Consider the following 56,756-nt stretch of genomic DNA (forward strand, 5'->3'; position numbering starts at 1 on the left):
ACCATTCCGCACCCTTGGTGCCCACGCTCATGCGCAGTACCAGCAGGCTGGCGGCGATCAGTACGCCGAGAAACAGCATCGACGGCGAGAGGAAAAGCCAGGCGCGCGCGGTCGGCGAAACACCGAAGCGTGGGCGCGACTCAGCAGCGTTGACCGAATGGGTCAAAGGTTGGTGTTCCATAGCAAAGGTCTCGTCAATGGAAGTTCTAAAGCTGTAAACCCGCCCTGTAGGAGCTGCCGAAGGCTGCGATCTTTTGATCTTCAAAGGTCAAGATCAAAAGATCGCAGCCTTCGGCAGCTCCTACATAGACATGCGGCCAGGCTTGATACCCGGACCGCATCGAGGTTCAGATCAGGAAGAAAAGATTTCCGTGTAACGACGAATCCATTGGTCATGCACGGAGGCCAGGAAGGCGTTGTCGTGCATGATCGCCTTCTCTGCAATTTGCTCCGGCGTGAGGATGTACGGGCTCTTGCGCGCTTCGGCGGAGATGATCGCCTTGGCGTTGACCGGGCCGTTGTAGATATCTTCAGCCATCTTGCCCTGCACCAACGGGTCCAGAGAGTGGTTGATGAAGGCGTACGCCATGTCGGTGTCGCCCGGACGGTTCTTCGGCATCACCGAGAGCATCAGGTCTGTGTAGAAACCTTCCTTCATGCCGAAGGTGGCGCCCAGGCCGTAGTTCGGATCGCGGATCTGTTTCGGGAAGAAGGCCGGGGCGTACAGGCCACCCATATCCAGCGAGCCGGTGCGGAACAGTTCGGCGATCTGGTTCGGGTTTTCGCCCAGGGTGACCACGCGGTCTTTGAGCTCGGCGAGTTTCTTGAAGCCAGGCTCGATGTTGTGCTCGTCACCACCGGCCAGTTTGGCGGCGATGATGATCAGGTCCATGGCCTCGGTCCAGTTCGGCGGCGGCAGGAAAATGTTCGGCGCCGCGTCGGCATCCCACAGGGAGGCGTAACTGGTCGGGGCTTCTTTCTGGGTGCGGGTGCTGTAGACCAGGCTGTTGCACCACAGCAGGTAACCGATGCCGTGGCCATTGGCGCCGGTGCGGTATTTCTCCGGCACATCGACAATGTTGGGAATGCGGTTGAGGTCGGGTTTTTCCAGCAGGTTGGCAGCGGCCAGACCTTCGGCTCCGACGCCGGCCAACGTGATGATGTCGTACTGCGGACGATCACCGCCGGCCTTGAGTTTGGCGACCATTTCGGAGGTACTGCCAGTGCGGTCGGCGATGACCTTGCAGCCGTACTTGTCTTCGAATGTCGCGGCGATGTTGCGCAGTGCAGCCAGGCCGGTGTCGTCGGACCAGGTCAGCAAGCGCAGGGTCTTGCCAGTGAAGCGCGTGTCGCTGGCATTGGCCTTGATGAACGGCATGCTCATGGCGGCCGCTGCCACCGAGGCTACGCCCACGGTCTTGATGAATTGACGTCTGTTCAGATCATGCTCGCCCATTACGGACTCCCTTTGTTTTTGTAGGTATAAGGCAGGTCGAAACTGTTGCATCCGCGCGGCTGGAGCAGCGGGTTACCCCTCGTATTTGCGGGGCTTGGCTGAACCAGTGAGTTCATCCTGAGGTGGTGCAAAACACCTGACTATCGATAAAAAATCATCGAAGCCATGACGCCAACGCATGCCTCGCCATGAGGCATGCGTTCACCGTTTTCGTGCCGTCAGACGGCGCGAATCACGTGTTTGATTTCCTGGAAAGCCTGCAAGCCCCACGGCCCCAGTTCACGGCCGATGCTGCTCTGCTTGTAGCCACCCCAAGCGGTCTGCGGGAAGATCACTTGCGGCGCGTTGATCCACACAAGCCCCGCCTGCAAAGCGTTGGCGACGCGGTCGGCGGCTTCGGCATTGCGCGTGACCACACTGGCCACCAGACCGAACTGGCTGTCGTTGGCCAGGGCAATCGCCTCGGCTTCGGAGGCGAAACTGCGCACACAGATCACCGGGCCGAAAATCTCTTCACACCACAGCGCACTGTCGAGGGGCACGTTGGTGAAAACGGTCGGCTGCAAAAAATATCCGCGCGGCAAATCGGCCGGACGATTTCCGCCGCAAATCAGCTTGGCGCCGGCACTCAAACCCCGGTCGATGTGACCGAGCACGCGCTGGTATTGCGCCTGATTGACCAGTGCGCCCATCTCCACATTCGGGTCGAACGGGTCGGCCACGCGGATCGCTTCTGCACGGGCCTTCACTCGCGTCAGGAATTCATCGGCCAGTTCATCGGCGACCAGCACACGGCTGGTGGCGGAGCACATCTGCCCGGCGTTGAAGAAACCACCGCCACAAGCCACTTCCACCGCCAGGTCGAGATCGGCATCGGCCAGCACCAGCAGCGAAGATTTGCCACCCAGTTCCAGGCTCACGCCTTTGACAGTTTCTGCTGCGCGTTGCATGACCTGCACGCCCACCGCATTGCTGCCAGTGAAGGAAATCTTGGCGATACGCGGGTCCGCCGACAGTGGCGCGCCAACGGCCAGGCCGGTGCCGCACACCAGGTTGAAGACACCCGCAGGCAACCCGGCTTCAGCGATGATTGCCGCCAGTTCCAGCTCCGGCAGCGGTGTCACTTCAGAAGGCTTGAGCACCACGCAGCAACCGGCGGCCAGCGCCGGGGCGAGTTTCCACGCGGTGGTGACCATCGGGAAGTTCCACGGCACGATCAGGCCCACCACACCGCAGGGTTCGCGACGCAAACGCGCGCTGAAATCGTCGGTCGGCAGCTCGATGGCACTGTCTTGTTTCGCGTCCAGGCCTTCGGCGAGGCCGGCGTAATACTCGAAGGTGGCGATCACGTCATCGACGTCGATGGCCGCTTCGAACAGTGGCTTGCCGTTGTTACTCGACTGTAAATGCATCAACTGTTCACGACCGGCCTGCACGCCCGCAGCAATCTTGCGCAGGATCGCTCCGCGCTCGGCACCTGTGGTTTTCGACCACTCGGCGAAGGCTTTGGTGGCCGCGCTGACAGCTTGATCGACGGCATATCCGTCGCCGCCATTGACGGTGGTCAACAGCGCTTCCGTCGCCGGGTTGATCACGCGCAGGTGTTCGTTGCCGGCCAACCATTGGCCATCGATGTACAGGCCATCGAGAGTGGTGGGGAAGCTCATTTCGACACCGCCTTCATCCACTCGGCCTGATCGATTTCGATCAGCGTCGGGCCTTGTCGATCGGTAGCTGCACGCAGCGCACCACGCAGTTGCTCAACGCCGCTGACCGCTTCGGCAGCGCATCCCAAGGCCTTGGCCACAGCGATAAAATCCGGGGTGTAGATGTCGACACCCACCGGTTCGATGGCGCGGTTGACCATGTATTTCTTGATCTCTTCGTAGCCCTGGTTATTCCACAGCAACACGATCACCGGGGTGCGCGCTTCAACGGCGCTGGCCAATTCCGGCAGGGTGAATTGCAGGCCGCCGTCGCCGATCAGGCACACCACCGGAGGGCGTGCGCCGCTCTCGATGCTGCCGCCGAGCCAGGCGCCAATCGCCGCCGGCAAGGCGTAACCGAGGGTGCCGTAACCGGTGGACGAGTTGAACCAGCGACGCGGGCGTTCCGGGTTGAACGTCAGGTTGCCGGTGTACACCGGTTGGGTCGAATCGCCGACGAATACAGCGTTCGGCAGTTCGTGCAAAACGGTTTCGAGGAAACGGGTCTGGGCCAGAGTCGGCGCATCCCAGCTCGCGGCGAGTTCTTCACGCAATCGCGCGGCGCGCACCTGGCCCCAATCGTTGCGACGCTCGACCAGCGATTTGTGCGACAACGCACTGAGCAAGGCCTGGGCGGCATTGCGCGAGTCGGAGACGAGTGCCACATGCGGTGGGTAATTGCGCACGGTCTGGTCCGGGTCGATGTCGATACGCAGCAGCTTGCCGGGAATCTCGAAACCACCGGCGAAGGTCACGTCATAGTCGGTTTCGGCCAGCTCGGTGCCGATCGCCAGCACCACATCGGCTTCAGCGACCAGCGCACGGGTGGCGACCAGGCTCTGGGTCGAACCGATCAGCAGCGGGTGAGCGGATTCGAGCATGCCCTTGGCATTGATGGTCAGCGCCACCGGAGCGTCGAGCAATTCGGCCAGTTCAGTCAGCTCGGCGGCGGCATCGATAGCACCGCCGCCGGCAAGAATCAGCGGACGCTTGGCGCCAGCCAGCAATTCGGTCATGCGCGAAACGGCCGACGGCGAAGCACCGGCACGGTCAATGTTCACCGGCAGGCTGCTGAGCAGCTCGTCGGCGTCTTCAACCAACACGTCCAGTGGAATTTCGATGTGCACCGGGCGCGGACGACCGGCCTGGAACAACGAGAATGCGCGAGCCAACACGCCCGGCAACTCGGACGCCGACATCAGCGTATGGGAGAACGCCGCAACACCGGCACACAGTGCGCCCTGATTCGGCAGCTCGTGCAACTTGCCGCGACCGCCGCCCAACTGGCTGCGCGATTGCACGCTGGAGATCACCAGCATCGGGATCGAATCGGCATACGCCTGGCCCATCGCCGTGGTGATGTTGGTCATGCCAGGGCCGGTGATGATGAAGCACACACCCGGTTTGCCGCTGGTGCGAGCGTAACCGTCGGCCATGAAACCAGCGCCCTGTTCATGACGCGGCGTGACGTGGTTAATGCTCGACCGGGCCAGCCCGCGATACAGCTCCACGGTATGAACGCCGGGAATGCCGAACACCTGCTCGACACCATAATTCTCGAGTAGCTTGACCAATACTTCGCCGCACGTCGCCATGTGAATTGCCCTTCTTGTTCGATTTGAGACGCCGGGCCTGCGCAGTGTTTATGATGGATTCGCAGGTCCAGGGATGGCCTCATTGGAACGGGCGACACGTAGCCGCAACAATGGATAAAAAGTCATACTAGCCATGTCCTCACGTCATACCTTGGATCCCAATGAAACGACTGCCTCCCCTGCCGGCGCTGCACACTTTTCTGATTACCGCGCAGTGCTGCAACTTCACCCGGGCCGCCGAGCAACTGCACATCACCCAAGGCGCGGTGAGCCGGCAGATCGCCGGGCTGGAAGATCATCTGGGTTATGAGCTGTTCATCCGTCAGGCGCGAGGGCTCGATCTGACGGCCGAGGGACGCGAATGGCTGCCACGGGTGCAGCAGATTTTCGGCTTGATCGACGAGGCCGTTGAGCAGATCGGCGAGAAGCGCGAAACCCTGCAACTCAAGGCGCCGACCTGCGTCATGCGCTGGTTGCTGCCGCGCCTGTTGCAATGGCAAAAGGAACGCCCGGACGTGCCGGTGGAACTGACCACCACGGTCAAGCACGGCGTGGATTTTCACCGTGAACAATTTGATGCGGCCGTGATGTACGGCGCGCCGCCGGACGCTGCACTGGAGTCGCAAAAACTCTTCGATGAGAAACTGACGCCGGTGTGTTCCAGGCCGATGCTCGACGGACCACTGGCATTGCAGACGCCAGCCGATCTGCAACAGCATCTGCTGTTACACCCCACACGCGATGAGCGTGACTGGAAGGCCTGGTTGAAAGCGGCGGATGTGCGTCTGAGCAATGTCAGCAAGGGTCAGCATTTCGAAACACTGGATTTGGCGATGTCGATGGCATCTCAGGGGACGGGTGTGGCGATTGGTGATTGGTCGTTGATCGGTGATGACCTGGACGCCGGACGACTGGTCATGCCCTTCGAATTGAAGGTGACGACTGGGCTCGCGTATTACCTGGTGTTCCCGGAAAAACCCGAGCCGTCACCGAAGCTGCGCGAGTTAATGGGGTGGTTGGTGGAGCAGGCGCAGTCGCGTTGAAACAACGTAGGAGCTGCCGAAGGCTGCGATCTTTTGATCATGACATTCAAAGTCAAAAGATCGCAGCCTTCGGCAGCTCCTACATCGATTGCGGCGTTAGTAGCCGACGGTAAATCGCTGCCGCACATGCTTCGGCGTTTCCACTTCGTCGAGCATCGCAATTGCGTAGTCGGCAAAGGTAATCCAGCTGCGCCCTTCGCTGCTCACCAGCAAATCATCCTGACCGAGGCGCAATGTCCCGGTGCGCTCGCCTTCGACAAATTCGGCCGATGGCGACAGGAACGTCCAGTCCAGATCCTTTTCTTCCCGCAGTTTTCCCAGGAACGCGGCGCCGGCGCTGGCCTCTGCCTTGTAAGCCTCGGGGAAACCTTCGCTATCGATCACGCGTGTGCCATCGGGCAGCAAAAGCGAACCCGCCCCGCCCACCACCAGCAGGCGTTTGACCCCGGCCTTCTTCACCGGCCCAACCACAGCGTTGGCAGGTAGCGTGGCGAAATGCGCCGCACTGATGACCACGTCATGACCGGCGATAGCTGCCTGCAATGCGCTGGCATCGAGGGCATCGACATCACGGGTGACCACGCCAGCACGCTGGCCGATTTTCGACGTGTCACGGGCGATGGCGGTAACGCTGTGACCGCGACGCAGGGCTTCTTCCAGCAGTTGGATACCGGCACGACCGGTGGCACCGATGATTGCGATTTTGCTCATGAACTTCTCCTGTTTATTGAACAGCGAATTACCACTTCATCTCGCCCTTGGCGACCTTGGCGCTCAGCTCCAGAGAGCTTTCCTCACCCAAGGTCGGGAAGCGTTCTTTCATCGCGCTGATGAGCGCAGCAGAGTCCTTGGCCTTGGCGGTTTCTTCATCGAAGGCCTTGATGTAATCGGCGGTGAACTGCACCGCGGCCAACGACCGCGCGCTCTTGCCGAGGTAATGGCCCGGCACGATGGTTGTCGGTTTCAGTGTTTCGATCGAATGCAGCGTAGCCAACCAATCGGCATGGGACTGCGGCGTTTGAGTGTCGGCCATCCACACGTGGATGTTTTCCGCCACGACCACCCCGCCGACCACGGCTTTGATCGACGGAATCCACACGAAGCTGCGATCCGGCTGTTTACCTTCCAGGCCGACCACCTGCAATTTCTGCCCTTCGAGGATCAGGCTGTCGCCTTTGAGTACATCCGGCACGATGGTTTTGGCCGGTACATCGGCGCCCATCTTCGGCCCCCAGAACGCCAGTTTGCCGTCGACGGTTTGCTTGATGTGATCAACGGTCGGCTGCGAAGCAAGCACCTTGGCCTTGGGGAACGCGGCGGTCAGCGTGTCGAGGCCGAAGTAATAATCCGGGTCGCCGTGGCTGATGTAAATGGTGGTCAGTTGCTTGCCACTGGCGCGGATATTTTCCACCACCTGTTCGGCCTGGGACTTGCCGAACTGCGCGTCCACCAGAATCGCCTCTTTCTCACCGCTGACCAGCACCGAGCTCACCGGAAAAATCGCTTTTTCTCCCGGGTTGTAAACGTCCAGCGTCAACGTCGCGGCGCTCGCGTGGGCGGCAAAACCGAGGGCGGTGGTCGCCAGTAAAATGCGCTTGAGGGAGGTGAAACCAATCATCTGCTGCTCCTTGGTTGAAATACGCCTTTGTAGGAGCGAGCTTAGTTGCCTGACTCAGTACAAAAAATGCGATGCTTGGACATAGTTTGTTTCTGAAATCGGGCAAATCATGGATCGTCTACAAGCAATGCGCGTGTTCGTTACGGTGGTCGACCTCGGCAGTCAGTCGGCGGCGGCTGATCATCTGGAGCTGTCACGGCCGGTGGTTTCGCGGTATCTGGCGGAACTGGAAGATTGGGTCGGCGCGCGGCTGATGCATCGCACCACGCGCAAGTTGAGCCTGACCGCCGCCGGCAACGAAGTGCTGCCGCGCTGTCGGCAAATGCTTGAACTGTCCAGCGACATGCAAGCCGCCGTCAGTGTCCCGGAGGATGCGCCGCGCGGCTTACTGCGGATCAGCGTCAGCACCTCGTTCGGCCAGGCACAACTGGCCGATGCCATGACTGCCTACGTCAAACGCTATCCGGGCGTCAGCATCGACATGCAGATGCTCGACCGCACGGTAAACCTGGTGGATGAGCGCATCGACCTGGCGATCCGCACCAGCAACGACCTGGACCCGAACCTGATCGCCCGTCGGCTGACGGTCTGCCGTTCGGTGATCTGCGCCTCCCCTGCCTACCTGCGCGAGCACCCGACACCGCTACGGGTCGAGGACTTGAGCCAGCACAATTGCCTGACCCACTCCTACTTCGGCAAAAGCCTGTGGCATTTCGAGCAGGACGGGGAGCAGGTGTCGGTGCCAGTGCAAGGCAACATCAGCGCCAACGAGGCCAGCACTTTGCTGCGTGCAGCGATGGCCGGCGCCGGGGTGGCGATGCTGCCCACTTATCAGGCCGGGGTGCATATCCACAGCGGCGAACTGGTCCGGCTGCTGCCCTCGGCCGAGCCTCGGCAGATGAGCGTGTACGCGGTGTATGCGTCACGCAAACACATGCCGGCGGCATTGCGCAGTTTGCTGGATTTTCTGGTGGTGCGATTTCCGGAAGAACCGGCGTGGGATATCGGCCTGTAACCTGATCCCTTGTAGGAGCTGGCGGAGCCTGCGATCTTTTGATCTTGCTTTTCAGAAGCAACAAAAAACAACATCAAAAGATCGCAGCCTTCGGCAGCTCCTACACAACTCCCCCACCCTGACCTATGCTCAAAGTAATACCCAAGGGTATTCGTTCAGAGGTCAACGCCATGAACATCAAAACAAGAAGGTACCTCGCCATCTTCATCACCTGCGCGGTGACGCTCGGGTTGTATGGCGCCGCAGCCTGGCGCGTGGAGCAGTTACGCAACCTGCCCCGTGAGTACGCCAGCTGCAACTACGAGCATTGCATTCCCCACAACGCGACCCTCAACGCCCTCCGTTAGCGAAGAGGTCAGGCGTCGTTGTCCTGATCGGCCTTCAAACGGTCGCGGAACGCCTTTGGCGAGATTCCTACCCGACGCCGGAACAGGCGCGTGAAGTTGGTCGGATCGGAAAACCCCAACACATCGGACATTTCATAAATGGTCATGCTGGTGTAGGTCAGCAAGCGCTTGGCCTCCAGCAATTGCCGCTCGTGCATGATCTGCAAGGCCGGCTGCCCCGCCAGCTCACGGCACGTGCCGTTGAGATGGGAGACGGAAATCCCCAGGCGATGGGCCAGGTCCTCGACCTTGACGTGTTGGCGATAGGTCTCTTCCACCAACTGAATGTAACCGTTGAGGTATTCCCGGGCACGCTGCGGTCGTTGACTTGCAGAGTGACGCTGGATCACCTGACGGCTGACCCACACCATGATCACACTGACCAGCGAATGCATGAGCATTTCCCGAGCCGGTTGGTGACTGGTGTACTCGTTCTGCAACGCGCTGAACAGGCTGTTGAGGTACTCGCCGTCGGCGCCCGCCGGGTAACTCTCAGCTTGGGCGAGGGCGTTCACCGAATGCCCCAACTGTTGCTGTAAATGGGCGATCAACGGCGCGGCAAGGGTCACCACAAACCCTTCGACGTCCTCGGAAAACCGGAACCCGTGCACCGATAACGGTGGCAGGATCTGGATGGCCGGTTCGCTCAGCTGCGTACGCTTACCTTCGATTTCAAGCTCTGCCTGACCTTTGAATACGAAGAGCAGTTGGCATAAATCGGCATGGCGGTGCGGTTTGATTTCCCATTGATGTTCGCGGCTGCGTTTGGAAATGGTTTCACAGTGCAGCAAGTCCGGGGTCGGCCAATCCAGGCTTTCACCGTAGAGCTTGAACACCGGAATCGAAGGCAGGTCAGGCTTGTTCATCACTTCAATCCAGGTTTCGGAATAGATGACGGGCGATAATCGCACCGATTGGCAAAATGTACAGGTATCGGCTCAGTTTTCACCTTCAATTGACAGACCCGCGAGGGAAAAATGCAAGCACTCGATCCATAAAAATCATTCACCGGCCCTGGTCGCGTGAAGCTTGCGAGTCATAAAAACAATGAAAACGCTGAAAACCCAAGTTGCCATTATTGGTGCTGGCCCTTCCGGTCTGCTGCTCGGCCAGTTGCTGCACAACGCCGGAATCGACACCCTCATCCTTGAACGCCAGACCCCAGATTATGTGCTCGGTCGCATCCGTGCCGGTGTCCTCGAACAAGGCATGGTAGAGCTGTTGCGCCAGGCTGGCGTGAGTCAACGCATGGACGCCGAAGGGTTGGTCCACGGCGGTTTCGAACTGGCCCTCGACGGGCGTCAAGTGCACATTGACCTGCAAGCCCTCACCGGCGGTAAAACCGTGATGATCTACGGTCAGACCGAGGTCACCCGCGACCTGATGGCCGCTCGTCAGGTGGCCGGTGCGCAGACTATTTACGAGGCGAGTAACGTCGTTCCCCACGGTATGAAAACCGACGAGCCGTTCGTGACCTTCGAAAAGGATGGCGAACAGTATCGTCTCGATTGCGATTACATCGCCGGGTGCGACGGTTTTCATGGCGTCGCCCGACAATCGATTCCCGCCGAGTGCCTGAAAATCTTCGAACGGGTTTATCCGTTTGGCTGGTTGGGGATTCTGGCCGACACCCCACCCGTCCACGAAGAACTGGTCTACGCCCGTCATGAGCGGGGTTTCGCCCTGTGCAGCATGCGTTCAGAAACCCGCACCCGCTATTACGTACAAGTGCCGGCTGACGAAAAGGTCGAAAACTGGTCCGATCAACGCTTTTGGGATGAACTGAAATCCCGACTGCCACAGGCGCTGGCGCAGAAGCTGGTGACCGGACCGTCGATCGAAAAAAGCATCGCGCCGCTGCGCAGCTTCGTGGTCGAACCCATGCAGTATGGCCGCCTGTTTTTGGTCGGCGACGCCGCGCACATCGTCCCGCCCACCGGGGCCAAGGGCCTGAACCTGGCCGCCAGCGACGTCAGTACGTTGTTCAACATCCTGCTCAAGGTTTATCGCGAAGATCGCGTCGATCTGCTGGAAAAGTACTCGGAAATCTGCCTGCGCCGAGTCTGGAAAGCCGAACGGTTTTCCTGGTGGATGACCTCGATGCTGCACCGTTTCGATGACCACGATGCGTTCAGCCAGCGCATCACTGAGTCAGAGCTGGACTACTTTGTCGATTCAGAAGCCGGTCGAAAAACTATTGCAGAAAATTACGTCGGGCTTCCCTACGAGGCTATCGAATAGCTAGCTATCGACTTACACTGGCGAGCACTTACCCGCTCGCCTTGCCTCTGCGGGTCAATTTCTGCCCGCAGGTTTTTCCGTGACCAATCTCAGCCAGCCTGAAACGCCCAAACCGGCCATCCGCAGCGTGCTGATCGCGCTGATGCTGGCGATTTTTCTCGGTGCGCTGGACCAGACCATCGTGGCCGTGTCGATGCCGGCCATTTCCGCGCAGTTCAAGGACGTCAGCCTGCTGGCCTGGGTGATTTCCGGCTACATGGTGGCAATGACGGTGGCGGTGCCGATCTACGGCAAACTCGGCGACCTGTATGGCCGGCGCAAGTTGATGCTGTTCGGCATGGGCCTGTTCACCCTGGCGTCGGTGTTCTGTGGCATGGCCCAGAGCATGGAGCAACTGGTGCTGGCGCGGATTTTCCAGGGCATCGGTGCCGGCGGGATGATCTCGGTCAGCCAGGCAATCATCGGCGACATTGTGCCGCCGCGCGAACGCGGTCGTTATCAGGGTTACTTCAGCAGCATGTACGCGGTAGCCAGTGTTGCCGGGCCGGTGCTCGGCGGTTACATGACCGAGTACCTGTCCTGGCGCTGGGTGTTCCTGATCAACCTGCCACTGGGCCTCGGCGCCTGGCTGGTGGCCAATCGCACCTTGGTCGGCCTGCCGATTCCGCAACGCAAACCTGTCATCGACTACCTCGGCACTGTACTGATGATCATCGGCCTGACGGCATTGCTGTTGGGCATCACCCAGGTCGGTCAGGGTCATTCGTGGCGCAGCGCCGAAGTCATGGCATTGCTCGCCTGCTCCTTGCTGGTATTGGGGTTGTTTGTGGTGCATGAACGGCGTGCGCATGAGCCTTTGCTGCCGATGCATTTATTTGCCAACCGCAATGCAATCCTCTGCTGGTGCACGATTTTCTTCACCAGTTTCCAGGCAATTTCGTTGATCGTGTTGATGCCGCTGCGCTTTCAGAGCGTCACCGGCGCTGGTGCCGACAGCGCTGCGTTGCACCTGCTGCCACTGGCGATGGGCCTGCCGATTGGCGCGTATTTCGCCGGGCGCCGGACTTCGGTCACCGGCCGCTATAAACCCATGATTCTCACCGGTGCCGCGCTGATGCCGATCTCGATTCTGGGCATGGCGTTCAGTCCACCCCAGGCATTTGTGCTGAGCAGCCTGTTCATGTTGCTCAGCGGGATCGCCTCGGGCTTGCAGTTCCCGACCTCGCTGGTGGGCACGCAAAATTCGGTGGAACAACGCGACATCGGTGTCGCCACCAGCACCACCAACCTGTTCCGTTCGTTGGGCGGTGCGGTGGGGGTGGCGTTGATGTCGGCGCTGTTGCTGGCGTTGTTGCAGGATTCGAGCTTTGCCCACCTGGCCGGCTCGACGTTGATTGCCGAAGGTCACTCGGGGAACGTCTTGCTCGACGGTTTGAACGCCGCGCCGGGGGATGCGCAGAATGCTTTGCGTGCCGAATTGCTGGTGACGTTCCGGCATTTGCTGATGGTCAGCGCGGCGGTGTCACTGCTGGGGCTGGCGGCGGCGATTGCGATGCCGAACATGTTGTTGCGCGGGCGCGAAGACAAGGTTCGTTAACATTAAAAGATCGCAGCCTGCGGCAGCTCCTACATTGGAATGCGTCCACTTGTAGGAGCTGTCGCAGGCTGCGATCTTTTGATCTTCAAGGGCTGTAATACCCGACAGCCACCAGAAAATGCCCGACCTTTTTCAGGTACGCATGCTTGTCCTCGACCTTGGAAGTCACCGGGTTCTTCCAGCGGTATTGGTACTCGCCGTAATCCTGCTTGGCGATCAACGCCAGGATCGGTTCGCCCACCGGTTTGCCTTCCGGGTCCTTGATCTTGCTGAAGTCGGTGTTGATCAAGCGCAGGTTGGTGCCGTGGGCGACATAACGCTGGGTGTCCAGGTCGACGACAAACACGTAGAGGTCATCCTGCAGATAACCGCCCTTGAGGGAGTTGATCGCCGTCAGCGTCCCCTTCTCGTCCTTGGCCAGGTCGGTAGCCGCTTTGTTCAGCAACGCCATGGCCTGTTCGGCTGAGGCCCGTGGCAAGTAGTAACCCACCGCGAGAATCCGCTGACCGACCCGTTGATAGAACACATGTTTGCGCTCGACCTTTCCATCAGCCCAGTTCTGCCAGCGATACTCGGCCTGCTGAATGCCATTGCCCTCCGGTACCTTGAGGGCGTCCTTGAACGCTTTCTGCAAATCCGGCCCGAGGGTTTCCGAGACATCCCGGCCAATCAATGCCGAAGACGGCCCGCCGCTGGCGAGCATCACGCCTTGGGTGTCGAGCACGAAGACATAGCGGTCCTTGTCGACGAATTCGCCCTGACGGCTGAATGCAGCGAACGCCTTGTCGCCATTCTGGTGGTAATAGGCCAGGGCTTTTTCCAGCAAGGCGATGGCCGCTTTGCTGTCGTCCTTTTCCGTCCCGGCGGCCTGAGCCTGCCCCAGGCACAACAAAATCATGCCGCCCAGCAAGGCCAGCTTCTGCAGAAACCCCATTGCGCATCCCTCGTTCTTGTTGGTGTTTCAAGAGCGTAGACGGCTTGGGGATATGTACGAATATTCAGGAACCTGTATCACACAGGTTCATGTGTAGCAGCTGCCGAAGGCTGCGTTCGGCTGCGCAGCAGTCGCGAGTTTGGTACTCGCGATCTGTCTGGCCTACCGAAGTGCCCGGTTTCACGACTGCTTCGCAGCCGAACGCAGCCTGCAGCATCTGCTACAGGATGCTTACTGGCGGGTGCGCAATTGCTGCTGCAGGTTCTGGATCTGCGCTTGCAGGGTGTTGATGTTGCGGGTGACCTGGCTGCGGAAAGCATCGAATTCGGCAGTATTGGTTGCCCCCTGAGCCGCAGCAGGGCGGTTGTCCTGCTCGCTTTTGAGCACGACGATGTCCTGCTCCAGGCGCTCGATGGCGGCGCTCGGATTGCCTTGCTTCTTCAGAGCAGTAATGTCGGCGCCCAGGCTTTTCAGTTGAGCATCGAATTTCTCGGTATCTGCCGGAGCACTTTTCAGCGCGGCCACGTCGCCGATCAAGACTTTGACCTGAGCCTGCAACTGCGTGTTGACGGTTTGGTGCTCAGAGCTTTGGGTGGTGACCTGCGCCAGGCGCTTGTCCAGGTCGGAGGTTTGCGCAGTCATCTGCGCCAGACGCTTGTCCAGATCAGACGTCTGGCCAACCACGCCTTGTTGCTGCTTGCTCTGATCCAGCAACTTGCTTTCCAGCTGTTTGATTTGCAGCTTCAAGGCTTCGCTATCGCTGGTGACGTTAGTCTGGCTGGCGACAACCTTGCCGGAAATATCTTGCAGGCGCCCCGCCGCTTCCTCACTGATGCGCGCGAAACTTTCCTGGGTCGCCACCAGTTGCTGTTCCATCAGCGAAATCTGCTGAAAGCTCCACCAGGCAAGGCCCGCGAAGGCAAAGAACAAGGCGCCCACCAATGCCCACAGAGGGCCGGTGCTCGCGGCCTTGACCTTGACCACCTGCGGCGTGCGCGAATGCACGGCGGTGCGGGTGGTCGGTGGAAAATCATCGTCGTCGAGGATGTCTGCACGCAGGCTCGGTACATCATCGAAGTCGTCGTTGGCATCGTTACGCATGGACATTGAGTCAACCTTTGTGAAACGCGGTGATGGCTTGATGCGGCGAGTATAACCCCCGTTGCCGCACCGATTGACCCTCAACCCCCGGCCAGGTTCAGTGCGCCGCCTTTCAGCGAATGTCCTGGGCCTTCCACCAGCCGCAGAACTCATCGAGGGCCGTCCAGAGGCTGACCTTCGGATCGTAATCCAGATAATGCCGGGCGCGACTGATGTCCAGGGTGAAATTTTTCTTCATCACTTGCATGCCCAAGCGCGACAGGGTCGGTTCGGGGCGGCCCGGCCACATTTTGCACACGCCTTCGTTCAGCGCCGCAACGCTGTAGGCCAAACCGTAGGAACGGTAGCGTGTAACTTGTGGGACTTCCATTTTGCGCATGACGTAATTGACCACGTCCCACAAGGGCACCGGCGCACCGTTGCTGATGTTGTAGACCTTGCCCAGTGCCGAGCCACCGGCCAGCAAACTGCTGAGCAGCGCTTCATTGAGGTTTTGCACGCTGGTGAAATCGGCCATGTTGAGACCATTGCCAATGATCGCCAGGCGGCCCTTGCGCTGCATTTTCAACAGGCGCGGGAAGATGCTCATGTCGCCGGCACCGGTCACGAAACGCGGGCGCAGGGCGATGGTTTCGAGGCCGAATTCCTGGGCGCCGAAGACCTTTTGCTCAGCCAGGTATTTGGTCGCGGCGTAAGGGTGCTTGAAACGCTTGGGCACCTGTTCTTCGGTCAGCCCCAAGTGATCACGGCCATCAAAGTAAATCGACGGTGACGACAAATGCACCAGGCGCCGCACCCGCTGCTTCAGGCAGGCCTCAACCACGTTTTCGGTGACCTGAACATTGCCTTGATGAAAGTCCTGATAACGGCCCCACACACCGACAGCGCCGGCGCAATGCACCACGGAATCAACGTCTGCGCACAGCTCACGGGTCAGTTCCGGGTCGCTCAAGTCGCCTTGAATGAACTCGGCGCCACGGCGTACCAGATGCTCCACACCTTCGGCCCGGCGACCGTTGACCCGCACGTCCAGGCCCTGCTCCAAGGCGAAACGCGCAAAGCGCCCGCCAATGAAGCCACTTGCGCCGGTGACCAGAATCTTCATGTATTGCTCCGAATATTTCGTTTTGCGTATTTCGTGAGTGCTTGACGCTGAACGTCAGTCCAACGGCACCAACCATTGCTTCGATGCCTGCACCAATTGATCGGTCAGCAACCCCAGCAACTGACCGCCATTGCGCCAATGATGCCAGTACAGCGGCACATCGATCGGCTTATCTGGCAATAACTCCAGCAAAACGCCGCGTTCCAGTTGCTCGCGAACCTGCAGTTCCGGCACCAGTCCCCAACCGAGACCCGCTTCGGTCAGACGGATAAAGCCTTCGGACGAGGGGCATAAATGGTGCTCGAATCCGCCATCGACGCCGAGGGACGCGAGATACCGATGCTGTAGGAAGTCGTCCGGGCCAAACACCAGCGCCGGGGTGCGGGCCAACTGATCGGCGCGCACACCTTGCGGAAAATGCCGGGCAATGAAGGCCGGACTGGCCAAGGCCCTGTAACGCATAGCCCCGAGCAACACGCTGCGTGCCCCGGCCACCGGACGCTCACTGGCGCACAAACAACCCGCCACTTCACCGGCGCGCATGCGTTTGAGGCCGACGGTCTGGTCTTCAACGATCAGGTCCAGCAACACGTGTTGTTGCGCGCAAAAATCTCCCACTGCCTGCGCCCACCAGGTGGCCAGACTGTCGGCATTGAGGGCAATGCGCAAACGCTCCGGCAAACCTTCTTCGTCCAGCGCTGGCACCAGGCTTTGCAGATCGCGCTCAAGCAAGCGCACCTGCTGCACATGGTTGAGCAGGCGTCGACCGATCTCGGTCGGTGACGGCGGCGTAGCCCGAACCAAGACCGGTTGGCCGACGCGTGCTTCGAGCAGTTTGATCCGCTGGGAAATCGCCGATTGCGACAAGCCCAATACCTGGGCGGCACGTTCGAAACCGGCCTGTTCGACCACCGCCGCCAGCGCAGAAAGCAATTTGTAGTCGAACATCAGTTCTCCTAATGAGCGATCAGCAATATTGGTTTTTCTTATACAGCGTCCTGCCCGAGAATGACCAGCAAGAACTCTTGAACAGGAAACACCTCCATGGCTGGCGAAACTTCATTGGCAACGCTGCTGCGCAGCATGAGCCCGCAACTCAACGCCGGCGAATACGTGTTTTGCACCTTGCACGACGGGCAATTACCCACAGGGCTGGACATCATCGGCAGCTTCCGCGAGCGGGAAGGCCTGACGGTCATTCTCGAACGCTCCCTCGCCGAACAGGCCGGTTTGAGCTTCGACTACGTCGCGGCCTGGATCACCTTGAACGTGCATTCGGCCCTCGAAGCCGTCGGCCTGACGGCAGCGTTTGCCACGGCCCTGGGCAAGGCCGGTATCAGTTGCAACGTGATCGCCGGTTATTACCACGACCATTTGTTCGTCGGCCAGGCCGATGCCGAACGCGCCATGCAAGTGCTGCGCGATCTGGCCGCCAACGGGGAGTAATCAATATGTGGCAAAGCTATTTGAACGGCCTGTTGGTCGCATTCGGCCTGATCATGGCCATCGGCACACAGAATGCATTCGTGCTGGCGCAAAGTCTGCGACGGGAACATCACTTGCCGGTGGCGGCCCTGTGCGTCGCCTGCGATGCATTGTTGGTGGCGGCCGGAGTTTTCGGGCTGGCAACGGTGCTTGCGCAAAACCCGACGCTGCTGGCCATCGCCCGCTGGGGCGGCGCTGCGTTTCTGCTGTGGTACGGCAGCATGGCACTGCGCCGGGCCTTCTCCAAGCAGAGCTTGCAACAGGGCGAAAACCAGACCGTGCGCTCGTTGCGGGCGGTAATGCTCAGTGCGCTGGCGGTGACCCTGCTCAACCCGCACGTTTATCTGGACACGGTTTTGCTGATCGGCTCCCTCGGTGCCCAACAAACCGAGCCCGGCGCCTATGTCGTGGGCGCGGCGAGTGCTTCGATGCTGTGGTTTTTCACCCTGGCGCTGGGCGCTGCGTGGCTGGCGCCGTGGTTGGCGCGTCCGAGTACCTGGCGCATTCTTGATCTGTTGGTGGCGGTGATGATGTTCGCGGTAGCGTTCCAGTTAATCAGCGCCGGGTGATTTATTCCAAAAGGCTCTGGAACCTCTATTCCACACAGTTGTTGCGTGGTTATGCCGCACCCCCGGTGCTATGATCCGACACCTGCGCCGCAAAGAGTACAAACTCCCCGGCGCTTGTCTGGCCGCCCGTGATCGGCCTTGCGCTCACCGCACCTGACCTGATTAGGAGATTCACCATGGCTTTCGAATTGCCGCCACTGCCTTACGCACACGATGCCCTGCAGCCGCACATTTCCAAAGAAACTCTGGAATATCACCACGACAAGCACCACAACACCTACGTCGTGAACCTGAACAACCTGGTGCCAGGCACCGAGTTCGAAGGCAAGACTCTGGAAGAAATCGTCAAGACTTCCTCGGGCGGCATCTTCAACAACGCCGCTCAAGTGTGGAACCACACTTTCTACTGGAACTGCCTGGCGCCAAACGCCGGCGGCCAACCTACCGGCGCACTGGCTGAAGCCATCAACGCTGCGTTCGGTTCGTTCGACAAGTTCAAGGAAGAGTTCAGCAAGACTTCCATCGGTACCTTCGGTTCCGGCTGGGGCTGGCTGGTGAAAAAGGCTGACGGTTCCCTGGCCCTGGCCAGCACCATCGGCGCCGGCAACCCGCTGACCAACGGCGACACCCCGCTGCTGACCTGCGACGTCTGGGAACACGCTTACTACATCGACTACCGCAACGTTCGTCCAAAGTATGTCGAAGCGTTCTGGAACCTGGTCAACTGGAAATTCGTGGCTGAGCAGTTCGAAGGCAAAACCTTCACCGCTTAAGCTCGATGCCAGTCAAAAAACCCGGCTTATGCCGGGTTTTTTTATGGAGGGATGCTTTGTGGGACAGGCGGTGTCAGGCAAGCCGCCATCGTCAGCAGGCTGGCTTCTACAAGTATCAGTGTTGTGTGCAGATTGTTTACGGCAGCCGAGATTATTGTGGGAGCCAGCCTGCTGGCGATGGTCGGCGCATCCAACATAGAGGTTGGCTGTCTCGTCGGCGTACTCCCGCGCAACGGTAATCCGGTCGATCTGAAACAACGCCAATGTCCCACGATGAAACCAGCCCTCAACCCCTTGCCCCAGAGCTACATCCGTCTAACATCAACCAATAGGAAAATATCTTCATATCCCCTCAAGTTGAAGGACCCGACTACCGACACAGTACTAATCGGACAATGCCCCCAGGCAACAGCGTATCGGCCAAGCTGCAGGCAAAATCCCTTATGGATGATTGTCCCTTTGACTGCCATCACGGGATTGCCAATACTCATGGCAACTTGATGCTACCCGCACGGAACAAGGAATAACCCTTTGAAGCTGGAACTCAAGAACAGCTTGTCGGTGAAGTTGCTCCGGGTCGTGCTCCTGTCGGCATTGATCGTCGGTGTGGTCTTGAGCTGCGCGCAGATCGTTTTCGATGCTTATAAGACCCGCCAGGCCGTCGCCGGCGATGCCGAACGTATCCTCGACATGTTCCGCGACCCTTCGACCCAGGCCGTCTACAGCCTGGACCGGGAAATGGGCATGCAGGTGATCGAAGGCCTGTTTCAGGACGATGCCGTACGCCAGGCGTCCATCGGTCATCCCAATGAAGCGATGCTCGCGCAAAAATCCCGCGAACTGCAGCAGTCAGACAGCCGCTGGCTGACGGACCTGATCTTGGGCAAGGAACGCACCTTCACCACTCAATTGGTCGGTCGCGGTCCTTACAGCGAGTATTACGGTGACCTGAGCATCACCCTCGACACGGCCACGTACGGCCAAGGCTTTATTGTCAGTTCGGTGATCATTTTCATTTCCGGCGTATTGCGCGCCCTGGCGATGGGGCTGGTGCTGTATCTGGTTTATCACTGGCTGCTGACAAAACCATTGTCGCGAATCATCGAGCACCTGACCGAAATCAATCCCGATCGCCCCAGCGAACACAAGATTCCGCAGCTCAAGGGACACGAGAAAAACGAACTGGGGATCTGGATCAACACCGCCAACCAGTTGCTGGAATCCATCGAGCGCAACACCCATCTGCGTCACGAAGCGGAAAACAGCCTGCTGCGCATGGCCCAGTACGACTTTCTCACCGGCCTGCCGAACCGCCAGCAGTTGCAAACGCAGTTGGACAAGATCCTCGTCGACGCCGGAAAACTGCAACGGCGGGTCGCGGTGCTGTGTGTCGGCCTCGATGACTTCAAAGGCATCAACGAACAATTCAGCTACCAGACCGGCGACCAGTTGCTGCTGGCCCTGGCTGATCGCCTGCGCGCGCACAGCGGACGCCTCGGCGCCCTCGCCCGTCTCGGTGGTGACCAGTTCGCCCTGGTCCAGGCCGATATCGAACAACCCTACGAAGCCGCCGAGTTGGCGCAGAGCATTCTCGATGATCTGGAAGCGGCGTTCGCCCTCGATCATCAGGAGATCCGCCTGCGTGCCACCATCGGCATCACGTTGTTCCCCGAGGACGGCGACAGCACCGAAAAACTGCTGCAAAAAGCCGAGCAGACCATGACCCTGGCCAAGACTCGCTCGCGCAATCGTTATCAGTTCTATATCGCCAGCGTCGACACTGAGATGCGCCGCCGTCGCGAACTGGAAAAAGACTTGCGCGACGCCCTGGCCCGCGAACAGTTCTACCTGGTCTACCAACCGCAGATCAGCTATCGCGATCACCGCGTGGTAGGCGTGGAGGCCTTGATTCGTTGGCAGCACCCGGAACACGGTTTGGTTCCGCCTGACCTGTTCATCCCGCTGGCCGAGCAGAACGGCACCATCATCGCCATCGGCGAGTGGGTGCTGGATCAGGCCTGCAAGCAGCTTCGCGACTGGCATGATCAGGGTTTCAGTGACCTGCGCATGGCGGTGAACCTGTCCACGGTACAGTTGCACCACGCCGAGTTGCCAAGGGTGGTCAACAACCTGCTGCAAATGTATCGCCTGCCACCGCGCAGCCTGGAACTGGAAGTCACCGAGACCGGCCTGATGGAAGACATCAGCACCGCCGCCCAGCATTTGCTCAGCCTGCGTCGCTCCGGCGCACTGATCGCGATCGACGACTTCGGTACGGGTTACTCGTCACTGAGCTATCTGAAAAGCTTGCCGCTGGACAAGATCAAGATCGACAAGAGCTTCGTGCAGGACCTGCTCGATGACGACGACGATGCGACCATCGTTCGCGCCATCATCCAGCTGGGCAAAAGCCTGGGCATGCAGGTGATCGCCGAAGGCGTGGAAACGGCCGAACAAGAGGCCTACATTATTTCCGAAGGCTGCCACGAAGGTCAGGGTTATCACTACAGCAAACCCCTGCCGTCCCGGGAGTTGAGCGCTTACCTCAAGCAGGCCCAGCGCAGCAACGCCGCCATTTTGTAGAAAGATCGCAGCCTCGTTTCACTCGACAGCTCCTACATGGGGGCGCGTCTCTGTAGGAGCTGTGTAGGAGCTGTCGAGTGAAACGAGGCTGCGATCTTCTAATCCAACAACCTTCTCCCGTGAATAAGAAATATTTCCAAGCACAACCCTTTACACATAATGCGAAAGATTTGCATTATGTGGCAGTTTTGCGCGCTGGACGCGTTATACCACCCCCTCTCGAAGCAGGATGTTCGCCATGATTCGTATGCCTCTGGCTACCGCCAGTCTGTTGGCCATCGCAATTTCCCTCGCCGGTTGCGGTGAAGGCAAAGACAAAGAAAAAGCTGCCGCTCCTGCGCCGGCTGCCAGCACTGCTGCTGCTCCGGCTGCTCCTGCCGCTGCACCGGCCGCTGCCGGTAAAGTCGACGAAGCCGCCGCCAAAGCCGTTGTCGCGCACTACGCTGACATGGTTTTCGCCGTTTACAGCGATGCCGAATCCACCGCGAAAACCCTGCAAACCGCCATCGATGCTTTCCTCGCCAAGCCGAACGCCGACACCCTGAAAGCCGCCAAGGCTGCCTGGATTGCTGCCCGTGTTCCTTACTTGCAGAGCGAAGTGTTCCGTTTCGGCAACACCATCATCGACGACTGGGAAGGACAGGTGAACGCCTGGCCACTGGACGAAGGCCTGATCGACTACGTCGACAAATCCTACGAGCACGCGCTGGGTAATCCGGGCGCCACTGCTAACATCATCGCCAACACCCAGCTTCAGGTCGGCGAAGACAAGATCGACGTGAAAGACATCACTCCGGAAAAACTGGCCAGCCTGAACGAGCTGGGCGGTTCCGAAGCCAACGTCGCCACCGGCTACCACGCCATCGAATTCCTGCTCTGGGGCCAGGACCTGAACGGCACCGGCCCTGGCGCCGGCAACCGTCCTGCTTCCGACTACCTGGAAGGCAAAGGCGCCACCGGCGGTCACAACGATCGCCGTCGCGCTTACCTGAAATCCGTGACCCAACTGCTGGTCAGCGACCTGGAAGAAATGGTCGGTAACTGGAAGCCGAACGTGGCCGACAACTACCGCGCCACCCTGGAAGCCGAACCTGCTGAAACCGGCCTGCGCAAAATGCTGTTCGGCATGGGTAGCCTGTCCCTGGGCGAACTGGCGGGCGAGCGCATGAAGGTTTCCCTGGAAGCCAACTCCCCGGAAGACGAACACGACTGCTTCAGCGACAACACCCACAACTCGCAGTTCTACGATGCCAAAGGCATTCGTAACGTTTACCTGGGCGAATACACCCGCGTCGATGGCACCAAAATGACCGGCGCCAGCCTGTCGTCGCTGGTGGCCAAAGCCGATCCGGCTGCCGACACCGCGCTGAAAGCCGACCTGGCTGCCACCGAAGCGAAGATGCAGGTCATTGTCGATCACGCCAACAAGGGTGAGCACTACGACCAGTTGATCGCTGCCGGCAACGCCGCTGGCAACCAGATCGTCCGTGACGCCATCGCTTCCCTGGTCAAGCAGACCGGTTCGATCGAAGCCGCCGCTGGCAAACTGGGTATCAGCGACCTGAACCCGGACAACGCCGATCACGAATTCTGATCGACGCTGGCTGAATAAAAAGGCGACCTTCGGGTCGCCTTTTTAGTGGCCGCGGAACCGCTCCCCCTGTAGGAGCTGTCGAGTGAAACGAGGGTGCGATCTTTTTTGAGGCAAGTTCAAAAAATCGCAGCCTGCGGCAGCGCCTGCAAATCAAAGCAAACGATAATTCCTCTTATTCAAACCTCCCTGCCCTGTTAGACTTTGCGCCCTTGTTTTGCTCGTCTTGCAGGATGTCTGATGCCCTCGCTGCTTCTTCGCTTGTCCGCACTGTTGCTGGCCTTGGGCCTGAGTGCCTGCGATGACGCCCCGCGGTTTACCGAGGCCGAACCCGGTGAAGCCCGCTCCGGCGGAAGCGCCACCGTGCGCAAGACTGATCAAAATGCATTTTCCCTGCCCTCCGCCAACCTGCCGCCTTCACGGCGCGTGGACTTCAGCGTCGGCAACAGCTTTTTCCGCAACCCTTGGGTGATCGCGCCATCGACGACGACGGCCCGCGATGGTCTTGGCCCGTTGTTCAACACCAACGCCTGCCAGGGCTGCCACATCAAGGACGGTCGCGGTCACCCGCCGGAGCCCGATGACTCGAACGCGGTGTCGATGCTCGTGCGCCTGTCGATCCCCGATACTCCGGCGTATGCCAAGGTCATCGAACAACTGGGTGTGGTGCCGGAGCCGGTCTATGGCGGGCAGTTTCAGGACATGGCCGTCCCCGGCGTCCTCCCCGAGGGCAAAGTACGCGTCGACTACACCTCGGTCCCCGTTCGTTTCAAGGACGGCACAGAAATCGAGCTGCGCAAGCCAAGCCTGAATATCACCCAGTTGAACTATGGCCCGATGCATCCCGACACGCGCTTCTCGGCCCGGGTCGCACCGCCGATGATTGGCCTGGGGCTGCTCGAAGCGATCCCAGAGGAAGCGATCCTCGCCAATGCCGAGGCCCAGGCCAAAGCGAAAGACGGCATCGCCGGGCGCCCGAACCGGGTCTGGGACGACCAACAGCAGAAAACCGTTTTGGGGCGATTTGGCTGGAAAGCCGGGCAACCGAACCTCAATCAACAAAATGTTCACGCGTTTTCGGGTGATATGGGCCTCACGACCAGCCTGAGACCGTTTGATGACTGCACCGATACGCAAACCGCCTGCAAACAGGCGCCGAATGGCAACGGCCCCGAGGGCGAGCCGGAAGTCAGCGATAACATCCTGCGGTTGGTGCTGTTCTACACTCGCAACCTTGCAGTCCCGGCGCGACGCGACGTCAGCGCGCCTGATGTGCTGGCCGGCAAGAATTTGTTTTACCAGGCCGGTTGTCAGTCCTGCCACACACCGAAGTACACCACCGCAGCCAACGCCGCAGAACCTGAACTGGCCAATCAAGTGATTCGCCCTTACAGCGATCTGCTGCTGCATGACATGGGCGACGGCCTGGCCGACAACCGCACTGAATTCCAGGCCGGTGGCCGCGACTGGCGCACGCCGCCGTTGTGGGGCATCGGTTTGACCCAAGCGGTCAGTGGCCACACCCGGTTTTTGCATGACGGTCGCGCGCGCAATCTGCTTGAAGCTGTGCTCTGGCATGGCGGCGAAGCGACAGCGGCGCGCCAACAGGTTTTGTCTTTCAATGCCGAGCAGCGCGCTGCGTTGCTGGCGTTTTTGAATTCCCTTTAATACCCATTCCACCTTCGGGAGCCCGACATGTTTCGTCCCAAATTGTTGTTCACCAGCCTTGCCGCGCTAGCGTTGGGCGCCTGTTCGCCTCAAGACCCGCAAGCGGTCACGTCGGCAGCCATCGCCAAATCGGTGATCCTGCCAACGTACACCCGTTGGGTAGAAGCCGACCGCCAATTGGCCGTCAGCGCCCTGGCCTACTGCGAAGGCAAGGAAACCCTGGACACCGCCCGTGCCGATTTCCTGCACGCACAAAAAGCCTGGGCCGAGTTGCAACCGCTGCTGATCGGGCCGCTGGCCGAAGGCAACCGCGCCTGGCAGGTGCAGTTCTGGCCGGACAAGAAAAACCTGGTCGGCCGTCAGGTCGAGCAATTGATCACCGCGCAACCGCAAATCGATGCAGCCGCACTGGCCAAGTCCAGCGTCGTGGTGCAAGGCCTGTCGGCCTACGAATACATTCTGTTCGACAGCAAACCTGACGTGGCCAACGCGGAGCAGAAAGCCAAGTACTGCCCGCTGCTGGTCGCCATTGGCGAACGCCAGAAACAACTGGCCGAAGAGATTCTGAAAAGCTGGAACAACACCGACGGCATGCTCGCGCAAATGAGCAAGTTCCCGAACCAGCGTTATGCCGATTCCCACGAAGCCATTGCCGATCTGTTGCGCGTGCAAGTCACCGCGCTCGACAGCCTGAAGAAAAAACTCGGCACGCCGATGGGCCGTCAGACCAAAGGCGTTCCGCAACCGTTCCAGGCCGATGCCTGGCGTAGCCAGTCTTCCCTGGCCGGCCTGGAAGCGAGCCTCGCCGCGGCCAAGTCCGTCTGGGAAGGCGTCGACAACAAGGGCATTCGCGGTCTGCTGCCAAGCGACCAGAAGCCACTGGCCGACAAGATCGACGCAGCTTATGCCGCATCGTTGAAACTGTTCGCCGACAACAAGCGCTCGTTGACCGACATGCTCAATGACGACGCCGGTCGCCAGCAACTCAACGAAATCTACGACAGCCTCAACGTCGTCCATCGTCTGCACGAAGGCGAACTGGCCAAGGCGCTGGGCATCCAACTGGGCTTCAATGCCAACGACGGTGACTGATGAGGGCGAGTGCCATGCTGCGACGTCAGGCTCTGACCTTAGGGAGTTTGCTGCTGGGAGCAGTGACACTGGGCGGCTGGAAGCTGTTCAAGCACAAGGACCAAAGCCCGCTGCTGCTCTCGGCGCGGGACGATACCGACGGCAAGCATTACGCCGTCGGCTATCGGCTGGATGGCACCCGGGTGTTCGCCACCCAGGTCGGCCAGCGCTGCCACGACATCATCAACCATCCGACCTTGTCGATTGCACTGTTTGTCGCCCGTCGCCCGGGCACCGAGAGCTACCTGATCGACCTGCGCGATGGGACGTTGCTGCAAACGGTGAGCTCCCGCCCGGACCGGCATTTCTACGGTCACGCGGTGATTCACCAAAGCGGCGACTGGCTGTACGCCACTGAAAACGACACCACCGATCCGGGCCGTGGCCTGCTGGGTGTGTATAAGTTCGAAGGCGAGCGGCTGGTGCACAGCGGCGAGATCTCCACCCATGGCATCGGCCCGCATCAAGTGTCATGGATGCCCGACGGCGAAACCCTGGTGGTGGCCAACGGCGGGATTCGTACCGAAGCCGAAAGTCGGGTCGAGATGAACCTCAATGCCATGGAGCCGAGCCTGGTCCTGATGCAGCGCGACGGCACGTTGCTGAGCAAGGAAACCCTCGCCCAGCAGATGAACAGCGTGCGCCACCTGGGCATCGCCAGCGACGGCACCATCGTTGCCGGCCAGCAGTTCATGGGCGCGTCCCACGAGTCCTCGGAGTTGCTGGCGATCAAGCGTCCCGGTCAACCGTTCGTGGCGTTCCCGGTGCCGGAGCATCAGTTACAGGCGATGGGGCATTACACCGCCAGTGTCGCGGTACACAGCGAGCTAAGGCTGGTGGCATTGACGGCCCCACGGGGTAACCGCTTTTTCATCTGGGACCTGGACAGCGGCGAAGTGCGTCTGGATGCCCCCCTTCCCGATTGCGCCGGCGTGGGTGCGGTGGCCGATGGCTTTGTCGTGACATCGGGTCAGGGCCGCTGCCGGTACTACGATTGCCGTCAGACAGATCTGGTTGCAAAACCGTTGGAGCTGCCTGCGGGGCTCTGGGACAACCATCTTCACCTCATGGCTTAACCCCCCAAAAGATCGCAGTCTTCGACAGCTCCTACATTGGAATAATGTGCATCCTGTAGGAGCTGCCAAAGGCTGCGATCTTTTCGAGCTTCCCCCCTCTAATGCTTCACAACCTGTAAAAACTGGCAGTTGGATTACCTCTCCCAGTCGCGGTAATGTGCCTCACTGTCTCACCTGATTTTCTCCAAGGAACTGGAATATGCTGCGTCGCCGCATGCTGATCATGTTGGGTGTTGTTTTGCTGATCGTGCTGGTCCTGGCCGGGTACAAAGCCTTCTCCATCTACACGATGATTCAAGGCTTCTCCGCGCCGAAACCACCGATCAGCGTCGCCGTGGCCACGGCAACCGAACGGCCATGGCAAGCACGCCTGCCCACGGTCGGCACGCTCAAGGCACTGCAAGGTGTGGACCTGAGTCTCGAAACCGATGGGACGGTCATCGACGTCCAGTTCGAGTCCGGGCAGAAGGTCAAGGCCGGCCAACCGATCATTCGGCTCGACAGCGCCGTGGAAAGTGCCCTGCTGGAAACCGCACAGGCAGACCTCGGGCTGGCTCAGGTGGATTACTCTCGCGGCAGTCAACTGGTGGGCAGCCAGGCCATTTCCAAAGGTGAGTTCGACCGACTGTCGGCAGTCCTGAAAAAGAGCAAGGCCACGGTCAATCAGCTCAGGGCGGCACTCGGTAAAAAAAGCATTCTCGCGCCCTTCAGCGGCACCATCGGCATTCGTCAGGTGGACGTCGGCGATTACGTGGCCACCGGCACCATGATCGCCACCCTGCAAGACCTCAGCAGCCTTTATGTCGACTTCTTCGTTCCCGAACAATCGGTGCCGAAGATTGCCGTCGGCCAACCGGTGCAGCTCATCGTCGCGGCGTTCCCGACTGAAGAGTTCCCCGGCACCATCAGTGCAATCAACCCCAAGGTCGAGAACAGCACGCGTAACGTGCAAGTCCGCGCCACCCTGGCCAACCCCGATGGCAAGCTGTTGCCCGGGATGTTCGCCAGCCTGCAAGTGATCCTGCCCGACCCTCAGCCGCAGATCGTCGTGCCGGAAAGCGCGATCACCTACACGCTCTACGGCAACTCGGTCTATGTCGCCGCGCAGAAGAAAGCCGAAGACGGCAGCGTCGAAAAAGACGACAAGAGCCAGCCCGTCCTGATCGCCGAGCGGCGTTTTGTCGAAACCGGCGAACGCCGCGAAGGCATGGTGATCATCACCAAAGGCGTGAAGAACGGTGAAACGGTTGTCACGGCTGGCCAGATCAAACTGGACAACGGCGCGCACATCGCCATCAGCGACGACAAGACCCTGGCCGAAAAGAACAGTCAGCCTCGCGCTGACTGATCAAGGAACCCCCAATGGCTTTTACTGATCCGTTCATCCGCCGCCCGGTGCTCGCCACCGTGGTCAGCCTGCTGATCGTACTGCTGGGCTTCCAGGCCTGGAGCAAGCTGCCGCTGCGCCAATACCCGCAAATGGAAAACGCCCTGATCACGGTGACCACGGCGTACCCCGGGGCCAACGCCGAAACCATCCAGGGCTACATCACCCAGCCGATGCAGCAAAGCCTGGCCAGCGCCGAAGGTATCGACTACATGACCTCGGTCAGTCGCCAGAATTTTTCGGTGATCTCGATCTATGCCCGCATCGGCGCCAACAGTGACCGCTTGTTCACCGAACTGCTGGCCAAGGCCAACGAGGTGAAGAACCAATTGCCCCAGGACGCCGAAGACCCGGTCCTGAGCAAGGAAGCCGCCGATGCCTCGGCACTGATGTACATCAGCTTTTTCAGCAAGGAGTTGAGCAACCCGCAGATCACCGACTACCTGTCACGGGTGATCCAGCCGAAACTCGCGACCCTGCCCGGCATGGCCGAGGCGGAGATTCTCGGCAATCAGGTGTTCGCCATGCGCCTCTGGCTGGACCCGGTGAAGCTCGCCGGTTTCGGGCTAACGGCCAGCGACGTGACCAACGCGGTGCGCCAGTACAACTTCCTGTCCGCCGCCGGCGAGGTGAAGGGCGAGTATGTCGTCACCAGTATCAACGCCAGCACCGAACTGAAATCCGCCGAAGCGTTTGCTGCCATTCCGCTCAAAGTCGATGGCGACAGCCGCGTACTGCTGCGCGATGTCGCACGGGTCGAGATGGGGGCGGAAAACTACGACACCATCAGTTCTTTCGGTGGCACTCCGTCGGTGTACATCGGCATCAAGGCCACGCCTGCCGCCAACCCGCTGGACGTGATCAAGGAAGTGCGCAAGATCATGCCGGACCTTGAGGCCCAGTTGCCGCCCAACCTCAAGGGCGAGATCGCCTACGACGCCACGCTGTTCATCCAGGCGTCCATCGACGAGGTGGTGAAAACCCTGTTCGAAGCGGTTCTGATCGTGATCGTCGTGGTGTTCCTGTTTCTCGGCGCACTGCGTTCGGTTGTGATCCCGGTGGTCACCATCCCGCTGTCGATGATCGGCGTGATGTTCTTCATGCAGATGATGGGTTACTCGATCAACCTGCTGACCCTGCTGGCGATGGTGCTGGCAATCGGCCTGGTGGTGGACGACGCCATCGTCGTTGTGGAAAACATCCACCGCCACATCGAGGAAGGCAAGACGCCGCTGGACGCCGCTATCGAAGGCGCCCGGGAAATCGCCATGCCGGTGGTCTCGATGACCATCACCCTGGCAGCCGTGTACGCACCGATTGGTTTCCTGACGGGGCTGACCGGCGCCTTGTTCAAGGAATTTGCCCTGACCCTGGCCGGCGCCGTGGTGATTTCCGGCATCGTGGCCCTGACCCTGTCACCGATGATGTGCGCCTTTCTGCTACGCCACGATGAAAATCCCAGCGGCCTGGCCCATCGCCTGGACCTGATCTTCGAAAGCCTCAAACGGCGCTATCAGCGCATGCTCCACGGCACGCTCAATACCCGGCCAGTGGTGTTGGTGTTCGCGGTGATTGTGCTGTGCCTGATCCCGGTGTTGCTCAAGTTCACCAAATCGGAACTGGCGCCGGACGAGGACCAGGGCATCATTTTCATGATGGCCAACGCCCCGCAACCGACCAACCTCGATTACCTGAACACCTACACCGACGAGTTCATCTCGATCTTCAAGGCGTTCCCCGAGTACTACTCTTCGTTCCAGATCAACGGTTTCAACGGCGTGCAATCGGGTATCGGTGGTTTCCTGCTCAAACCGTGGAACGAGCGCAGCCGGACCCAGATGCAAATCCTGCCCGACGTTCAAGCCAAACTGGAAAGCATCCCGGGACTGCAGATTTTCGGCTTCAACTTGCCATCCCTGCCGGGCACCGGCGAAGGTCTGCCATTTCAGTTCGTCATCAACACTGCCAACGACTATGAGTTGCTGTTGCAAGTGGTCGACCGGGTGAAAAAACGCGCCCTGGAGTCCGGCAAGTTCGCCTTCGCCGACGTCGACCTGGCCTTCGACAAGCCGGAAGTCGTGGTCGATATCGATCGCGCCAAAGCTGCCCAGATGGGTGTGTCGATGCAGGACCTGGGCGGAACACTGGCGACCTTGCTCGGTGAAGCGGAGATCAACCGGTTCACCATCGAGGGACGCAGCTACAAAGTCATCGCTCAGGTCGAACGACCGTTCCGCGACAACCCCGACTGGTTGAACAACTACTACGTGAAAAACACCCAGGGTGAGCTTCTGGCCCTGTCGACCCTGATCACCGTGACCGACCGTGCGCGACCGCGGCAGTTGAACCAGTTCCAGCAACTCAACTCGGCAATCCTGTCCGGCGTGCCGTTGGTCAGCATGGGCGAGGCCATCGAAGTGGTCCGTCAGATCGCCCAGGAAGAAGCACCGGTCGGCTTTGCCTTCGACTATGCCGGGGCGTCGCGGCAATACGTGCAGGAAGGCAGTGCCTTGTGGGTCACCTTTGCCTTGGCACTGGCGATCATTTTCCTGGTGCTGGCCGCGCAGTTCGAAAGCTTCCGCGACCCGCTGGTGATTCTGGTGACCGTGCCATTGTCGATCTGCGGTGCATTGATCCCGTTGTTCCTCGGCTGGTCGAGCATGAACATCTACACCCAGGTCGGTTTGGTGACGCTGATCGGGTTGATCAGCAAGCACGGGATCCTGATCGTCGAATTTGCCAACCAGTTGCGCAAAGACAAGGGCCTGACACCCCGCGAGGCAGTGGAAGAAGCAGCGTCCATTCGTCTGCGTCCGGTGTTGATGACGACGGCCGCCATGGTGTTTGGCATGGTGCCGCTGATCATTGCCTCGGGCGCGGGCGCGGTGAGCCGGTTCGACATCGGAACGGTGATCGCCACGGGGATGTCGATCGGGACGCTGTTTACCTTGTTTGTGCTGCCGTGCGTGTACACATTGCTGGCTAAGCCCGATAAACCGAAAGAGCCCGCGTAACCCTGTATAAAAAAGGCCTCGCAGATGCGAGGCCTTTTATTTGGGATTGAAACTGTTCAACTTTGCGGCCTCATTCCTTGAGAAAGACCGAACATGAACAGCAACAAATCATGATCGGGCTGGGTGGCCACGGATGTCTTGGCGACTCGTGGCAAGGGGCAATATTCGCCGTTCGCTGAGCTTAGAACCTGCGTGCGTGGCTGCTCCCAGGCAGCCACTGCGAGCGAAGCGACTGCCAAGGCTCCAACCAAAAACAAACCTCGCGCAACTTCGAGTTTCATTGCTATAAACCCTTGATAGCGCTGCCAAACGCCGTCTCATAAAAATAGACCAGTTTCTTCCAGTCCGTAGGGTTGAACGACGAGTGGCGGCGCAATTGCTTCATGTCGTGGAGAGCCGCCTGATGGGCACTGAAGCGTTGTCGGCACTTCTCCAGATCAATCAGCGCCACCTCAACGTTGCATGCCTCGCCTTCACCGGTGACGCGCACAAAAACGTGCTTGATATAGAGGCAACTGTGCTGCCAACGCCCTTTGTGCATGCGGGCCAGGTTCTCCGCCAGCATCTGCAACACGCGATCATGCACGGGTTCACCGTGACGCTCACGACCGCCGCCAGCGTACCAATGCTCCATTTCCTCGAAACCATCCAGTGACTTTGTCACCAGCAATGCACGCCATTTGTGCACCGGGTCGCGTTGAGCGCCGCAGAAGACGATTTGCGGAACATGAACCCCGAGCAGGCTGACGCCCATCAGTGCGTCGCGCTCGCGCAGTACGGTCGGTCGACCGAACGGGTGCAGCAAGCTGCGATAGATATGCCCGGTCTGGCGTTTGAAGTAGAGCAGTTGATCATCGCTACCCACGACGCGCTGCACGCCGCTTTCCCCACCGCGGCGAACATTGGGTTCTTCTACCCACTCGCCGCGCTGGTTCCAGAAATAGTCGAAACGGTCCTGGGAGACAACATCCGATCCTGCTGCATACTGCACTGCCATCCTGTTACCTCTTGCGTAATACGTAAACTCGCCACATGGCATAGAGCGGTAAAAAGTCCAGACGTTCCTGAATTCGGAAGCCTGCTTGTTCAAATTCCTGTTCTACCGTAGCAGCTGGTAACACAAATCTGTTTTGGTAACTTTCCTGCTCACGGGTTCGCTCCAGACGCTTGCGTTTCCAGGCCTTGAAATTGCCATCTACCCACAGGGACAAAATGACGCTGTCACGGGTGACACGCTCGAATTCGCGCAAAATAGCCAATCGATGCTCGGCCTCACCGATGTGATGAAGCAAACGCATGCAGAAAATGCTGTCGACGGCGTTATCAGGCAAGGCAATGTCGAATGCAGAAGTGTGCAAGGGTTGTACCCGTTTCACGACATCGGCCGGTTGCGCCTGTGTCGCGATCTTCAACATCGATTCAGAGTTGTCGGCACCGATGATGACGCGATTGGGTTTCTCGGCCAGCAACGGCCAGAAACGCCCCGCGCCGCAGGGCAAATCAAGCACCAGGCCAGGCTCGCCGACCGAGGCCAGGGCCTTACGAGCCAGTTGCTCATCCCGCCAGTGGGACAGTTTACGACTCAGGCCATCCTGATGTTTAACCAGATACTGTTGGGCGTGCTGGTCGTCGTATTTTTCGGAAAAATCCAGTTTGATCGGGCCGGCCATCATTGAGGTCTCCTGTACGTCTGATGGCCCCTACATTAGGTAGCGCCGTGTCAGTTTCAGGTCATACCTTTGTGAAAAAATTGTCATGTAAAACCCATAATCGTTACTAGGTTTTACAATGCAATCAAGCCCGCCCCCGTTGGTCGCCGCTGAACGTCAGCTTGCAGGAGTGATCAGCAGTTCCACTTGAAAACGACAGCCATTGGGCTCCATGTTGGTCAGGCTGACGCTCCAGCCCTGGTTTTCACAGATCCGCTGCACCAGTGACAGCCCCAGCCCAAGGCCTTCGCCACGTTTTTCGCTGCCGCGCACGAACGGTTCGAACATCGCTTCACGCTTTTCTTCGGGAATGCCCACACCACTGTCTTCGACCACAAAGCCGCTGGTCGTCAGGGTCAGTCGTATAAACCCTTGCTCCGTGTAGTGCAGCGCGTTGCGCAGCAGGTTGCCCATTACCGCATTCAGCAGTGTGGCGTTGTATCGAATGTTCTGGTCCTGACCCGGCTCGAAAATCAGCGTCAGGCCTTTGGCCTCAATCGGTGCACGCCACTGGGCGATCAAACCATCGGCCACCCCCGTGAGCGTCTGCTGCGGTGACATGCTCGCGTCTTCGCGTTGGGCGCGGGCCAGCATCAGAAAGGTTTGCACCAGTTCACGCATTTCTTCACAGGCACGGGAGATGCGCTCGACCTGAGCGCGACCGCGCTGATCGATTCCCGGGTTTTCCAGCAACAACTCGCAGGAGCTGGCCAGGACCATCAGTGGCGTGCGCAGTTCGTGGCTGACGTCACTGGTAAACAAACGCTCCCGCGTCAGCGCCTGGCGCAGGCGCCCCAGAGTGGCATCAAAGGCCACCGCCAACTCACCCACTTCATCGGCGGCGTAGTCCGGTGCCAGCGGCGGTGCCAGACCGAGCAACTGATCGCGATGCCGTACCTGCCGGGCCAGTCGGACCACAGGCGCCATCACCTTGCGCGCCAGGACCCAGCCGAGGAAAACCGCCAGTGCCAGGCTGAGTACGAAGCCAACGAGAACGACGGCAAACAGCACCCGCTCGCGCTCTTCGAAATCGCTTTGATCCTGCAACAGCACATAACGGCGTCCGTCGACGATTTCGACCATCGCGTGATACGACAGCTGCTCGCGAAAGACCTCGTGAAAACCGGAGTCCAGGTGCCGCAAATCCTTGGGCAATTCGAAATCACCCGGGCCGCCGCTGAAATAGAACAACTGGTCCGGTTCGGGCCGATGGCTCCAGTCCGAAACGCTGTCCATCAGCAACAGGCGCTGCAAGTCGCCGCCCAACCCGGCGGAAATCAGCTTTTCTTCCACCAGATGCACAGTCGCGACAATGCCCATGGCGAAGGCACCCGCCACCAGCGCACTCATCAGTGCAAAGGCAATGATGATCCGCTGGGCAAGGCTTTGCTTAAACTCCATCACGGCCCTCGGCCAGGCGATAACCGACACCGTGCACGGTATGCAGCAACGGTTTGGCGAACGGTTTGTCGATTACCTGACGCAGTTGGTGGACGTGGCTGCGCAAGCTGTCACTGTCCGGGCAATCATCGCCCCACAACGCTTCTTCGAGGATTTCCCGGCGCAATACGTGCGGGCTTTTCTGCATCAATACCGCGAGCAGCTTGAGGCCCACCGGGTTGAGCTTGAGCAGGCGCCCTTCGCGGGTGACTTCGAGAGTATCCAGGTCGTAGTTCAAGTCACCGACTTGCAGAGCGCGTCGACCGCCGCCCTGGGTACGCCGCATCACCGCTTCGATCCGCGCCGCCAGTTCCGACAGGGCGAACGGTTTGATCAGGTAGTCGTCGGCGCCGGACTTGAAGCCTTGCAGGCGGTCGTCCAGCTGATCGCGTGCCGTCAGCATGATCACAGGGGTGTCGCGCCGGGCATCTTCGCGCAGGCGTTTGCACAGGGTGTAGCCGTCGATGCCCGGCAGCATGATGTCGAGCACGATCAAGTCGTAATGCTCAGTGGCGGCCAGATGCAGGCCCGACAAACCGTCCTGTGCGCAATCCACGGTATAGCCTTTGAGCCCCAGGTAATCGGCCAGATTGGCCAGGATATCGCGGTTGTCTTCAACCAATAGAATTCGCATGGGCACCTCCTCCGTACACAGTAACGGCCGTCTTGGCCCGCGCAGCTTAAGGCCAAGTGTGGCTCACGGCTAGGACTGCGTGCGGCTGCAATGGCCGAAATCAAACGTTTGCCGGGTTAACGACTTTTTCACTATCGATTCACACGTTGACGACAGGATCGGGTTCAAAGTCTGCGCGGCTGCGCATTTCAGAACACTTTCCCAACCAAGGAACCAGCATGGCTTCGACCCTTGCCCGCCCCGCATCTCGCCCACTCAACTTCTGGGTTTGCCTTGGCGTTCCCGCCGTTGCGGCAATCATTCTGGTGCTGCTTGAACTGACCTCCCTGGACATGGACCTGGCCAAACTGTTCTACGACCCGGTCGCTGGAGATTTCATCGGTCGCCACAGTTACTTTCTGGAAACGGTCCTGCATGACCGCGCCAAACAAGTGGTCATCGCTTTCTCGGTATTTGCCATCCTTGGCTTTGCCGGCTCGTTCTTCATGACCCGGCTCAAGCCGTTCAAACGGGAATTGGGCTGTCTGGTGCTGTCCCTGGGTTTGGCGACTTCCTTTGTCACGCCGATGAAAGCAGTGACGGCGGTGCAATGCCCCTGGAGCCTGGAGCAGTTTGGTGGCCACGAAACTTACAGCGAATTATTGAGCCCGCGTCCGGCAACGGAAAAACCGGGCCGCTGCTGGCCGGGCGGTCATGCGGCAACCGGGTTCACTCTGTTTGCGCTGTTCTTTGTATTGCGTGATCGTCGCCCGCGACTGGCACGGGCGGCATTTGTTTTTGCCTTCGCCCTGGGTACTGTGTTTTCCATTGGACGGATGATGCAGGGCGCGCACTTCTTCTCGCACAACGTGTGGACGGCGGTGTTCTGTTGGTTGATTTGTCTGGGGTCGTATTACTGGATTCTTTATCGGCCGGCTGTGAAGGCTGAACCTGAGGCAAATGCAGAGCCTGTCAGCGTCTGATCCGACGCTATCGCGAGCAGGCTCGCTCCTACAGGGATCGATGCGACCCTCAAAATGGAGGCAATAAAAAACCCCGCCTGCTTTCGCAGGCGGGGTTTTTAGTACAGGGGTAAGGCTGGCTTACATCATGCCGCCCATGCCGCCCATACCGCCCATGTCTGGCATACCGCCGCCAGCACCGCCGTCTTTCTTCGGTGCATCAGCAACAGCGGCTTCGGTGGTCAGGATCAGACCGCCGATCGACGATGCAGCTTGCAGCGCGGAACGGGTGACCTTGGTTGGGTCCAGGATACCCATTTCGATCATGTCGCCGTATTCGCCAGTCGCAGCGTTGTAACCGAAGTTACCTTTGCCGTTTTTGACTTCGTTGACCACAACGCTTGGCTCGTCACCGCTGTTGGCAGCGATCTGACGCAGCGGTGCTTCAACGGCACGGCGCAGAACAGCAATACCCACGTCCTGATCAGCGTTGTCGCCTTTCAGATCGTTCAGGGTTTGCAGAGCGCGGATCAGCGCAACGCCACCGCCAGGTACCACGCCTTCTTCAACGGCTGCACGGGTAGCGTGCAGGGCGTCTTCAACGCGGGCTTTCTTCTCTTTCATTTCAACTTCGGAACCAGCGCCAACCTTGATCACTGCAACGCCGCCGGACAGCTTGGCCAGACGCTCTTGCAGTTTTTCACGGTCGTAGTCCGAGGAAGTTTCGGCAACCTGGGCACGGATCTGGTTGATGCGTGCTTCGATGTCGCCTTGAACGCCAGCACCGTCAACGATGATGGTGTTTTCCTTGGACAGGGTTACGCGCTTGGCGTTACCCAGGTGCTCCAGGGTGGTGCTTTCCAGGCTCAGGCCGATCTCTTCGGAGATAACGGTACCGCCGGTCAGAACAGCGATGTCCTGCAGCATGGCCTTGCGACGGTCGCCGAAGCCTGGAGCCTTGACGGCTGCGACTTTAACGATACCGCGCATGTTGTTCACAACCAGAGTCGCCAGGGCTTCGCCTTCAACGTCTTCGGCAACGATCAGCAGCGGACGGCCGGCTTTGGCAACGGCTTCCAGCACTGGCAGCATTTCGCGGATGTTCGAGATCTTTTTGTCGACCAGCAGGATCAGCGGGCCGTCCAGCTCAGCGACCATGGTCTCTGGCTTGTTGACGAAGTACGGGGACAGGTAGCCACGGTCGAACTGCATGCCTTCAACAACCGACAGTTCGTTTTCCAGGCCCGAGCCTTCTTCAACGGTGATCACGCCTTCTTTACCGACTTTTTCCATGGCTTCGGCAATGATGTCGCCGATGGAGTTGTCGGAGTTGGCGGAGATGGTGCCTACCTGAGCGATAGCCTTGGTGTCAGCGCATGGCTTGGACAGGGCTTTCAGCTCTTTAACAATAGCGATGGTCGCTTTGTCGATGCCGCGCTTGAGGTCCATCGGGTTCATGCCGGCAGCGACGGCTTTGAGGCCTTCGTTGACGATCGATTGAGCCAGAACGGTAGCGGTGGTGGTGCCGTCGCCTGCGTCATCGTTGGCACGGGAGGCAACGTCTTTGACCAGCTGCGCGCCCATGTTTTCGAAACGGTCTTCGAGTTCGATTTCTTTGGCTACGGAAACGCCGTCCTTGGTGATGGTCGGAGCGCCGAAGCTCTTCTCGATGATCACGTTACGGCCTTTCGGGCCCAGGGTCGCTTTTACCGCGTCAGCCAGGACGTTGACGCCTTTGAGCATTTTCTTGCGGGCGGAATCGCCAAACAGAACTTCTTTAGCAGCCATGATCGATATTCCTTAAATACTTTGTAGTCGCGGGAAAATGAGCGGGAAATCAGTCTTCGATAACAGCGAGGATTTCGTTCTCGCTCATTACCAACAGGTCTTCGCCGTCGATTTTCACAGTGTTGCTGCCGGAGTAAGGACCGAACACAACCTTGTCGCCAACCTTGACGGCCAGTGCGCGCACTTCACCGTTGTCCAGTACGCGGCCGGTGCCTACAGCGAGGATTACGCCGCTGTTGGCTTTTTCAGCAGCCGAACCTGGCAGGACGATACCGCCAGCGGTTTTCTTTTCTTCTTCGCTGCGACGGATGACGACGCGGTCATGCAGAGGACGAAGCTTCATTGTCGATCTCTCCTAATTGTGGTTTTCATCGGCCGGTGTAGTCCCGGCGGGTTTAACAAAGTCCGGCGGTGCCGGGTGCGGTTCGTCAAGCGAACCGCGGAAGTCTGTCTGGCGTGTTCGCCAGAAACCTTGCGGTGACCGTTACATAAGGGCGCTCAAGCTGATTACAAGGGCGGGGATCGAAAAATTTTCACGTTGATGCCGCGCAAAACGAACACGGCACCCGAAGGTGCCGTGTCGCTGTGCGTATTACTTGGTGTCGCGGTGTTCGAACTCGCCTTCGATCACGTTGGGCTCGCGGCCCAGCGGCTCGCGCGGTGCAGGGCCGCCACGGGCCTGGAGGTCATCGGCGAACGCCCGTTGGCGGATCGCCTGTTCCTCGGCGCGCTGGCGCATTTTGTTGGCCAGCAGTCGACGACTGATCGGCAGCAGCATGATCAGGCCGACCACATCACTGATGAAACCAGGCAGGATCAACAGGCCACCGGCCAAGGCCAGCATCAGGCCTTCAAGCATGGTCTGGGCCGGCAGTTCGCCGCGGTTCAGGCTTTCACGGGCACGCAGCGCCGTGGCCAGGCCGGCGATACGAAGCACGAACACGCCGAACATCGAGCCGAGAATGATCAGCAGCAGGGCCGGGAAAAACCCGATCGCCCCTGCCACCTTGACGAATACGAACAGCTCCAACACCGGGAACAGCAGAAAGAGCAACAAAAAAGGGCGCATCAAATGGTTCCTCAACGCAAGAATGCCTTGCCAGTTCACCTTAGATGACGTCGCCGTTTCGTGAATTCAAGCGTCGGCCACTTCATTTTTCGGCCAATGTTCGGCGTGAGCCAGAAAAACCAAGGCTTCGCGAACTTGTGTCGGCGTATTACACGGAACTTGGAACGGCAGCCAGTACAGGCTTTGGCCGATGCGCAAGTGCATGCCTTCAGTGTCGATACCGACCATCTGCGCCGGCGAAGTTTTCGGTAAACCGGCCAGGTCCACGTAATGGGCAATGGCTTTGGCGTGATCGGCGTTCATGTGCTCGACCATGCTGATCTCAGCCTTGCCGGCAAACGGATTGGCCAGTGTCAGTTCGTTGACCCAGTGAATCGCGCCGAAACCACCGATGTAGCGGTGACGGACCGGGGTGAGCACCCAGAAATCGAAATCATGGGCATTGTGGTAGCCCTGCGATTCCGGGAAATAGCGGTAATAACGCTCGGCGGCTACCTGAATGGCAGCTTCGTCTTCGAGTTGCTGCGCTTCAGCCAGATAAGTCAGACGACCCACGGCCTGCACGTCTTCAGCGCCGCGCTCGCCTACGAACAGTGAGCATTTCGGATCTTTTTGCAGATTGTGCGTGTGCTGCGCGATGCGGCTGATCAGGATCAGCGGCCGGCCCAGCTCGTCCAGGCAGTACGGAACCACGGAGCCGAACGGGAAACCGGGCATCGCTTTGGAGTGCGTGGAGAGCACTCCACGGTATTCCTTGAGAAGCAATTCTCGTGCATGCTTAGCCGCTTCAACGCTCAATTTATGACTCCTTATATAGAATCCGTCAGAAAAACGGACGGGCTGCTGGTGGAAAGTCCCAGCACGCCATCGGGGCAGTTCTCATGTGCAGCCAAGCCAGGTCAGGCGCAGATCGAGAGGCTCTCTAAAGGAAACCACTCTGACCTGCTACCGGGGCATGCGAATGCAACTCACTGACAAAGTAATCATTATCACCGGCGGTTGCCAGGGTTTGGGCCGCTCCATGGCCGAGTATTTCGCCGGCAAGGGCGCCAAGCTGGCGCTGGTCGACCTTAACCAGGAAAAACTCGACGACGCGGTCGCGGCCTGCAAGGCCAAAGGCGTCGAAGCCCGCGCTTACCTGTGCAACGTGGCCAATGAAGAGCAAGTGACGCACATGGTTGCACAGGTCGCGGAAGACTTCGGCGCAATCCATGGCCTGATCAACAACGCCGGGATCCTGCGTGACGGCCTGCTGCTCAAGGTCAAGGACGGTGAAATGACCAAGATGAGCCTGGCACAGTGGCAAGCGGTGATCGACGTCAACCTGACCGGCGTATTCCTGTGCACCCGTGAAGTCGCGGCAAAAATGGTTGAGCTGAACAACAGCGGCGCGATCATCAATATCTCGTCGATTTCCCGCGCTGGCAACGTCGGCCAAACCAACTACTCCGCCGCCAAGGCCGGTGTCGCGGCGGCGACCGTGACCTGGGCCAAGGAACTGGCGCGCTATGGCATTCGCGTAGCCGGTATTGCACCAGGCTTCATCGAAACCGAAATGACCTTGGGCATGAAGCCGGAAGCGCTGGAAAAAATGACGGCGGGAATTCCGCTCAAACGCATGGGCAAGCCGGATGAGATCGCCCATTCGGCGGCTTACATCTTCGAGAACGACTATTACACCGGTCGGATTCTGGAGATGGATGGCGGGTTGCGGATCTAAAGCAAGATCAACAGATCGCAGCCTGCGGCAGCTCCTACATGGGCTTGATGTTCACCCTGTAGGAGCTGCCGCAGGCTGCGATCTTTTAACAGGCGACCGGAATCAATCGTCGCTGATGCTGATGTTCGGCATCGCCGGCGTCAGGGCTTCCTGCAACACAATTCGCGCGCCAACGTGGCGAGCCAGTTCCTGGTAGACCATTGCAATCGGGCTGTCCGGCTCGGCGATCACTGTTGGCTTGCCGCCATCGGCCTGTTCGCGGATGGCCATCGCCAGCGGCAGCGAAGCCAACAACTCGACGCCGTACTGAGTGGCCAGCTTCACGCCGCCACCCTCACCGAACAAATGCTCGGCATGCCCGCAGTTCGAGCAGATGTGCACGGCCATGTTTTCCACCACGCCCAGCACCGGGATGTTGACCTTGCGGAACATCTCCACGCCTTTGCGTGCGTCCAGCAATGCCAGGTCCTGCGGCGTGGTGACGATCACTGCACCGGCCACCGGGACTTTCTGCGCCAGGGTCAGCTGGATATCGCCCGTGCCTGGCGGCATGTCGATGACCAGATAATCCAGGTCGCCCCAAGCGGTTTGAGTGACCAGTTGCAGCAAGGCGCCGGAAACCATCGGACCGCGCCAGACCATCGGCGTGTTGTCGTCGGTCAAGAACGCCATCGACATCACTTCAACACCGTGGGACTTGAGCGGCACGAACCACTTCTGGTCCTTCACTTCAGGCCGGGTACGCTCCGGGATGCCGAACATGATGCCCTGGCTCGGGCCATAGATGTCCGCATCGAGAATCCCCACCTTGGCGCCTTCGCGGGCCAGGGCCAGGGCCAGGTTGGCCGCCGTGGTGGATTTGCCCACGCCGCCCTTGCCGGACGCCACGGCCACCACGTTTTTCACGTTCGCCAGGCCCGGGATCTGCGCTTGAGCCTTGTGCGCTGCAATCACGCTGGTGATATCGACACGAGCCGTGGTCACACCGTCCAGACCTTCGATGGCCATTTGCAGCATCTGCGCCCAGCCACTCTTGAACAGACCGGCGGCGTAACCCAACTCAAGCTGGACGCTGACGCGATCGCCCTGGATTTCGATGTTGCGCACGCACCCGGCGCTGACCGGGTCCTGGTTCAGATAAGGGTCGGTGTATTGGCGAAGGACGGCTTCCACCGCTGCGCGATTGACGGCGCTCATGGGCAACTCCGAAAACAGGACTTGGAAAAGATGACGGCTATCGTACCTTAAAAGATCGCAGCCTTCGGCAGCTCCTACAGATGTACGCCGATTCCCTGTAGGAGCTGACGAAGACCGCGATCTTTTGATCTTCTCTCGCTGCTCATCCAATGAAACAGGCTCACAGGGTGAAAAATATGCGCCGGCGCTTTATAGTGGCCGACCTCCGTTTCATCAAGTAGCCGAGCCCCATGTCCGAGCCACGCAAGATCCTCGTCACCAGCGCCCTGCCCTATGCCAATGGTTCGATCCACCTTGGCCATATGCTGGAATACATCCAGACCGATATGTGGGTGCGCTTCCAGAAGCACCGCGGCAACCAATGCATTTATGTCTGCGCTGACGACGCCCACGGTTCGGCGATCATGCTGCGCGCGGAAAAAGAAGGCATCACCCCGGAACAACTGATCGCCAACGTCCAGGCTGAACACAGCGCCGACTTTGCCGACTTCCTGGTGGACTTCGACAACTTCCACTCCACTCACGCCGAAGAAAACCGTGAGCTGTCGAGCCAGATCTACCTGAAGCTGCGCGACGCCGGGCACATCGCCACGCGCTCGATCACGCAGTATTTCGACCCGGAAAAGAAAATGTTCCTGGCCGACCGCTTCATCAAGGGCACTTGCCCGAAATGCGGCACTGAAGACCAGTACGGCGACAACTGCGAAAAATGCGGCGCGACCTACGCACCGACCGACCTCAAAGATCCGAAGTCGGCGATTTCCGGCGCCACCCCGGTGCTCAAGGATTCCCAGCATTTCTTCTTCAAGTTGCCAGACTTCCAGCAAATGCTGCAAACCTGGACCCGCAGCGGCACCCTGCAAGACGCCGTGGCCAACAAGATCGCCGAATGGCTGGATGCCGGTCTGCAACAGTGGGACATCTCACGCGATGCGCCGTACTTCGGTTTTGAAATCCCGGACGAGCCAGGCAAGTATTTCTACGTCTGGCTGGACGCGCCGATCGGTTACATGGCGAGCTTCAAGAACCTGTGCAACCGCACGCCGGAGCTGGACTTCGACGCGTTCTGGGGCAAGGATTCCACCGCCGAGCTGTACCATTTCATCGGCAAGGACATCGTCAACTTCCACGCCCTGTTCTGGCCAGCCATGCTCGAAGGCGCAGGCTACCGCAAGCCGACCGGGATCAACGTACACGGCTACCTGACCGTCAACGGCCAGAAAATGTCCAAGTCCCGTGGCACCTTCATCAAGGCCCGGACTTACCTGGATCACCTGTCGCCGGAATACCTGCGTTACTACTACGCGGCCAAGCTGGGCCGTGGCGTCGACGACCTGGACCTGAACCTCGAAGACTTCGTACAGAAGGTCAACTCCGACCTGGTGGGCAAAGTCGTCAACATCGCCAGCCGTTGTGCCGGGTTCATCAACAAGGGCAATGCCGGCGTGATGGTCGACACCAATGCCGCACCTGAGTTGACCGACGCATTCCTGGCCGCCGCGCCAAGCATCGCCGACGCCTATGAAGCTCGCGATTTCGCCCGTGCCATGCGCGAGATCATGGGCCTGGCCGACCGTGCCAACGCCTGGATCGCCGACAAGGCACCGTGGTCGCTGAACAAACAGGAAGGCAAACAGGATGAAGTCCAGGCGATCTGCGCCACGGGCGTCAACCTGTTCCGCCAGTTGGTGATCTTCCTCAAGCCTGTACTGCCGTTGTTGGCCGCCGATGCCGAGGCGTTCCTCAACGTCGCGCCGCTGACCTGGAACGATCACGCAACCTTGCTCAGCAATCACCAGCTGAACGAGTTCAAGCCGTTGATGACCCGGATCGACCCGGTCAAGGTGCAAGCCATGACCGACGCTTCGAAAGAAGACCTGACCGCCAGCCAGACCGACACCGGCGAAGCTGCACCGGCCGGCAATGGCGAACTGGCCAAGGATCCGCTGTCGCCGGAAATCGAGTTCGATACCTTCGCGGCTGTCGACTTGCGCGTTGCACTGATCGTCAAGGCTGAACACGTTGAAGGCACCGACAAGCTGTTGCGCCTGACCCTGGACATCGGCGACGAGACCCGCAACGTGTTTTCCGGCATCAAGAGCGCTTACCCGGACCCGTCCAAGCTCGACGGCCGCCTGACCATGATGATCGCCAACCTCAAGCCTCGGAAAATGAAGTTCGGTATCTCCGAAGGCATGGTGATGGCTGCCGGCCCTGGCGGTGAAGAAATCTACCTGCTCAGCCCTGACAGCGGCGCCAAGCCAGGTCAGCGCATCAAGTAAGTTTCTGCGTTGAACCGATCCCACAGTCGTGCCTGGCGCGACTGTGGGATTTTCATGTCTGGCCCATACTATCTATCAGCTCTGGTTCTTGTAGGAGCTGCCGCAGGCTGCGATCTTTTGATCGTGACTTTCTCAAGGATCGCAGCCTGCGGCAGCGCTTACAGTGTCTTCCAGCATCGGATATGGACGATCATGACCGAAACGCTTTTGACGCTCATCAGCACAGCCTTGATCAACAACCTCGTGTTGCACTGGCCGCTGGGCGTCGACCCATTGGTAGCCAGCGAACGGCGGCAAGTCCATGCGCTGGGCATTGCGACCACGTGCCTGATGCTGATCGCAGGCGTGTTCGGTTATGCGCTGTTCCATTGGCTGCTGGTGCCACTGGACCTGACCGCCCTGCGCCTGTTCGTGTTTCTGCCGTTGAGCGTTCTGTTGATTGGCCCCTTGCTCAATCTGCTTGCACGGTTGCTGCCCACGCTTTCTTTCGAAGGCCTATGGCTGTTGTTGGCAGGGAATGCCGGGGTTCTGGGGGCGACACTGCTCAACGCTCAGGACGACAAAGGCTTGTTTCATGCCACGGCCCTTAGCCTGGGGGCCGGGCTGGGTTTCTGGCTGGTGCTGGGTCTGTTCAACGACCTGCGCCAACGCACACTTGATAATGATGTTCCCCTGCCCTTTCGCGGCTTGGCGATCGATTTGATCGGCGCCGGACTGATCGCAGTGGCCTTTCTCGGATTCAGCGGACTGATCAAAACATGAGTCTGATTCAACGCATCGACGCCCTCCTGCCGCAGACTCAATGCGGCAAGTGCGGCCACCCCGGATGCAAACCGTACGCTGAAGGCATCGCCAGTGGCGAGCCGATCAACAAGTGCCCACCGGGCGGCAGCGAAACCATCAACGCCCTGGCCGAACTGCTGAAGGTGCCGGTGCTGGAACTGGATGTCAGCCGTGGTTCGGCTCCGGCTCAGATTGCCTACATTCGCGAAGCCGAATGCATTGGCTGCACCAAGTGCATCCAGGCTTGCCCGGTCGATGCCATCGTCGGCGCGGCAAAACTGATGCACACGGTGATCATCGACGAATGCACCGGTTGCGACCTATGCGTGGCGCCGTGCCCGGTGGATTGCATCGAGATGCGTCCGTTGCCGATGGAAACGGTGCTGCCGATTGTCGGTGGTCTGGCATTCAACCTGGATGAACAACGAGCCCGAGCCCAGAAGCGCAACCACGCACGGCGCCGGTTCGAACAGCGCAACGCCCGTTTGCAACGCGAAGAACAACAGAAGGCTGCCGATCGCCAGACACGCCTGCAGCGAACGCCGCAACCCGTTGAGCCGACGCTCAACCCGGTACAAGCGGCGCTCGAACGCGTTCGCGCCCAGAAAACGGCGAATGCCGATGCGGCGCTGAAAAAAGCCAAGATTGATGTCGCGATGAGCCGGGCACAATTGCACAAATCGCTGAAAGCCTTCGGTCATCCACCCACATTTGAACAGCAGTCGCAATTAATCGTCCTGCAACAGCAATTTGAAGCTGCCGAGCGTGCCTTGGCTCAGCTGGAAAACGATGCACCACCGGCCCCGATGTCGCCCCCGAAAGTTCCGGCCGCAGCGACAAAAGACGCTGAGCTGAAACGCGCGAAAATCCAGTTGGCCATGCGCCGCGCCGAACTGAAAAAAGCGCAAACCAGCGAAGCCTCCACCGAACAGATCGAAACCCTTCAGCGTGCGCTCAGCGACGCCGAACGCCAGGTGGAAGCCCATGCCGCCCCTTGAATCGGTGGATGATCGCCTGCGGCAGGCCATGAAACTGGTACTGCTGGCCACGCTGCCCGGAACACTGATGATGTTCTGGTTGTATGGCTGGGGCGTGTTGATCAATCTGAGCCTGGCAGGCATCGCCGCGCTGACGGTCGAAGCCGCCATGCTGCAGTTGCGCAAGCGACCACTCAAACCGAGCTTGAGTGACGGCAGCGCATTGGTCAGCGCGACCCTGTTGGCATTGGCATTGCCACCCTATTGCCCGTGGTGGCTGACCCTCACTGCAGCGGCGTTCGCCATGGTCTTCGGCAAGCATTTGTATGGCGGCGTGGGTTCGAACCCGTTCAATCCGGCGATGCTTGGTTTTGCTTTGGTGCTGGTGACCTTTCCTCAGCAAATGACCCACTGGCCGTCATCCCAAGGCATGGACCTGTTGAGTGGTTTACAACAGGTTTTTGGCTTCGGGCAGGCACCGGATGCGTGGGTCCGGGCCACGGCGCTGGACAGCTTGCGGATCAACAAAAGCCTGACGATGGACGAACTGTTCTCGGCGAATCCGGCGTTTGGTCACTTCGGCGGCCGTGGTGTCGAATGGCTGAACCTGGCGTTCCTGGCCGGTGGCGCATTCTTGTTGCAACGCAGAGTGTTCAGCTGGCACGCGCCGGTTGGCATGTTGGCGAGCCTGTTCGTCATCAGCCTGTTGTGCTGGAACGGTTCGGGCTCGGACTCCCACGGTTCGCCGCTGTTTCACCTGCTCAGCGGAGCAACCATGCTGGGGGCATTTTTCATTGTTACGGAGCCGGTATCCGGTGCCAAAAGCCCCGTTGCGCGCCTGTTGTTCGGCGTCGGCGTCGGGCTGCTGACATACGTGATTCGCACATGGGGCGGGTATCCGGACGGCGTAGCCTTTGCCGTGCTGTTGATGAACCTGTGTGTCCCCGCGCTGGAGAGGTTTGCTGTCGCCAGACAGGAGCAGACCGCATCATGAGTCGAGCGTCGAGCATTGCGATCCTGGCGCTGTTGGGCGCTTCAGGCCTGGGAGTGACCTATCTCGCGCAGCACAACAGTGCATCGCATATCGCCGCCGAGCAGCGCTTGATCGACAGTCGCAACTTGCTGGACCTGTTACCACCCGAGCGTTACGACAATCAGCCGCTTGAGCAGCCACTCACGCTCGAAAACACCGTACTGGGCAACAGTACCCTGCTGGCCGGTTACCGAGCGACAAAGGCTGGCCAAACGTACGCCGTGTTGCTGCGCAGCCAGACACTCGGCTACGCGGGGGCTATCGATCTGCTGATTGCCATCGATGCCAACGCCAGGTTGATTGGCGTCAAAACCCTCAAGCAAACCGAAACCCCGGGGCTCGGCGCGCGAATCGCCGACTGGCCTAACACCTGGCTGCAATCGTTTAGCGGCAAGTCTCGATCCGATCCTGGCGACCCGGGCTGGGCCTTGAAAAAGGATCGCGGGGAATTCGACCAGATGGCGGGAGCGACCATCACTTCAAGAGCCGTGATCAACGCTACCCACGAAGCGCTACGTTACTTTGATGATCACCGGCCACAACTGCTCGGAAGCTCGTCCCATGAGTAGATCATCATTGCTGGCCCATTCATTGATGCTCGCGCCGCTCATTGGCGCCACCGGCTCACTGGTCATTGCGCTGGGCCTGTGGCTGATGTTCGTTGTCGTGATCACCTTGTTCGGCCTGGGCATCAATGCCTTGCGACCACGCTTGCTCCCGTCGACCCATGTGTGGGCAAGCGTGCTGCTTGCCGCAACGCTGACCAGTTGCGCAGAACTCGGCGCGCAGGTCTGGTCGCTACAATGGCATCAACAGATAGGGATTTACGCAGCGCTGCTTGCTTTGCAATGTGTCGTGCTGGATTACTGCGGATTCTTCCAGAACACCTGGCGAAGTCGCCTGCGCACCTATGGATTGTTCGGCGCGTTGATGGTGGGCTTGGGCTTGCTGCGCGAACTCATGGGTTACGGAACACTGGGCATTCATCTGCCGTGGTTGATGGCCGAGACGCAATCACAATGGCAGGGTTGGATACTAAACGCTGACGGCGGATTGCGCCTGGCAACATTGGCGCCCGGCGGGTTTATTCTCCTGGGATTGCTGATCGCCGCATGGCAAGCCTATCGCCCAACACCTACAAAATGATCGCCTTCGAGGAAACGCACTGCCCATGAATGCTGCAAAACGTCTGGAAATATTCCGCAGGCTGCATGAAGACAACCCGGAACCGAAGACCGAACTGGCTTACTCCTCACCGTTCGAATTGCTGATCGCGGTCATTCTTTCGGCGCAATCGACCGACGTCGGGGTCAACAAAGCCACGGCAAAGCTGTTCCCGGTCGCCAACACCCCTGCGGCGATTCATGCGCTGGGTGTTGAAGGCTTGTCGGAATACATCAAGACCATTGGCCTGTTTAACAGCAAGGCGAAAAACGTGATCGAGACCTGTCGCTTGCTGGTCGAAAACCATGCAGGCGAAGTGCCGCAGACTCGAGAGGAACTGGAAGCCTTGCCCGGTGTGGGCCGCAAGACGGCCAACGTTGTGCTCAACACGGCTTTCCGGCAACTGACCATGGCGGTGGACACCCATATTTTCCGGGTCAGCAACCGTACCGGCATTGCGCCTGGCAAGAATGTCGTCGAGGTGGAGCACAAGCTAATGAAGTTCGTGCCCAAACAATTTCTTCTGGACTCCCATCACTGGTTGATTCTGCATGGGCGCTATGTGTGTCTGGCGCGCAAGCCTCGTTGCGGCAGTTGCCGTATCGAAGACTTGTGTGAGTACAAGCACAAGACCTCGGACGATTGAGGTTCTATTGGATTTGTTGATCCACCGATTGAAAAAATCTTTTTTACCCGCCAGAAGATTGTCGATATAAGGTGCCCCAAAGGCCTTCTTAGCCTGGAGTAACTAAATGAGCACTGGCAAAGAGCAATTGGACGTAGAAGACGACTTCACCCCCGTTGAGGCTGATGACGCCGAGCCGGTGGTCGAAGTAGCCAAAACCAACCTGAGCAAACGCCGTACCATCGACAATCTGCTGGAGGAGCGCCGACTGCAAAAGCAATTGGCCGATTACGATTTTGACTTATGACATCTAAAAGCCTCCCGAAATGGAGGCTTTTTACTTTGCGCTGATCAATGATAAGTGCCCGCTTATCGCATGTTATCAACGTCAGACCAGCCCATTGCGCTGAGCCAGTTCAATAAGGTCGACCAAAGAGCGCGCATTGAGCTTTAACAACAGCCGCGTTTTATACGTACTGACGGTTTTATTGCTAAGAAACATACCGTCGGCAATTTCCTTATTGGTCTTGCCTCTGGCCAACTGCTGCAGAACCATCATCTCTCGCCCCGACAAACGATCGACCATATCGGCTTCGCTGGCATTTCCCAAACTTGCACGTACGGTATGCAAAGCCTGGTTGGGAAAGTAACTGTAGCCGGACAAAACCGCTTTGATTGCACTGAGCAATTCAGTCAGGTCCTGTTGTTTGCACACATACCCGGCAGCTCCCGATTGCATGCAGCGCATGGAGAAATGCCCAGGCGCCTGTGAAGTCAGTATCAATACCTTCATCGGCAGTGCTGCTGAACTCAGGCGCGCGATAACTTCCAACCCATCGAGTTTCGGTATTCCAATATCCAGAATGACAATATCGGGCATTTGTTCACGGGCAAGTTGTAATGCATCCACACCATTGTCTGTTTCAGCAACGACTTCGTAGCCATGACGTTCCATCAGCATACGTACCGCAAGACGAATGACGGGGTGATCATCCACGATCAGCACTTTATTCATGGGCAAGTCCAATTTTCGCTGTTCGAATTTTTAGAGCCCGCACAATAGCCTAGTCGTTTCCCCCATGGCATGCCGTCGCCCCCGGACACCTACACCGAGAGACATTCCCTACAACCATCGCGGATTAGTCTTACAAAAATCACTCGAACTCAGCCCGACGAAAACTGTATCAGTAAAATGTACGTCTGTTTTCCTCCGCGTTTTTTGTATCAACTTACAACAAAAAACTCGGGCATTGCCCTTCAATCCCACGATCCAGCCGACAGCCTAATCTTGTATTTTCTTGTACGTAACATATATTTTCAGCGTAAATATTGATAACAGAAACATCATACAAAAAATGCCACCGCTTCTTACAGAATAAAACAGAACCTGAGCGACTATTAAAAACACAAACACCCAACAACATACAAATAGCGTATATTTTAATTGCGCTAAACATGCACGAGTACAACCCACCAGAAACCATAACCCCAAATAACAATCAACGCACAACAACCATTACCCCACAAACCATTAGAGAAAGATAATTCAACATGAGCAAAGGCCATGAAAAATATCAAAAAAAGAATTACCAACCCCATCACCGTTATCGCGATATTCGCAACACTTTCCGAAACTTCGGCAGCGATCACCTTGCCCTTTCTGGATAATAAAGAAAGAGAAGTCTATGTCTGGTTCCTGATCAGCTTTCCTTTTTATTTACTTCTTCTTTTCTTCGCCACGCTGAATTTCAATTATCGCTCGCTTTACGCACCCTCGGATTATGAAAAGAGCGAACACTTCATAGACGTTCTTGACGACATGGAACATCGCACAAACAGCGCCTGTGCTGCGTCTATTGAAAAAGCCGAGCAACGGGCCTCCCCCCTCCATACCGCACATCCGCCTCCAGACGAGGTTGGCTCCCTGCGGGATTCACCGGGAGAAAAAAGCATGCAGCTGCCGGACGCAGCGAAAAGCCTGCACATTATTGATGCGCGTGAAATTCGCGAAAAAATCGAACTGGGCACTTTGTTTCAGAAAATACAAAAGCCTCAGGAAAAACTGGCTCGCGTTATTTTGCTGCTCACAGATTCGGAGTCGGAAAAAGCACTGACAGAGTACGCAAACAAAATCGCAAAACAGACAAGAAAGCACCGCGGTGTCACTTTTTTTGTTGTTTACAATTTGAGTTCACAGGGAGCGACAGCCATAAAATGAGCATGCCACTGGCGTACACCACGTAACAGTGATGTCGCGGGGGAAGAGAGGTGACCAGGTAAGAATCGTGCTGTTGAAATATCAGGCAGGAAAAACCCAATTTCAGATGTGTGGCCTCTTCAACGAAGAGGCCACACATCCATTACCCACTCAAAGGTCTCAGAACAGCTTGCGACCTTTGTTCGCGGCGATGCGCATGCGCAAGGCGTTGAGCTTGATGAAGCCTGCAGCGTCGGCCTGGTTGTAGGCGCCGCCATCTTCTTCGAAGGTGGCAATGTTGGCGTCGAACAGCGACTCGTCAGACTTGCGACCGGTGACGATCACGTTGCCCTTGTACAGTTTCAGGCGCACAACGCCATTCACGTGAGCCTGGGACGCATCGATCATCTGTTGCAGCATCAGACGCTCAGGGCTCCACCAGTAACCGGTGTAGATCAGGCTGGCGTACTTCGGCATCAGCTCATCTTTGAGGTGAGCGACTTCGCGGTCCAGGGTGATCGATTCGATCGCACGGTGAGCGCGCAGCATGATGGTGCCACCTGGGGTTTCGTAGCAGCCACGGGACTTCATGCCCACGTAACGGTTTTCGACGATGTCGAGACGACCGATACCGTGTTCGCCACCGATACGATTCAATGTCGCCAGCACGGTGGCCGGAGTCATCTCGACGCCGTCCAGCGCGACGATGTCGCCGTTGCGGTAGGTCAGTTCCAGGTACTGCGGCTTGTCGGGAGCGTTCTCCGGGGAGACGGTCCATTTCCACATGTCTTCTTCGTGCTCGGTCCAGGTGTCTTCCAGCACGCCGCCTTCATAGGAGATGTGCAGCAGGTTGGCATCCATCGAGTACGGGGATTTTTTCTTGCCGTGGCGCTCGATCGGGATCGCATGCTTTTCGGCATAATCCATCAGCTTCTCGCGGGACAGCAGGTCCCACTCGCGCCAAGGAGCGATCACTTTCACGCCTGGTTTCAAGGCGTAGGCGCCCAGTTCGAAACGAACCTGGTCGTTGCCTTTACCAGTGGCGCCGTGGGAAATGGCGTCAGCGCCGGTTTCGTTGGCGATTTCAATCAGACGCTTGGCGATCAGCGGACGCGCGATGGAAGTACCCAGCAGGTACTCGCCTTCGTAAACGGTATTGGCGCGGAACATCGGGAACACGAAGTCGCGAACGAACTCTTCGCGCAGGTCGTCGATGTAGATTTCTTTGACGCCCATGGCCTGTGCCTTGGCGCGGGCCGGTTCGACCTCTTCGCCCTGACCCAGGTCAGCGGTGAAGGTCACTACTTCACAGTTATAAGTATCCTGCAGCCACTTGAGGATCACCGAAGTGTCCAGGCCGCCGGAATACGCCAGAACGACCTTGTTTACGTCCGCCATGCCATCACTCCACGGGGTTCTACGGAAAGCCGGGAAGTCTACCGCTCATGCAGGATAATTTACAGTGGCGCGACAGCTTATGACGACGAAGCGACAGATTATGTCGACAGCGCGACGATGACCGGCGAGTCAGGAAGTTGCCGAAGTGGCCGGTTTTACGGCTTGCGGTGCCACTTGCTCGGGCGGAGCGCCCCGCTCCAGGCGGACGGCTACGCGTCGGTTTTTCGAACGGTTGGCGTTGTTGATATTGGGCGCCAGCGGATATCGCTCGCCATGGAAGCGCAGGGTGATCTGCGATTCCAGAATGCCGTTGGCCTTGAAGAACTCCATCACCGCCAGTGCTCGACGTCGTGACAAGTCCCGGTTGGTCAGGCGGTTGCCGCTGTTGTCGGAATGGCCGTCGAGTTCGATACGGTTAACCGTCGGATCAGCCTTCATGTACTCCAGCATCACCAGCAGCTTGGCTTTCGCCTGCGCATCCAGTTCAATGCCACCGTCGGGAAAACCGACCTGGGACTGTTTGACCTGATCGAAATTCTGCGGCAACAACTTGGCCACACAGCCCTGGTAATCGGCAAACGCCTTGTTGAACTTGACCGGCAACAAGCGCACTTCCGATACCCGACCGTCCCCCGAAGAATGCCGCACCACCGGGCTGCGACCGTCAATCAGGCCGCTGATCAGCCGGCCGGCCTGCGCTTGCGAACTGTTGAACAGCACGTTACCGCTGCCGATGCGCACGGAGCCGAGATTGATGTCGCCACGCCCCGGTTGCCACGGCGCAGCCGCCGCCAACAGAGTGGCCGAGCCACCGCCCAGCATTGCGTTGTAGGCATTCAGACGAAACGTCGCCTGCTCGCCAGCGCGGCGCACGAATTGTCCCGAGCCGAAATCGGTAATCGGCTGAGTCAACCGGCACTCGAACTTGTCACCTTCGACCGTCCACTCAATGCTCTCCAGACGAGTCTGGAAAGTGAGCGCCATCGCAGGAAGGCTGGCAAACACACTGAGCAAGGCTAAATAACGCTGGCGCACGGGAGGCTCCACTGGCTTCTACAACAAAAAGACCGACACACAGATGTTTACGGCATACCTGTTGGATATCGGAAGCTTCCTGCAAAACTTGATAGCGAGTGCCTGCAAGAGTCTTTTCCGGTAGCATTCCCCTCAGTTTGACCCGCCTGGAATCCCCTCATGTCCGACCGCCTGACCCTGCTGCGTCCCGACGACTGGCACATTCATCTTCGCGATGGTGCTGTGTTGACCAATACCGTTGCGGATGTCGCGCGTACCTTTGGTCGCGCCATCATCATGCCTAACCTGGTCCCTCCGGTCCGCAATGCGGCTGAAGCCGACGGCTATCGCCAGCGGATTCTCGCTGCCCGCCCGGCTGGCAACCCGTTCGAACCATTGATGGTCCTGTACCTCACCGACCGCACCCAGCCTGAAGAAATTCGCGAGGCCAAGGCCAGCGGTTTCGTTCACGCCGCCAAGCTGTACCCGGCCGGCGCGACCACCAACTCGGACTCTGGCGTCACCAGCATCGACAAGATCTTCCCGGCGATCGAGGCCATGGCCGAAGTCGGGATGCCGCTGTTGATCCACGGTGAAGTCACCCGCGGCGATGTCGACGTCTTCGACCGCGAAAAAATCTTCATCGATGAGCACATGCGCCGCGTCGTCGAGCGTTTCCCGACGCTCAAAGTGGTGTTCGAGCACATCACCACCGCTGACGCCGTGCAGTTCGTCAACTCGGCCCCGGCCAATGTTGGCGCGACCATCACCGCGCATCACCTGCTGTACAACCGCAACCACATGCTGGTGGGCGGGATTCGGCCGCACTTCTATTGCCTGCCGATCCTCAAGCGCAATACGCACCAGGAAGCCTTGCTTGACGCCGCCACCAGTGGCAGCGAGAAGTTCTTCCTCGGTACCGACTCGGCGCCCCACGCCCAGCATGCCAAGGAAGCCGCTTGCGGTTGCGCCGGCTGCTACACCGCTTATGCGGCAATCGAGATGTACGCTGAAGCATTCGAACAGCGCAATGCGCTGGACAAGCTCGAAGCCTTCGCCAGCCTCAACGGCCCGCGCTTCTATGGCCTGCCGGCCAATACCGATCGCATCACCCTGGTCCGCGAAGAATGGACTGCCCCGACCAGCCTGCCGTTTGGCGAGCTGACCGTTATCCCGCTGCGCGCCGGTGAAAAACTGCGCTGGCGCCTGCTGGAGGAACACGCGTGAGTGAAGACCATTTCGACGACGAACAGGAAGGTCAAGGCGGTGGCGGCGGTTCCCGTCACCCGATGGCCGCACGGTTTCGCGGCTACCTGCCCGTTGTCGTCGACGTAGAAACCGGTGGCTTCAACTCGGCCACCGACGCCCTGCTGGAAATCGCCGCGACCACCATCGCCATGGATGAAAAGGGTTTTGTTTACCCTGATCACACCTACTTCTTCCGCGTCGAGCCTTTTGAAGGCGCGAACGTTGAAGCCGCAGCGCTGGAGTTCACCGGGATCAAGCTCGATCACCCACTGCGCATGGCGGTGAGTGAGGAGACTGCGCTGAACGACATCTTCCGCGGCGTGCGCAAGGCGCTGAAGGCCAACGGTTGCAAACGGGCGATTCTGGTCGGGCACAACAGCAGCTTCGACCTGGGCTTCCTCAACGCCGCTGTCGCGCGCCTGGACATGAAGCGCAACCCGTTTCATCCGTTCTCCAGCTTCGACACGGCGACCCTCGCCGGTCTGGCCTACGGTCAAACGGTGCTGGCCAAAGCCTGTCAGGCAGCGGACATCGACTTTGACGGTCGCGAGGCTCACTCAGCTCGCTACGACACCGAGAAGACCGCTGAACTGTTCTGCGGCATCGTCAATCGGTGGAAGCAGATGGGTGGCTGGGAAGATTTCGACGATTGATCAAGGTGGGACCCGGCTCCTACAGGGTTCACACAGATCTCACCCATAAAAAAACCGGCCCTGGGGCCGGTTTTTTTGTACCTGGAGCCTGCGCCTTACAGTGCGGCAGCGTGCTCGGTCAGGTAAGCAGCAACGCCTTCTGGCGAAGCGTTCATGCCTTTGTCGCCTTTTTTCCAGTTGGCAGGGCAAACTTCGCCGTGCTCTTCGTGGAATTGCAGAGCGTCGACCAGACGCAGCAGCTCTTCCATGTTACGGCCCAGCGGCAGGTCGTTGATGATCTGCGAACGGACAACGCCTTTGTCATCGATCAGGAACGCGCCACGGAACGCTACGCCGTCAGCGGACTGAACGTCGTAGGCCTTCATGATTTCCTGCTTGATGTCGGCAGCCATGGTGTAACGAACTGCGCCGATACCACCATCGTTTACCGGGGTGTTGCGCCAGGCGTTGTGGGTGAAGTGCGAGTCGATCGAAACAGCGACCACTTCAACGTTGCGTGCCTTGAACTCAGACATGCGGTTGTCCAGAGCGATCAGCTCCGACGGGCAAACGAAGGTGAAGTCCAGTGGGTAGAAGAACACCAGGCCGTATTTGCCTTTGATGGCCGACGACAGGGTGAAGCTGTCTACGATTTCGCCATTGCCGAGTACAGCCGGTACGGTGAAGTCAGGGGCTTGTTTGCCTACGAGTACGCTCATTGGATATCTCCTGGTGTAGAAACGTGAAAAACAAGGTCTGCGTCAGCCTGCCACCCTCAAGCGACAGCCCTGTGACACAAACCGAAACGCAAAGACCGGCCATCATACACTGCGTGTTTAACCTGTCCTCAACGGTTTTTCCCGCTGACTTAAAATCGTTGCGACAAAATTGGCTCGTGTATTGCGAAGGAAAACCGTTCGTCAGGCTTGGGAAAATGTCTGCCCAAAGCACTTTGACAATCATTCTCGTTAACATTAAGATCCATCGCATTCGAGACATAAACAAGCGACGGTCTTCACTTATGTATGTTTGCCTCTGCACTGGCGTCACCGACGGTAAAATCCGCGATGCGATCTATGAAGGATGCTGCAGTTACAAAGAAGTCCGTTTGGCCACAGGCGTTGCCAGTCAATGCGGCAAATGTGCCTGCCTTGCCAAGGAAGTGGTCCGCGAAACCCTGATGGAATTGCAGACTGCCCAAGCCGCGATTCCTTATCCTGCAGAATTTACAGCTGCCTGAATAATCCAAATTCAAAGAACCGGACTCATGTCCGGTTTTTTTATGCCTGAAAATCAACTAGTTAGGCTCTAGACGCGGAACACAAACATTCTTATTCCGATTAATTTTCATATATTATTCAATAACTTAGGTTTGACACACTTAGTTGTGCGGCTCAAACTCTGCCTTATAGACAGCTAATACAGGGCAGGACCCCATCATGAAAGGCGACATTACAGTCATCCAGCATCTCAACAAGATCCTTGCCAATGAACTGGTCGCGATCAACCAATACTTTCTGCACGCGCGGATGTATGAGGATTGGGGTCTGAACAAGCTCGGCAAGCACGAGTACCACGAATCCATCGACGAGATGAAGCATGCGGACAAGCTGATCAAGCGCATCCTGTTCCTCGAAGGTCTGCCGAACGTCCAGGACTTGGGCAAGCTGCACATCGGCGAGCACACCAAGGAAATGCTTGAGTGTGACCTGCGTATCGAGAAGACCGGCCATGCCGATCTGAAAGTAGCCATTGCGCATTGCGAGAAAGTCGGCGACTTCGGTAGCCGTGAACTGCTTGAAGATATCCTCGAGTCCGAAGAAGAACATAT

General features: G+C 58.8%; 55 protein-coding genes (2 of these 55 cut by a window edge). 30 read left to right on the forward strand and 25 right to left on the reverse strand.

The features are described from left to right. From KVG88_RS22285 to KVG88_RS22300, 4 genes are all read right to left on the reverse strand, one after another. On the reverse strand, window positions 1–181 hold the beginning of the coding sequence (locus KVG88_RS22285) for an ABC transporter permease (protein WP_150703968.1). 728 nt of this gene lie to the left of the window's left edge; only the first 181 of its 909 coding nucleotides appear in the window; the start codon lies at window positions 179–181; the stop codon falls past the left edge of the window. A 171-nt stretch (window positions 182–352) separates the two neighbouring features. Then, window positions 353–1,456, reverse strand: coding sequence for an extracellular solute-binding protein (locus KVG88_RS22290; RefSeq protein ID WP_150703969.1), 1,104 nt, complete (start codon window positions 1,454–1,456; stop codon window positions 353–355). A gap of 218 nt (window positions 1,457–1,674) precedes the next feature. Further along, window positions 1,675–3,123, reverse strand: coding sequence for an aldehyde dehydrogenase family protein (locus tag KVG88_RS22295; protein ID WP_217872783.1), 1,449 nt, complete (start codon window positions 3,121–3,123; stop codon window positions 1,675–1,677). Beyond that, entirely contained in the window at window positions 3,120–4,757 is a 1,638-nt protein-coding gene (locus tag KVG88_RS22300; RefSeq protein WP_217872784.1) for a 5-guanidino-2-oxopentanoate decarboxylase, read from the reverse strand. Before KVG88_RS22300 ends, KVG88_RS22295 begins: the two co-directional genes overlap by 4 nt. Before the next feature lie 161 nt (window positions 4,758–4,918). On the opposite strand from KVG88_RS22300, the gene KVG88_RS22305 reads away from it, so the two are divergent. Further along, the gene (locus tag KVG88_RS22305) at window positions 4,919–5,800 is read left to right on the forward strand and encodes a LysR substrate-binding domain-containing protein (RefSeq protein ID WP_150703972.1); all 882 of its coding nucleotides are present in this window, start codon (window positions 4,919–4,921) and stop codon (window positions 5,798–5,800) included. A gap of 96 nt (window positions 5,801–5,896) precedes the next feature. On the opposite strand, the gene KVG88_RS22310 is transcribed toward KVG88_RS22305, so the two are convergent. Together KVG88_RS22310 and KVG88_RS22315 are read right to left on the reverse strand one after the other, a co-directional pair. After that, window positions 5,897–6,511, reverse strand: a complete 615-nt coding sequence (locus tag KVG88_RS22310) for an NAD(P)-dependent oxidoreductase (protein ID WP_217872785.1) — start codon at window positions 6,509–6,511, stop codon at window positions 5,897–5,899. 28 nt (window positions 6,512–6,539) lie between these two features. Further along, a complete protein-coding gene (locus KVG88_RS22315; protein WP_217872786.1) occupies window positions 6,540–7,418 on the reverse strand; it encodes an MBL fold metallo-hydrolase in 879 nt (292 codons plus the stop codon). Between the two features lie 109 nt (window positions 7,419–7,527). Here KVG88_RS22315 and KVG88_RS22320 point away from each other — a divergent pair, with 109 nt between their 5' ends. Both KVG88_RS22320 and KVG88_RS22325 read left to right on the forward strand, forming a co-directional pair. Then, window positions 7,528–8,433 carry a LysR family transcriptional regulator gene (locus KVG88_RS22320; protein ID WP_217872787.1) on the forward strand — a complete coding sequence of 302 codons (906 nt, stop codon included), beginning with the start codon at window positions 7,528–7,530 and terminating at the stop codon, window positions 8,431–8,433. Between the two features lie 170 nt (window positions 8,434–8,603). Then, window positions 8,604–8,780 carry a hypothetical protein gene (locus tag KVG88_RS22325; protein WP_191630521.1) on the forward strand — a complete coding sequence of 59 codons (177 nt, stop codon included), beginning with the start codon at window positions 8,604–8,606 and terminating at the stop codon, window positions 8,778–8,780. An 8-nt stretch (window positions 8,781–8,788) separates the two neighbouring features. Here the strand turns inward: KVG88_RS22325 and KVG88_RS22330 are convergent, their stop codons facing one another. Then, window positions 8,789–9,685 (reverse strand): helix-turn-helix domain-containing protein, encoded by an 897-nt coding sequence (locus tag KVG88_RS22330; protein WP_150703975.1) that lies wholly within the window; start codon window positions 9,683–9,685, stop codon window positions 8,789–8,791. Window positions 9,686–9,875: 190 nt separating this feature from the next. On the opposite strand from KVG88_RS22330, the gene pobA reads away from it, so the two are divergent. Beyond that, the gene (gene pobA / locus KVG88_RS22335) at window positions 9,876–11,060 is read left to right on the forward strand and encodes a 4-hydroxybenzoate 3-monooxygenase (protein ID WP_217872831.1); all 1,185 of its coding nucleotides are present in this window, start codon (window positions 9,876–9,878) and stop codon (window positions 11,058–11,060) included. Window positions 11,061–11,139: 79 nt separating this feature from the next. Then, window positions 11,140–12,657: an MDR family MFS transporter gene (locus tag KVG88_RS22340; protein ID WP_217872788.1), complete on the forward strand. Its 1,518-nt coding sequence runs from the start codon at window positions 11,140–11,142 to the stop codon at window positions 12,655–12,657. Between the two features lie 85 nt (window positions 12,658–12,742). On the opposite strand, the gene KVG88_RS22345 is transcribed toward KVG88_RS22340, so the two are convergent. From KVG88_RS22345 to KVG88_RS22360, 4 genes are all read right to left on the reverse strand, one after another. After that, complete coding sequence (locus tag KVG88_RS22345; protein ID WP_150703978.1) at window positions 12,743–13,591, reverse strand: cache domain-containing protein; 849 nt, start codon at window positions 13,589–13,591, stop codon at window positions 12,743–12,745. A gap of 231 nt (window positions 13,592–13,822) precedes the next feature. Further along, window positions 13,823–14,698: an ATPase gene (locus tag KVG88_RS22350; RefSeq protein ID WP_150703979.1), complete on the reverse strand. Its 876-nt coding sequence runs from the start codon at window positions 14,696–14,698 to the stop codon at window positions 13,823–13,825. Window positions 14,699–14,804: 106 nt separating this feature from the next. Further along, entirely contained in the window at window positions 14,805–15,797 is a 993-nt protein-coding gene (locus tag KVG88_RS22355; protein ID WP_150703980.1) for an NAD-dependent epimerase/dehydratase family protein, read from the reverse strand. A 54-nt stretch (window positions 15,798–15,851) separates the two neighbouring features. Next, a complete protein-coding gene (locus tag KVG88_RS22360) occupies window positions 15,852–16,745 on the reverse strand; it encodes a LysR family transcriptional regulator ArgP (RefSeq protein ID WP_150703981.1) in 894 nt (297 codons plus the stop codon). A 96-nt stretch (window positions 16,746–16,841) separates the two neighbouring features. Here KVG88_RS22360 and KVG88_RS22365 point away from each other — a divergent pair, with 96 nt between their 5' ends. From KVG88_RS22365 to KVG88_RS22410, 10 genes are all read left to right on the forward strand, one after another. Continuing rightward, window positions 16,842–17,243, forward strand: a complete 402-nt coding sequence (locus tag KVG88_RS22365; RefSeq protein ID WP_217872789.1) for an ACT domain-containing protein — start codon at window positions 16,842–16,844, stop codon at window positions 17,241–17,243. 5 nt (window positions 17,244–17,248) lie between these two features. After that, window positions 17,249–17,851, forward strand: a complete 603-nt coding sequence (locus KVG88_RS22370) for a LysE/ArgO family amino acid transporter (RefSeq protein ID WP_217872790.1) — start codon at window positions 17,249–17,251, stop codon at window positions 17,849–17,851. A 176-nt stretch (window positions 17,852–18,027) separates the two neighbouring features. Further along, window positions 18,028–18,624, forward strand: coding sequence for a superoxide dismutase (locus tag KVG88_RS22375; protein WP_103396359.1), 597 nt, complete (start codon window positions 18,028–18,030; stop codon window positions 18,622–18,624). Window positions 18,625–19,155: 531 nt separating this feature from the next. Further along, window positions 19,156–21,207 carry a putative bifunctional diguanylate cyclase/phosphodiesterase gene (locus KVG88_RS22380; RefSeq protein WP_150703984.1) on the forward strand — a complete coding sequence of 684 codons (2,052 nt, stop codon included), beginning with the start codon at window positions 19,156–19,158 and terminating at the stop codon, window positions 21,205–21,207. 238 nt (window positions 21,208–21,445) lie between these two features. Then, a complete protein-coding gene (locus tag KVG88_RS22385; RefSeq protein WP_150703985.1) occupies window positions 21,446–22,801 on the forward strand; it encodes an imelysin family protein in 1,356 nt (451 codons plus the stop codon). A gap of 237 nt (window positions 22,802–23,038) precedes the next feature. Beyond that, entirely contained in the window at window positions 23,039–24,466 is a 1,428-nt protein-coding gene (locus tag KVG88_RS22390; protein WP_217872791.1) for a di-heme oxidoreductase family protein, read from the forward strand. A 27-nt stretch (window positions 24,467–24,493) separates the two neighbouring features. After that, window positions 24,494–25,558 (forward strand): imelysin family protein, encoded by a 1,065-nt coding sequence (locus tag KVG88_RS22395; protein ID WP_217872792.1) that lies wholly within the window; start codon window positions 24,494–24,496, stop codon window positions 25,556–25,558. A gap of 14 nt (window positions 25,559–25,572) precedes the next feature. Beyond that, window positions 25,573–26,673: a DUF1513 domain-containing protein gene (locus KVG88_RS22400; RefSeq protein WP_150703988.1), complete on the forward strand. Its 1,101-nt coding sequence runs from the start codon at window positions 25,573–25,575 to the stop codon at window positions 26,671–26,673. A gap of 199 nt (window positions 26,674–26,872) precedes the next feature. Continuing rightward, a complete protein-coding gene (locus KVG88_RS22405; RefSeq protein ID WP_217872793.1) occupies window positions 26,873–28,021 on the forward strand; it encodes an efflux RND transporter periplasmic adaptor subunit in 1,149 nt (382 codons plus the stop codon). A 14-nt stretch (window positions 28,022–28,035) separates the two neighbouring features. After that, window positions 28,036–31,074, forward strand: a complete 3,039-nt coding sequence (locus KVG88_RS22410; protein WP_217872794.1) for a multidrug efflux RND transporter permease subunit — start codon at window positions 28,036–28,038, stop codon at window positions 31,072–31,074. A gap of 56 nt (window positions 31,075–31,130) precedes the next feature. On the opposite strand, the gene KVG88_RS22415 is transcribed toward KVG88_RS22410, so the two are convergent. The 5 genes from KVG88_RS22415 to colR form a co-directional block, all read right to left on the reverse strand. After that, window positions 31,131–31,355, reverse strand: coding sequence for a hypothetical protein (locus tag KVG88_RS22415; RefSeq protein WP_150703991.1), 225 nt, complete (start codon window positions 31,353–31,355; stop codon window positions 31,131–31,133). A 2-nt stretch (window positions 31,356–31,357) separates the two neighbouring features. Further along, window positions 31,358–32,071: a lipopolysaccharide kinase InaA family protein gene (locus KVG88_RS22420; RefSeq protein ID WP_217872795.1), complete on the reverse strand. Its 714-nt coding sequence runs from the start codon at window positions 32,069–32,071 to the stop codon at window positions 31,358–31,360. A gap of 4 nt (window positions 32,072–32,075) precedes the next feature. Next, window positions 32,076–32,744, reverse strand: a complete 669-nt coding sequence (locus KVG88_RS22425; protein ID WP_150704063.1) for a class I SAM-dependent methyltransferase — start codon at window positions 32,742–32,744, stop codon at window positions 32,076–32,078. A 156-nt stretch (window positions 32,745–32,900) separates the two neighbouring features. After that, window positions 32,901–34,184 (reverse strand): sensor histidine kinase, encoded by a 1,284-nt coding sequence (locus KVG88_RS22430; RefSeq protein ID WP_150703993.1) that lies wholly within the window; start codon window positions 34,182–34,184, stop codon window positions 32,901–32,903. Beyond that, on the reverse strand, window positions 34,174–34,857 hold the full coding sequence (colR, locus tag KVG88_RS22435; RefSeq protein ID WP_150703994.1) for a two-component system response regulator ColR: 684 nt from the start codon (window positions 34,855–34,857) through the stop codon (window positions 34,174–34,176). Before colR ends, KVG88_RS22430 begins: the two co-directional genes overlap by 11 nt. A 218-nt stretch (window positions 34,858–35,075) precedes the next feature. Between colR and KVG88_RS22440 the strand changes: the two genes are divergently transcribed. Beyond that, window positions 35,076–35,819: a phosphatase PAP2 family protein gene (locus KVG88_RS22440; RefSeq protein ID WP_150703995.1), complete on the forward strand. Its 744-nt coding sequence runs from the start codon at window positions 35,076–35,078 to the stop codon at window positions 35,817–35,819. Window positions 35,820–35,939: 120 nt separating this feature from the next. Here KVG88_RS22440 and groL read toward each other — a convergent pair whose 3' ends face one another. From groL to KVG88_RS22460, 4 genes are all read right to left on the reverse strand, one after another. Further along, window positions 35,940–37,586: a chaperonin GroEL gene (gene groL / locus KVG88_RS22445; RefSeq protein WP_150703996.1), complete on the reverse strand. Its 1,647-nt coding sequence runs from the start codon at window positions 37,584–37,586 to the stop codon at window positions 35,940–35,942. Window positions 37,587–37,635: 49 nt separating this feature from the next. After that, entirely contained in the window at window positions 37,636–37,929 is a 294-nt protein-coding gene (locus tag KVG88_RS22450; RefSeq protein WP_150703997.1) for a co-chaperone GroES, read from the reverse strand. Between the two features lie 249 nt (window positions 37,930–38,178). Then, window positions 38,179–38,655 carry an FxsA family protein gene (locus tag KVG88_RS22455; protein ID WP_150703998.1) on the reverse strand — a complete coding sequence of 159 codons (477 nt, stop codon included), beginning with the start codon at window positions 38,653–38,655 and terminating at the stop codon, window positions 38,179–38,181. A 66-nt stretch (window positions 38,656–38,721) separates the two neighbouring features. Continuing rightward, on the reverse strand, window positions 38,722–39,453 hold the full coding sequence (locus tag KVG88_RS22460) for a HugZ family pyridoxamine 5'-phosphate oxidase (protein WP_217872796.1): 732 nt from the start codon (window positions 39,451–39,453) through the stop codon (window positions 38,722–38,724). 163 nt (window positions 39,454–39,616) lie between these two features. On the opposite strand from KVG88_RS22460, the gene KVG88_RS22465 reads away from it, so the two are divergent. Beyond that, the gene (locus KVG88_RS22465) at window positions 39,617–40,375 is read left to right on the forward strand and encodes an SDR family oxidoreductase (RefSeq protein ID WP_150704000.1); all 759 of its coding nucleotides are present in this window, start codon (window positions 39,617–39,619) and stop codon (window positions 40,373–40,375) included. 102 nt (window positions 40,376–40,477) lie between these two features. On the opposite strand, the gene apbC is transcribed toward KVG88_RS22465, so the two are convergent. Next, a complete protein-coding gene (gene apbC, locus KVG88_RS22470) occupies window positions 40,478–41,572 on the reverse strand; it encodes an iron-sulfur cluster carrier protein ApbC (RefSeq protein ID WP_150704001.1) in 1,095 nt (364 codons plus the stop codon). A 230-nt stretch (window positions 41,573–41,802) separates the two neighbouring features. Between apbC and metG the strand changes: the two genes are divergently transcribed. The 8 genes from metG (at window position 41,803) to KVG88_RS22510 (ending at window position 48,743) form a co-directional block, all read left to right on the forward strand. Continuing rightward, complete coding sequence (gene metG / locus KVG88_RS22475) at window positions 41,803–43,854, forward strand: methionine--tRNA ligase (RefSeq protein WP_217872797.1); 2,052 nt, start codon at window positions 41,803–41,805, stop codon at window positions 43,852–43,854. Between the two features lie 192 nt (window positions 43,855–44,046). Continuing rightward, window positions 44,047–44,616 (forward strand): Rnf-Nqr domain containing protein, encoded by a 570-nt coding sequence (locus KVG88_RS22480; RefSeq protein WP_217872798.1) that lies wholly within the window; start codon window positions 44,047–44,049, stop codon window positions 44,614–44,616. After that, window positions 44,613–45,635 (forward strand): electron transport complex subunit RsxB, encoded by a 1,023-nt coding sequence (rsxB, locus tag KVG88_RS22485; RefSeq protein WP_217872799.1) that lies wholly within the window; start codon window positions 44,613–44,615, stop codon window positions 45,633–45,635. Before KVG88_RS22480 ends, rsxB begins: the two co-directional genes overlap by 4 nt. After that, window positions 45,622–46,608 carry an RnfABCDGE type electron transport complex subunit D gene (locus tag KVG88_RS22490; protein WP_217872800.1) on the forward strand — a complete coding sequence of 329 codons (987 nt, stop codon included), beginning with the start codon at window positions 45,622–45,624 and terminating at the stop codon, window positions 46,606–46,608. The genes rsxB and KVG88_RS22490 overlap by 14 nt, the downstream gene beginning before the upstream one ends. Beyond that, window positions 46,605–47,216: an RnfABCDGE type electron transport complex subunit G gene (locus tag KVG88_RS22495; RefSeq protein WP_217872801.1), complete on the forward strand. Its 612-nt coding sequence runs from the start codon at window positions 46,605–46,607 to the stop codon at window positions 47,214–47,216. The genes KVG88_RS22490 and KVG88_RS22495 overlap by 4 nt, the downstream gene beginning before the upstream one ends. Beyond that, window positions 47,209–47,793: an Rnf-Nqr domain containing protein gene (locus KVG88_RS22500; RefSeq protein WP_217872802.1), complete on the forward strand. Its 585-nt coding sequence runs from the start codon at window positions 47,209–47,211 to the stop codon at window positions 47,791–47,793. Before KVG88_RS22495 ends, KVG88_RS22500 begins: the two co-directional genes overlap by 8 nt. A gap of 25 nt (window positions 47,794–47,818) precedes the next feature. After that, entirely contained in the window at window positions 47,819–48,457 is a 639-nt protein-coding gene (nth, locus tag KVG88_RS22505) for an endonuclease III (RefSeq protein ID WP_217872803.1), read from the forward strand. 106 nt (window positions 48,458–48,563) lie between these two features. Continuing rightward, entirely contained in the window at window positions 48,564–48,743 is a 180-nt protein-coding gene (locus KVG88_RS22510; RefSeq protein ID WP_007898493.1) for a PA3496 family putative envelope integrity protein, read from the forward strand. An 81-nt stretch (window positions 48,744–48,824) separates the two neighbouring features. On the opposite strand, the gene KVG88_RS22515 is transcribed toward KVG88_RS22510, so the two are convergent. Continuing rightward, window positions 48,825–49,451, reverse strand: a complete 627-nt coding sequence (locus KVG88_RS22515) for a response regulator transcription factor (RefSeq protein WP_056853598.1) — start codon at window positions 49,449–49,451, stop codon at window positions 48,825–48,827. Between the two features lie 549 nt (window positions 49,452–50,000). On the opposite strand from KVG88_RS22515, the gene KVG88_RS22520 reads away from it, so the two are divergent. Then, on the forward strand, window positions 50,001–50,654 hold the full coding sequence (locus KVG88_RS22520; RefSeq protein WP_217872804.1) for a hypothetical protein: 654 nt from the start codon (window positions 50,001–50,003) through the stop codon (window positions 50,652–50,654). Between the two features lie 159 nt (window positions 50,655–50,813). On the opposite strand, the gene KVG88_RS22525 is transcribed toward KVG88_RS22520, so the two are convergent. Beyond that, on the reverse strand, window positions 50,814–52,031 hold the full coding sequence (locus tag KVG88_RS22525; protein ID WP_017738284.1) for an argininosuccinate synthase: 1,218 nt from the start codon (window positions 52,029–52,031) through the stop codon (window positions 50,814–50,816). Window positions 52,032–52,160: 129 nt separating this feature from the next. Continuing rightward, window positions 52,161–53,066 (reverse strand): flagellar protein MotY, encoded by a 906-nt coding sequence (locus KVG88_RS22530; protein ID WP_150704010.1) that lies wholly within the window; start codon window positions 53,064–53,066, stop codon window positions 52,161–52,163. A 159-nt stretch (window positions 53,067–53,225) separates the two neighbouring features. Between KVG88_RS22530 and pyrC the strand changes: the two genes are divergently transcribed. Both pyrC and rnt read left to right on the forward strand, forming a co-directional pair. After that, window positions 53,226–54,272, forward strand: a complete 1,047-nt coding sequence (gene pyrC, locus KVG88_RS22535) for a dihydroorotase (RefSeq protein ID WP_150704011.1) — start codon at window positions 53,226–53,228, stop codon at window positions 54,270–54,272. Beyond that, window positions 54,269–54,946, forward strand: a complete 678-nt coding sequence (gene rnt, locus KVG88_RS22540; RefSeq protein ID WP_056853601.1) for a ribonuclease T — start codon at window positions 54,269–54,271, stop codon at window positions 54,944–54,946. The genes pyrC and rnt overlap by 4 nt, the downstream gene beginning before the upstream one ends. 95 nt (window positions 54,947–55,041) lie before the next feature. On the opposite strand, the gene KVG88_RS22545 is transcribed toward rnt, so the two are convergent. Continuing rightward, window positions 55,042–55,644, reverse strand: a complete 603-nt coding sequence (locus tag KVG88_RS22545) for a peroxiredoxin (protein WP_008057532.1) — start codon at window positions 55,642–55,644, stop codon at window positions 55,042–55,044. Window positions 55,645–55,946: 302 nt separating this feature from the next. On the opposite strand from KVG88_RS22545, the gene KVG88_RS22550 reads away from it, so the two are divergent. Together KVG88_RS22550 and bfr are read left to right on the forward strand one after the other, a co-directional pair. Beyond that, window positions 55,947–56,165, forward strand: a complete 219-nt coding sequence (locus KVG88_RS22550; protein ID WP_075945535.1) for a bacterioferritin-associated ferredoxin — start codon at window positions 55,947–55,949, stop codon at window positions 56,163–56,165. A gap of 199 nt (window positions 56,166–56,364) precedes the next feature. Then, window positions 56,365–56,756, forward strand: the 5' portion of a protein-coding gene (gene bfr, locus KVG88_RS22555; RefSeq protein WP_150704012.1) for a bacterioferritin. Its footprint extends 82 nt past the window's final position; the window shows 392 of its 474 coding nt (coding positions 1–392); the start codon lies at window positions 56,365–56,367; its stop codon lies off the right edge, out of view.

This window comes from Pseudomonas azerbaijanoccidentalis (assembly GCF_019145495.1).
Lineage (GTDB): Bacteria > Pseudomonadota > Gammaproteobacteria > Pseudomonadales > Pseudomonadaceae > Aquipseudomonas > Aquipseudomonas azerbaijanoccidentalis.

Bases quoted from the DNA above. Each gene is read 5' to 3' on its own strand.
- KVG88_RS22290 (WP_150703969.1), bottom strand. From the start codon at position 1,456: ATGGGCGAGCATGATCTGAACAGACGTCAATTCATCAAGACCGTGGGC.
- KVG88_RS22295 (WP_217872783.1), bottom strand. From the start codon at position 3,123: ATGAGCTTCCCCACCACTCTCGATGGCCTGTACATCGATGGCCAATGG.
- KVG88_RS22300 (WP_217872784.1), bottom strand. From the start codon at position 4,757: ATGGCGACGTGCGGCGAAGTATTGGTCAAGCTACTCGAGAATTATGGT.
- KVG88_RS22305 (WP_150703972.1), top strand. From the start codon at position 4,919: ATGAAACGACTGCCTCCCCTGCCGGCGCTGCACACTTTTCTGATTACC.
- KVG88_RS22310 (WP_217872785.1), bottom strand. From the start codon at position 6,511: ATGAGCAAAATCGCAATCATCGGTGCCACCGGTCGTGCCGGTATCCAA.
- KVG88_RS22315 (WP_217872786.1), bottom strand. From the start codon at position 7,418: ATGATTGGTTTCACCTCCCTCAAGCGCATTTTACTGGCGACCACCGCC.
- KVG88_RS22320 (WP_217872787.1), top strand. From the start codon at position 7,528: ATGGATCGTCTACAAGCAATGCGCGTGTTCGTTACGGTGGTCGACCTC.
- KVG88_RS22325 (WP_191630521.1), top strand. From the start codon at position 8,604: ATGAACATCAAAACAAGAAGGTACCTCGCCATCTTCATCACCTGCGCG.
- KVG88_RS22330 (WP_150703975.1), bottom strand. From the start codon at position 9,685: ATGAACAAGCCTGACCTGCCTTCGATTCCGGTGTTCAAGCTCTACGGT.
- KVG88_RS22345 (WP_150703978.1), bottom strand. From the start codon at position 13,591: ATGGGGTTTCTGCAGAAGCTGGCCTTGCTGGGCGGCATGATTTTGTTG.
- KVG88_RS22350 (WP_150703979.1), bottom strand. From the start codon at position 14,698: ATGTCCATGCGTAACGATGCCAACGACGACTTCGATGATGTACCGAGC.
- KVG88_RS22355 (WP_150703980.1), bottom strand. From the start codon at position 15,797: ATGAAGATTCTGGTCACCGGCGCAAGTGGCTTCATTGGCGGGCGCTTT.
- KVG88_RS22360 (WP_150703981.1), bottom strand. From the start codon at position 16,745: ATGTTCGACTACAAATTGCTTTCTGCGCTGGCGGCGGTGGTCGAACAG.
- KVG88_RS22365 (WP_217872789.1), top strand. From the start codon at position 16,842: ATGGCTGGCGAAACTTCATTGGCAACGCTGCTGCGCAGCATGAGCCCG.
- KVG88_RS22370 (WP_217872790.1), top strand. From the start codon at position 17,249: ATGTGGCAAAGCTATTTGAACGGCCTGTTGGTCGCATTCGGCCTGATC.
- KVG88_RS22375 (WP_103396359.1), top strand. From the start codon at position 18,028: ATGGCTTTCGAATTGCCGCCACTGCCTTACGCACACGATGCCCTGCAG.
- KVG88_RS22385 (WP_150703985.1), top strand. From the start codon at position 21,446: ATGATTCGTATGCCTCTGGCTACCGCCAGTCTGTTGGCCATCGCAATT.
- KVG88_RS22390 (WP_217872791.1), top strand. From the start codon at position 23,039: ATGCCCTCGCTGCTTCTTCGCTTGTCCGCACTGTTGCTGGCCTTGGGC.
- KVG88_RS22395 (WP_217872792.1), top strand. From the start codon at position 24,494: ATGTTTCGTCCCAAATTGTTGTTCACCAGCCTTGCCGCGCTAGCGTTG.
- KVG88_RS22400 (WP_150703988.1), top strand. From the start codon at position 25,573: ATGCTGCGACGTCAGGCTCTGACCTTAGGGAGTTTGCTGCTGGGAGCA.
- KVG88_RS22405 (WP_217872793.1), top strand. From the start codon at position 26,873: ATGCTGCGTCGCCGCATGCTGATCATGTTGGGTGTTGTTTTGCTGATC.
- KVG88_RS22410 (WP_217872794.1), top strand. From the start codon at position 28,036: ATGGCTTTTACTGATCCGTTCATCCGCCGCCCGGTGCTCGCCACCGTG.
- KVG88_RS22415 (WP_150703991.1), bottom strand. From the start codon at position 31,355: ATGAAACTCGAAGTTGCGCGAGGTTTGTTTTTGGTTGGAGCCTTGGCA.
- KVG88_RS22420 (WP_217872795.1), bottom strand. From the start codon at position 32,071: ATGGCAGTGCAGTATGCAGCAGGATCGGATGTTGTCTCCCAGGACCGT.
- KVG88_RS22425 (WP_150704063.1), bottom strand. From the start codon at position 32,744: ATGGCCGGCCCGATCAAACTGGATTTTTCCGAAAAATACGACGACCAG.
- KVG88_RS22430 (WP_150703993.1), bottom strand. From the start codon at position 34,184: ATGGAGTTTAAGCAAAGCCTTGCCCAGCGGATCATCATTGCCTTTGCA.
- colR (WP_150703994.1), bottom strand. From the start codon at position 34,857: ATGCGAATTCTATTGGTTGAAGACAACCGCGATATCCTGGCCAATCTG.
- KVG88_RS22440 (WP_150703995.1), top strand. From the start codon at position 35,076: ATGGCTTCGACCCTTGCCCGCCCCGCATCTCGCCCACTCAACTTCTGG.
- groL (WP_150703996.1), bottom strand. From the start codon at position 37,586: ATGGCTGCTAAAGAAGTTCTGTTTGGCGATTCCGCCCGCAAGAAAATG.
- KVG88_RS22450 (WP_150703997.1), bottom strand. From the start codon at position 37,929: ATGAAGCTTCGTCCTCTGCATGACCGCGTCGTCATCCGTCGCAGCGAA.
- KVG88_RS22455 (WP_150703998.1), bottom strand. From the start codon at position 38,655: ATGCGCCCTTTTTTGTTGCTCTTTCTGCTGTTCCCGGTGTTGGAGCTG.
- KVG88_RS22465 (WP_150704000.1), top strand. From the start codon at position 39,617: ATGCAACTCACTGACAAAGTAATCATTATCACCGGCGGTTGCCAGGGT.
- apbC (WP_150704001.1), bottom strand. From the start codon at position 41,572: ATGAGCGCCGTCAATCGCGCAGCGGTGGAAGCCGTCCTTCGCCAATAC.
- metG (WP_217872797.1), top strand. From the start codon at position 41,803: ATGTCCGAGCCACGCAAGATCCTCGTCACCAGCGCCCTGCCCTATGCC.
- KVG88_RS22480 (WP_217872798.1), top strand. From the start codon at position 44,047: ATGACCGAAACGCTTTTGACGCTCATCAGCACAGCCTTGATCAACAAC.
- rsxB (WP_217872799.1), top strand. From the start codon at position 44,613: ATGAGTCTGATTCAACGCATCGACGCCCTCCTGCCGCAGACTCAATGC.
- KVG88_RS22490 (WP_217872800.1), top strand. From the start codon at position 45,622: ATGCCGCCCCTTGAATCGGTGGATGATCGCCTGCGGCAGGCCATGAAA.
- KVG88_RS22495 (WP_217872801.1), top strand. From the start codon at position 46,605: ATGAGTCGAGCGTCGAGCATTGCGATCCTGGCGCTGTTGGGCGCTTCA.
- KVG88_RS22500 (WP_217872802.1), top strand. From the start codon at position 47,209: ATGAGTAGATCATCATTGCTGGCCCATTCATTGATGCTCGCGCCGCTC.
- nth (WP_217872803.1), top strand. From the start codon at position 47,819: ATGAATGCTGCAAAACGTCTGGAAATATTCCGCAGGCTGCATGAAGAC.
- KVG88_RS22510 (WP_007898493.1), top strand. From the start codon at position 48,564: ATGAGCACTGGCAAAGAGCAATTGGACGTAGAAGACGACTTCACCCCC.
- KVG88_RS22515 (WP_056853598.1), bottom strand. From the start codon at position 49,451: ATGAATAAAGTGCTGATCGTGGATGATCACCCCGTCATTCGTCTTGCG.
- KVG88_RS22520 (WP_217872804.1), top strand. From the start codon at position 50,001: ATGAAAAATATCAAAAAAAGAATTACCAACCCCATCACCGTTATCGCG.
- KVG88_RS22525 (WP_017738284.1), bottom strand. From the start codon at position 52,031: ATGGCGGACGTAAACAAGGTCGTTCTGGCGTATTCCGGCGGCCTGGAC.
- pyrC (WP_150704011.1), top strand. From the start codon at position 53,226: ATGTCCGACCGCCTGACCCTGCTGCGTCCCGACGACTGGCACATTCAT.
- KVG88_RS22545 (WP_008057532.1), bottom strand. From the start codon at position 55,644: ATGAGCGTACTCGTAGGCAAACAAGCCCCTGACTTCACCGTACCGGCT.
- KVG88_RS22550 (WP_075945535.1), top strand. From the start codon at position 55,947: ATGTATGTTTGCCTCTGCACTGGCGTCACCGACGGTAAAATCCGCGAT.